Source organism: Actinoplanes sp. NBRC 103695 (genome assembly GCF_030269485.1).
GTDB lineage: Bacteria > Actinomycetota > Actinomycetes > Mycobacteriales > Micromonosporaceae > Actinoplanes.
The window spans coordinates 122892-180562 of record NZ_BSTL01000001.1 but is presented as its reverse complement, the minus strand read 5'-3'; the positions used below and the strand labels follow the sequence as shown (position 1 = coordinate 180562).

The 57671-nt window shown below is 72.6% G+C and carries 43 protein-coding genes (1 of these 43 only partly in view); 22 read left to right on the top strand and 21 right to left on the bottom strand.

The genetic code is table 11. The features are described 5' to 3' along the window. A protein-coding gene (locus QSK31_RS00735) for a P1 family peptidase (RefSeq protein ID WP_285679970.1) crosses the window boundary here: on the bottom strand, positions 1 to 270 show its 5' end (the start). The gene continues 567 nt to the left of window position 1, outside the view; only the first 270 of its 837 coding nucleotides appear in the window; the start codon lies at positions 268 to 270; its stop codon lies beyond the left edge, outside the window. Between the two features lie 149 nt (positions 271 to 419). Between QSK31_RS00735 and QSK31_RS00730 the strand changes: the two genes are divergently transcribed. Together QSK31_RS00730 and QSK31_RS00725 are read left to right on the top strand one after the other, a co-directional pair. Beyond that, entirely contained in the window at positions 420 to 974 is a 555-nt protein-coding gene (locus QSK31_RS00730) for an RNA polymerase sigma factor (protein ID WP_285679968.1), read from the top strand. Next, the gene (locus QSK31_RS00725; RefSeq protein WP_285679966.1) at positions 971 to 1426 is read left to right on the top strand and encodes a hypothetical protein; all 456 of its coding nucleotides are present in this window, start codon (positions 971 to 973) and stop codon (positions 1424 to 1426) included. The genes QSK31_RS00730 and QSK31_RS00725 overlap by 4 nt, the downstream gene beginning before the upstream one ends. An 89-nt stretch (positions 1427 to 1515) precedes the next feature. Here QSK31_RS00725 and QSK31_RS00720 read toward each other — a convergent pair whose 3' ends face one another. Further along, positions 1516 to 4137 carry a CHAT domain-containing protein gene (locus tag QSK31_RS00720; RefSeq protein WP_285679964.1) on the bottom strand — a complete coding sequence of 874 codons (2622 nt, stop codon included), beginning with the start codon at positions 4135 to 4137 and terminating at the stop codon, positions 1516 to 1518. Positions 4138 to 4158: 21 nt separating this feature from the next. Between QSK31_RS00720 and QSK31_RS00715 the strand changes: the two genes are divergently transcribed. Further along, entirely contained in the window at positions 4159 to 5415 is a 1257-nt protein-coding gene (locus QSK31_RS00715; RefSeq protein ID WP_285679962.1) for a S8 family peptidase, read from the top strand. Here QSK31_RS00715 and QSK31_RS00710 read toward each other — a convergent pair. Next, positions 5412 to 7238, bottom strand: coding sequence for a Xaa-Pro dipeptidyl-peptidase (locus tag QSK31_RS00710; RefSeq protein ID WP_285679960.1), 1827 nt, complete (start codon positions 7236 to 7238; stop codon positions 5412 to 5414). The two genes, QSK31_RS00715 and QSK31_RS00710, sit on opposite strands and share 4 nt — an antisense overlap. Before the next feature lie 100 nt (positions 7239 to 7338). Between QSK31_RS00710 and QSK31_RS00705 the strand changes: the two genes are divergently transcribed. Continuing rightward, positions 7339 to 10107, top strand: a complete 2769-nt coding sequence (locus QSK31_RS00705; RefSeq protein WP_285679959.1) for an AfsR/SARP family transcriptional regulator — start codon at positions 7339 to 7341, stop codon at positions 10105 to 10107. Positions 10108 to 10287: 180 nt separating this feature from the next. Next, on the top strand, positions 10288 to 13650 hold the full coding sequence (locus QSK31_RS00700; RefSeq protein ID WP_285679957.1) for a CARDB domain-containing protein: 3363 nt from the start codon (positions 10288 to 10290) through the stop codon (positions 13648 to 13650). Between the two features lie 27 nt (positions 13651 to 13677). Here QSK31_RS00700 and QSK31_RS00695 read toward each other — a convergent pair whose 3' ends face one another. Beyond that, positions 13678 to 13929, bottom strand: coding sequence for a DUF6232 family protein (locus QSK31_RS00695; protein WP_285679955.1), 252 nt, complete (start codon positions 13927 to 13929; stop codon positions 13678 to 13680). A 74-nt stretch (positions 13930 to 14003) separates the two neighbouring features. After that, complete coding sequence (locus QSK31_RS00690; RefSeq protein ID WP_285679953.1) at positions 14004 to 14876, bottom strand: SDR family oxidoreductase; 873 nt, start codon at positions 14874 to 14876, stop codon at positions 14004 to 14006. An 89-nt stretch (positions 14877 to 14965) separates the two neighbouring features. On the opposite strand from QSK31_RS00690, the gene QSK31_RS00685 reads away from it, so the two are divergent. From QSK31_RS00685 to QSK31_RS00675, 3 genes are all read left to right on the top strand, one after another. Then, positions 14966 to 15532 (top strand): TetR/AcrR family transcriptional regulator, encoded by a 567-nt coding sequence (locus QSK31_RS00685; RefSeq protein ID WP_285679950.1) that lies wholly within the window; start codon positions 14966 to 14968, stop codon positions 15530 to 15532. Positions 15533 to 15686: 154 nt separating this feature from the next. Continuing rightward, on the top strand, positions 15687 to 18062 hold the full coding sequence (locus tag QSK31_RS00680) for a PEP/pyruvate-binding domain-containing protein (RefSeq protein ID WP_285679947.1): 2376 nt from the start codon (positions 15687 to 15689) through the stop codon (positions 18060 to 18062). Between the two features lie 13 nt (positions 18063 to 18075). Next, on the top strand, positions 18076 to 18630 hold the full coding sequence (locus QSK31_RS00675; protein ID WP_285679945.1) for a TetR/AcrR family transcriptional regulator: 555 nt from the start codon (positions 18076 to 18078) through the stop codon (positions 18628 to 18630). On the opposite strand, the gene QSK31_RS00670 is transcribed toward QSK31_RS00675, so the two are convergent. The 3 genes from QSK31_RS00670 to QSK31_RS00660 are packed head-to-tail and all read right to left on the bottom strand — an operon-like array spanning position 18617 to position 20988. Further along, complete coding sequence (locus tag QSK31_RS00670; protein WP_285679943.1) at positions 18617 to 19342, bottom strand: dienelactone hydrolase family protein; 726 nt, start codon at positions 19340 to 19342, stop codon at positions 18617 to 18619. The genes QSK31_RS00675 and QSK31_RS00670 overlap by 14 nt on opposite strands. A gap of 14 nt (positions 19343 to 19356) precedes the next feature. After that, complete coding sequence (locus tag QSK31_RS00665) at positions 19357 to 19968, bottom strand: 4a-hydroxytetrahydrobiopterin dehydratase family protein (RefSeq protein ID WP_285679941.1); 612 nt, start codon at positions 19966 to 19968, stop codon at positions 19357 to 19359. Positions 19969 to 19977: 9 nt separating this feature from the next. Beyond that, on the bottom strand, positions 19978 to 20988 hold the full coding sequence (locus tag QSK31_RS00660) for a LacI family DNA-binding transcriptional regulator (RefSeq protein ID WP_285679939.1): 1011 nt from the start codon (positions 20986 to 20988) through the stop codon (positions 19978 to 19980). A 30-nt stretch (positions 20989 to 21018) separates the two neighbouring features. On the opposite strand from QSK31_RS00660, the gene QSK31_RS00655 reads away from it, so the two are divergent. After that, a complete protein-coding gene (locus tag QSK31_RS00655; protein ID WP_285679937.1) occupies positions 21019 to 22206 on the top strand; it encodes an MFS transporter in 1188 nt (395 codons plus the stop codon). Here the strand turns inward: QSK31_RS00655 and QSK31_RS00650 are convergent. After that, positions 22157 to 23044, bottom strand: coding sequence for an SDR family NAD(P)-dependent oxidoreductase (locus QSK31_RS00650; RefSeq protein WP_285679935.1), 888 nt, complete (start codon positions 23042 to 23044; stop codon positions 22157 to 22159). The two genes, QSK31_RS00655 and QSK31_RS00650, sit on opposite strands and share 50 nt — an antisense overlap. Positions 23045 to 23158: 114 nt before the next feature. Between QSK31_RS00650 and QSK31_RS00645 the strand changes: the two genes are divergently transcribed. Further along, positions 23159 to 23605: a MarR family winged helix-turn-helix transcriptional regulator gene (locus QSK31_RS00645; protein WP_285679933.1), complete on the top strand. Its 447-nt coding sequence runs from the start codon at positions 23159 to 23161 to the stop codon at positions 23603 to 23605. A 685-nt stretch (positions 23606 to 24290) separates the two neighbouring features. On the opposite strand, the gene QSK31_RS00640 is transcribed toward QSK31_RS00645, so the two are convergent. The 3 genes from QSK31_RS00640 to QSK31_RS00630 are packed head-to-tail and all read right to left on the bottom strand — an operon-like array spanning position 24291 to position 27437. Further along, a complete protein-coding gene (locus QSK31_RS00640; protein WP_285679931.1) occupies positions 24291 to 25196 on the bottom strand; it encodes a carbohydrate ABC transporter permease in 906 nt (301 codons plus the stop codon). Position 25197: 1 nt separating this feature from the next. Then, positions 25198 to 26112: a carbohydrate ABC transporter permease gene (locus QSK31_RS00635; RefSeq protein WP_285679929.1), complete on the bottom strand. Its 915-nt coding sequence runs from the start codon at positions 26110 to 26112 to the stop codon at positions 25198 to 25200. Next, on the bottom strand, positions 26109 to 27437 hold the full coding sequence (locus QSK31_RS00630) for an extracellular solute-binding protein (RefSeq protein ID WP_285679927.1): 1329 nt from the start codon (positions 27435 to 27437) through the stop codon (positions 26109 to 26111). The genes QSK31_RS00635 and QSK31_RS00630 overlap by 4 nt, the downstream gene beginning before the upstream one ends. Positions 27438 to 27716: 279 nt before the next feature. Here QSK31_RS00630 and QSK31_RS00625 point away from each other — a divergent pair, with 279 nt between their 5' ends. Both QSK31_RS00625 and QSK31_RS00620 read left to right on the top strand, forming a co-directional pair. After that, positions 27717 to 30065 carry a glycoside hydrolase family 3 N-terminal domain-containing protein gene (locus QSK31_RS00625; protein ID WP_352244332.1) on the top strand — a complete coding sequence of 783 codons (2349 nt, stop codon included), beginning with the start codon at positions 27717 to 27719 and terminating at the stop codon, positions 30063 to 30065. A 2-nt stretch (positions 30066 to 30067) separates the two neighbouring features. Next, positions 30068 to 31084 (top strand): LacI family DNA-binding transcriptional regulator, encoded by a 1017-nt coding sequence (locus QSK31_RS00620; protein WP_285679925.1) that lies wholly within the window; start codon positions 30068 to 30070, stop codon positions 31082 to 31084. Between the two features lie 21 nt (positions 31085 to 31105). On the opposite strand, the gene QSK31_RS00615 is transcribed toward QSK31_RS00620, so the two are convergent. Next, entirely contained in the window at positions 31106 to 32020 is a 915-nt protein-coding gene (locus QSK31_RS00615; RefSeq protein ID WP_285679923.1) for a helix-turn-helix transcriptional regulator, read from the bottom strand. Positions 32021 to 32082: 62 nt separating this feature from the next. On the opposite strand from QSK31_RS00615, the gene QSK31_RS00610 reads away from it, so the two are divergent. Continuing rightward, positions 32083 to 32502, top strand: coding sequence for a DUF1761 domain-containing protein (locus tag QSK31_RS00610; RefSeq protein ID WP_285679921.1), 420 nt, complete (start codon positions 32083 to 32085; stop codon positions 32500 to 32502). Positions 32503 to 32600: 98 nt separating this feature from the next. Here the strand turns inward: QSK31_RS00610 and QSK31_RS00605 are convergent, their stop codons facing one another. Further along, positions 32601 to 33926 carry an MFS transporter gene (locus QSK31_RS00605; protein ID WP_285679919.1) on the bottom strand — a complete coding sequence of 442 codons (1326 nt, stop codon included), beginning with the start codon at positions 33924 to 33926 and terminating at the stop codon, positions 32601 to 32603. Positions 33927 to 33967: 41 nt separating this feature from the next. Between QSK31_RS00605 and QSK31_RS00600 the strand changes: the two genes are divergently transcribed. Beyond that, on the top strand, positions 33968 to 35083 hold the full coding sequence (locus tag QSK31_RS00600; protein WP_285679917.1) for an ROK family protein: 1116 nt from the start codon (positions 33968 to 33970) through the stop codon (positions 35081 to 35083). 360 nt (positions 35084 to 35443) lie between these two features. On the opposite strand, the gene QSK31_RS00595 is transcribed toward QSK31_RS00600, so the two are convergent. Beyond that, positions 35444 to 38392: an FtsX-like permease family protein gene (locus tag QSK31_RS00595; protein ID WP_285679915.1), complete on the bottom strand. Its 2949-nt coding sequence runs from the start codon at positions 38390 to 38392 to the stop codon at positions 35444 to 35446. Then, positions 38389 to 41373 (bottom strand): FtsX-like permease family protein, encoded by a 2985-nt coding sequence (locus tag QSK31_RS00590; RefSeq protein ID WP_285679913.1) that lies wholly within the window; start codon positions 41371 to 41373, stop codon positions 38389 to 38391. Before QSK31_RS00590 ends, QSK31_RS00595 begins: the two co-directional genes overlap by 4 nt. A 102-nt stretch (positions 41374 to 41475) precedes the next feature. On the opposite strand from QSK31_RS00590, the gene QSK31_RS00585 reads away from it, so the two are divergent. Further along, positions 41476 to 42216, top strand: coding sequence for an esterase family protein (locus tag QSK31_RS00585; protein WP_285679911.1), 741 nt, complete (start codon positions 41476 to 41478; stop codon positions 42214 to 42216). 135 nt (positions 42217 to 42351) lie between these two features. Here the strand turns inward: QSK31_RS00585 and QSK31_RS00580 are convergent, their stop codons facing one another. Genes QSK31_RS00580 through QSK31_RS00570 form a run of 3 tightly spaced genes read right to left on the bottom strand, consistent with a single transcriptional unit; the run spans position 42352 to position 45787 of the window. Continuing rightward, complete coding sequence (locus QSK31_RS00580; protein WP_285679909.1) at positions 42352 to 43245, bottom strand: carbohydrate ABC transporter permease; 894 nt, start codon at positions 43243 to 43245, stop codon at positions 42352 to 42354. Next, positions 43242 to 44123, bottom strand: coding sequence for an ABC transporter permease (locus tag QSK31_RS00575; protein ID WP_285679907.1), 882 nt, complete (start codon positions 44121 to 44123; stop codon positions 43242 to 43244). Before QSK31_RS00575 ends, QSK31_RS00580 begins: the two co-directional genes overlap by 4 nt. Before the next feature lie 23 nt (positions 44124 to 44146). Continuing rightward, positions 44147 to 45787 (bottom strand): extracellular solute-binding protein, encoded by a 1641-nt coding sequence (locus QSK31_RS00570; protein WP_285679905.1) that lies wholly within the window; start codon positions 45785 to 45787, stop codon positions 44147 to 44149. A 107-nt stretch (positions 45788 to 45894) separates the two neighbouring features. On the opposite strand from QSK31_RS00570, the gene QSK31_RS00565 reads away from it, so the two are divergent. The 6 genes from QSK31_RS00565 to QSK31_RS00540 all read left to right on the top strand — a co-directional run bounded on the left by QSK31_RS00565 (position 45895) and on the right by QSK31_RS00540 (position 55456). Continuing rightward, on the top strand, positions 45895 to 47109 hold the full coding sequence (locus tag QSK31_RS00565) for an ROK family transcriptional regulator (protein ID WP_285679903.1): 1215 nt from the start codon (positions 45895 to 45897) through the stop codon (positions 47107 to 47109). 226 nt (positions 47110 to 47335) lie between these two features. Continuing rightward, positions 47336 to 50047, top strand: a complete 2712-nt coding sequence (locus tag QSK31_RS00560) for a glycoside hydrolase family 3 protein (RefSeq protein WP_285679901.1) — start codon at positions 47336 to 47338, stop codon at positions 50045 to 50047. 2 nt (positions 50048 to 50049) lie between these two features. Further along, positions 50050 to 51078, top strand: coding sequence for a LacI family DNA-binding transcriptional regulator (locus QSK31_RS00555; RefSeq protein ID WP_285680449.1), 1029 nt, complete (start codon positions 50050 to 50052; stop codon positions 51076 to 51078). A 68-nt stretch (positions 51079 to 51146) separates the two neighbouring features. Then, on the top strand, positions 51147 to 52757 hold the full coding sequence (locus QSK31_RS00550; RefSeq protein WP_285679899.1) for a DUF4331 domain-containing protein: 1611 nt from the start codon (positions 51147 to 51149) through the stop codon (positions 52755 to 52757). Between the two features lie 9 nt (positions 52758 to 52766). Continuing rightward, positions 52767 to 54068 carry a tetratricopeptide repeat protein gene (locus tag QSK31_RS00545; RefSeq protein WP_285679897.1) on the top strand — a complete coding sequence of 434 codons (1302 nt, stop codon included), beginning with the start codon at positions 52767 to 52769 and terminating at the stop codon, positions 54066 to 54068. Continuing rightward, positions 54065 to 55456 carry a hypothetical protein gene (locus tag QSK31_RS00540; RefSeq protein WP_285679896.1) on the top strand — a complete coding sequence of 464 codons (1392 nt, stop codon included), beginning with the start codon at positions 54065 to 54067 and terminating at the stop codon, positions 55454 to 55456. The genes QSK31_RS00545 and QSK31_RS00540 overlap by 4 nt, the downstream gene beginning before the upstream one ends. A 177-nt stretch (positions 55457 to 55633) precedes the next feature. Here QSK31_RS00540 and QSK31_RS00535 read toward each other — a convergent pair whose 3' ends face one another. Both QSK31_RS00535 and QSK31_RS00530 read right to left on the bottom strand, forming a co-directional pair. Next, complete coding sequence (locus tag QSK31_RS00535; RefSeq protein ID WP_285680448.1) at positions 55634 to 55933, bottom strand: CU044_2847 family protein; 300 nt, start codon at positions 55931 to 55933, stop codon at positions 55634 to 55636. 163 nt (positions 55934 to 56096) lie between these two features. Beyond that, positions 56097 to 56588 (bottom strand): S1 family peptidase, encoded by a 492-nt coding sequence (locus tag QSK31_RS00530; RefSeq protein WP_285679891.1) that lies wholly within the window; start codon positions 56586 to 56588, stop codon positions 56097 to 56099. Between the two features lie 165 nt (positions 56589 to 56753). Between QSK31_RS00530 and QSK31_RS00525 the strand changes: the two genes are divergently transcribed. Beyond that, positions 56754 to 57431, top strand: coding sequence for a 4a-hydroxytetrahydrobiopterin dehydratase family protein (locus tag QSK31_RS00525; protein WP_285680446.1), 678 nt, complete (start codon positions 56754 to 56756; stop codon positions 57429 to 57431). Positions 57432 to 57671 lie beyond the last annotated feature (240 nt).

Genomic DNA, 57671 nt, shown 5'->3' with positions numbered 1-57671 from the left:
GACCGGGGTCGCGAGCCCCTGCCCGCGCTCGCGCAGCAGATCCACCACGCCGTCCGCGGCGGCCAGGCCGAACGCCGAACCGCCGGAGAGCACCACCGCGTCGATCCGGTCGACCAGGCGCGTCGGGTCCAGCAGCGGGAACTCGCGGGTGGCCGGCGCGCCGCCGCGGACCTCGCCGGAACCCACCGTGCCGGGCGGCGGCAGAATCACCGTCACACCGGTCCCGTCGCTGGTCCGATGGCCCGCGTACGCCGACAGCAACTGCGTCATAGGGCAGAACCTAACGCGTCGATGTGTCGCACACCGGACGTATCAAGCCGCGAGACGGGCGCTCGGTGAAGTATCGGGGCGCTGCGGGATGATTCGCGGCGTACGACGCGGGGAGCCGGCTCTCCCCGCCGAGCGAACGTGAGGGATGGATGGAGGCACCCGACCACATGGGCGGCGCGGATCTGATCGCGCGGGCCGCGGCGGGCGACGGGACCGCGTGGGACGAGCTGACCGAGCAGTACACCTCTCTGCTCTGGTCGGTGGCACGGGCGATGCGGCTCAACGAGGCCGACTCCGCCGACGCGGTGCAGGCGACGTGGCTGCGGCTGGTGGAGAAGCTCGGCACCATCCGGGATCCGGACCGGATCGCCGGCTGGCTGTCGACCACGATCCGGCGGGAGTGCCTCGCGATCCTGCGGCAACGCACCAAGTCGGTGCCGCACGACGACTTCGACGACCTCCCGGACGAGGTCGGGCCCGGCGTGGACGACGGTGTCCTGCGGGCCGAGCGCGACCGGGCGCTGTGGCGGGCGTTCAGCCAGATCTCGTCGCAGTGCCGATCCCTGCTGCGCGTGCTGATGACCGACCCCACGCCCAGTTACGCGACGGTGTCGGTCGCCCTGGACATCCCGATCGGCGGTATCGGACCGACCCGGCAACGCTGTCTCAACACCCTGCGACGGATAATGGCGGTGGCCTCGTGAGTTCTGTGGATGACGACCTGCTCGCCGACCTGCGCCGACTGGCCACTCTGGTCGACCCGGTGCCCGATCACGTACGCGCGGCGGCCCGCGCCGCCTTCCTGACCCGCGACATGGACGCCCGGCTGGCCGAGCTGATCGCCGACTCGACGGCAGACGCCGACTTCGAGCCGGTCCGGCAGGCCACCGACGAGCGGCTGCTGTCGTTCGCGGCGGACGGCACCCAGGTCGAGATGACCGTGCGCGCCGAGGGCGCCGGCTGGACCATGATGGGCCAGGTCTTCGGGGCGGGCGCGGGCGCCGCCGCAGTGGAGAACGGCGCCCTGACGAAGACCCCACTGGACCTGGACGACCTGGGCCGGTTCCTGATCACCGACCTGGCCAGCGGCCCGGTCCGGCTGCGCTGCCGGCTCCCCGGGGGCGACAACCTGGTGACGTCCTGGGTGATTCTGTGACGCGGTCCCCCGGCAGTGACAGGTCCGAGCGGCGTCTCGGGCACGGATACCGCCCAGGGCTACCACCAGGACTTTCCGGCGGCGGGCGGTCAGCGGCCCAGCGAGACGAACGACCAGGCGGTGGCCAGGGCGATCACGTCGCCCGACCCGGCGGCCGCCCGGCGGACATCGCGCAGGGCGGCGCCGAACCCCCGGCCGGCCTGCAGCCGCTCATGGAACTCGGCCATCAGCGAGCTGGTGACCGCGTCGTTCACCGGCACCACGCTGGCCAGCAGGCTGCGGGTGCCGAGCGGGATCAGCGCGCTGACCATACCGAGCAGTTCGTCGGTGCTGACCGGCGCGGCCACGCCGCTCTCGCAGCTGGAGAGCACCAGCCGGGCCGGTGCGCGGCGCAGGCGCCCCAGGTCGTAGACGGTGAGCGGCCCGTCGTCCAGCGCCAGGCTGGAGAAGAGCGGGTTGTCACCACGGAAGACGCCGTGCGCGGCGATGTGCGCGGTCCAGGCGCCGTCCAGCGCGGACAGCACGGCCTCGGCGGTCGCGCTGCCGTCCTCCAGGACGGTGGCCTGCGGGTACGTCCGGGCGATGTGCTTGATCTCCAGCCCGGTCCCGTCCAGCTCGGGGCCGCGGACCAGCACCACCCGGCGCCGGCCGGTGTGCTCGGTGCTGCCCGCCCGCAGCCAGGTGGCCAGCGACGGCGCGACCACGAACGGCGTGTCGCGCAGCGCGGGCAGCATGCCCCAGGGCACCGAGTGCAGGATGGCCGGCGGCACCACGACGGCCGGGCCGCCGCCGAGCAGTTTCGCGGCCGGGCCGAGCAGCGCGCCTTCCAGGGCGGCGCCGGCGGCCTCCAGAGCCGGCCCGGCACCCATGGGCGGACGGCCCCGGGCCAGCCGGCGCAGGGCGAAACGGGCCAGCTCGACCTCGCGCACGGCGGTGGCGAGCGGACCCACCACATGGGTGCGGGCGCGTCCGCCGACGACCGTGGTGGCGTAGAGCGTGCCGTCCAGGAACGTCAGCGTCACCAGGGTGTGCTCGCCCAGCGTCGAGAGCGGGTCGACGGCGGTGTCCGTACGCGTGCGATCGGTCTGGGGGTGAGTGCCGGAGACCCGGCGGGTGCGCGCCCGGATCGCCCCCTCCAGAGCCCGGCGTTCCGAGTCTGCCTGCTTGGCCGGCGCACCGGTGGCGCGTGCCTCGGCCAGCCGGCGCGCTACCGCCCGCAGCGCCGCCATCTCCGCGGCCAGCTCGGGATCGTCCGGTGGGTGGACCGCGGCGATGGCCAGACCGCCGGCCCGCCAGCGTTCGCTCCAGCGCAGCAGCATCCGCGCGTCGCCGCGGGCCACCGCCTCGTGCTGGGCCAGCTCGACCAACTCGATGCCGTGCACGGTGGCGTGCGCTTGGAGCTCCGGCGCGACCAGGGTGCGCCGATGGTTCTCGGCCGCGCGCAGCCCGAACCGGCAGGCGGCCAGCATCGCGCGGTTGTCGCCGCGCCCCTTGGCCCGCAGCGCGTGGGCCAGCCAGCCGACCGCATGGCCGAAGCTCGGGCCACGGTTGCGGAAGTGCGCGGCCCGGGCCAGGTGCCGGTCGGCATCTCCGGCGCTGCCCCGCTCGGCGGCGAGCCGGCCGGCCAGCAGATGAGCGGCCGGCGCCTCCAGGGCGTCCATCTGGTCGAGCCGGTCGGCGAGCTCACCGGCCCGGCTCACCAGCCTGCCCTCACGGTGGCCCTGAGCCCAGCGGGACTGCAGCACCACGAACGACGCGCGGGCGTGCCAGCGGTCGCGGCCCTGTCTGCGGAAGAGGTCACGGGCGGCGGCGGCCCGCTCGGCGGCCAGGGCCGGGCGACCTGCGGCATAGGCGGCCTGACCGGCGGCAAAGAGCAGATCGGCCGCCTTGGTGGCGTCGCCGCCGCGCGCGGCGTGGTCCCGGATGGTCTCCTCGGCGACGGTCACCGCCTCCGTGAACAGGCCCGCGGCGAGCAGCACCGAGCAGCGGTCGACGGCCAGCTCGAAGGAGTAGTAATGGACGCCGTAGCGGGCGAAGCGGTCGGCCGCCGCGTCCAGGAAACCGAGCGCCCCGGCCAGATCACCGGCGAGGTAGGCGAGTTCGGCCCGGTTGTGCAGCACATTGGCCGACTCCATCTCCTGGCCGAGCTCGTTGAAGATCCGTTCCGCCTCGATCAGGTCCCGGTCCGCTCGGGCGGTCTGGCCGATCTGGCAGAGGACCAGGAAACGGTGCATCCGGGAGCGCGCCTCCCAGAGCCGGTCGCCGCCGCGGCGCAGCAGCGCTATCGCTCGGCGCAGGTCCTCCAGGGCCTCGTCGTACCGGCCGAGGACGCGCAACAGGCTGGCGCGGCGCATCAGGATGCGCCCGCCGGGCACCCCGCGGCCGCCGGCCACCGCCTCGTCGAGCATCGCCAGGCCGGGCCGCGTACGCCCGGCGAAGCCCAGCGTCAGACCCAGGGTCGCCTGCACGTCGGCGATCCGGCCCGCACCGCCGGACGCCTGCGCGTCCCGCAACGCACGTCGCAGCTCGGTGATCGCCGCCGCACTGCGGCCGCCGTCGCGCAGTACGATCGCCCGCGCGTGCCGGGCGATCGACGCAGCGAGCGGCTCCGGACGACCGGCCAGGATCTGGTCGGCCTCCCGTAACGCCTCCGCCGGGCGGGACAGTGCCAGGGACAGCAGCCGCTCGGACGTCACGTCAGCTGACGACACGCGCCAATACTAGGAGAATCGATGAGCGACGAACGAACCGATAACCGCCCGGAGACCCGCCAGCAGGCTCAGCTACGCCTGCTCAGGGCCCGTTTCCGCCAGCGTGGGATCGACATCGCGCCGGGCCCGGCGGGCTGGGAGGAGAACGGGGTCGAGTACCACTACGAGCCGCGGAGCCTGCTGGTCGGCGATCAGCAGGTCAACGTCGTGCAGGACCACCTGCGCAGCCGCGAGATCGAGTGCGAGGTCCAGGAGCGCAACCCGACGGCGCCCGGTTACCGGGTGATGCTGGTGCCCGGCGGGACGATGCACGCGCTGCGCGAGGTCGACCGGGCGATGGGCCCCGGCGTCGCCTCGTGCAACCACCTGGTCCACCTGTCGCCCGGCTCGGCCGGCAACTGCCCGGCGTCCGAGCCGACCCCGGTGCCGCCAGACAGCACGCCGGTGCCACCGGTCAACAAGGACCGCACCGCCGGGCATGGCGTCCGCGTCGTGGTCGCGGACACCGGCCTGGACCCGGAGGCGGAGAAGCGGTCGCCGTGGCTGCGCGGCGTGACCGGCGACCTGGACCGGGGCATCCTGGAGAACCCGATGACCGAGTACGCGGGCCACGGCACGTTCATCGCCGGCGTCATCCGCTGCCTGGCGCCGGCCGCCGAGGTGCACGTGCGGGCCAGCTTCGAGCCGGGCGGCGCCCAGTTCGAGACCGAGCTGGTCGAGGCGCTGATGGACATCCTGGACAACGACTTCCCGGACATCATCAACTTCTCCGCGGGCACCTGGACGCATGCCTCCCGCGACCTGCTCACGCTGCAGCTCTTCGGCCGCCGGCGGCTGCGTCTGCACAAGGGCGTGCTGCTGGTGGCGGCGGCCGGCAACGACGGGCAACGGCAGCCGTTCTGGCCGGCCGCGGCGCCGTACGCGGTGTCGGTGGGCGCTCTCGACCCGACGCTGTCCGAGCGGGCCGACTTCAGCAACTTCGGCGGCTGGGTGGACGTGTTCGCGCCGGGTGAGGACCTGATCAACGCGTTCCCGGTGGGCACCTACATCGGCGAGGAGCCGCCGAACAAGGGCGTCAAGATGAAGTACAAGGGCATGGCGAAGTGGAGCGGCACGTCGTTCGCCACGCCGGTGATCGCCGGCATGGCCGCCGCCCGGATGTCCAAGACCGGCGAGAACGGGGTGGCCGCCGCCGAGTCCCTGATCAAGCAGGCACAGGACGGCGCCATCCCCGGTCTCGGTGCGATCGCGGTGCCGCTGGTCAACTACAACGATTAGCCGCGGGCGAGTGGGAGGCTGATCTTCGAGACCCCGAGGCGTACGCCCACCTCGGTGCCGGCCGGGTAGCGCAGCGTGTGGTCCCGCTCGGTGGAGATGATCACCAGGCCGATGGTGTGGCCGGGCGCGAACACGTGGTCGGTGGTCTGCAGGTCCCACTTCACCGTGTACGTCTCACCGGGCGTGATCGCCTCGGTGCGGTTGCGGCCGTGCCGGTTGCGCACGTCCACCCAGCCGCGGGTGACGATCTCGTACGGCGTCTCCGCGGTGACGTACTCGCTGCGGTTGAAGCAGCCCGGGTCCTCCGGGATGCCGGGCGCGATGCAGTCCTGCCCGGCGACGGCCCGCCGCCCGGCGAACCGCTGCGCCGGGCCGTAGTCGACCAGCAGCGCGGTCAAGTACGGCGACTTGCCGTCCAGGTCGGCGCGGACGGTGATCTCCGGGGTGCCGGAGAGCCGGGTCTCCGCGGTCAGCGGCGCGGTCTGGAAGGCGAGCCGGTTGCCGTCGGCCGCCGCGGGGCCGGCGGCGAGGTTCTCGGCGGTGCGCGCCGGGTCGTCCACGAAGGAGGCCCGCTGCGACCGCCCGGCGACCGGGGACAGTTCACCGTCTGCCGACGGGTACCAGGTCGACGTGCGGGCGGCCGGGATCGGCCAGCTCCGGGCGGTCTTCCAGACGTTCGGCGCGACCTCCACGTCGGCCATCGGCTTGCTCATGACGTCGTTGTCGATGCCGTACAGCCAGTGGTCGAACCAGTTGTGCAGGGTGGCCAGCCACTCGGTGCGGCGGATCGAGAACGGGTCGCTGTGCGCGCCCTGGTGCAGCCAGATCTTACGGGGCACGTCGTTCTTGGCGAGCAGGTCCCACCACTGGCCGGCCTGGCCGGTGCGGACGTTCATGTCGTGCAGCCCGTGCACGAGCAGGACGCTGGCCTTCACCTTGTCCGCGGACCGGGTGTAGTCGCGCTCGGCCCAGTACTTGCTGTAGTCGCCGGTGACGCGGTCCTGGTCGCGTTCGATCGCGTCCATCACCGGCGCGCAGACCTCCGGGTTCTGTCGCGTCAGCACGGCCCGGGCCAGGACGTCGAGGTCCTCGCCCTGGAAGCCGCCGGGGGCGACCACGCCGCCGTTGGCGCGGTAGTAGTCGTACCAGGACGAGATGGCGGCGATCGGCACGATGGTCTCGAGACCCTCGACGCCGGTGGAGGCGACCGCGTTGGGCAGCGTCCCGTTGTAGGAGACGCCGATCATGCCGGTCTTGCCGGTGCTCCAGTCGGCGGCCACCGGGTCGCCGGCCGCGTCCCATCCCTTGGCCCGGCCGTTCAGCCAGTCGACGACGGCCTTCATGCCCAGCGTCTCGTTGCGCCCGCCCGAGGTCGGGCAGCCGTCCGAGCCACCGGAGCCGAGGCTGTCGGCGAAGACCACCGCGTAGCCGCGCGGCACGAAGTAGTTGTCCAGATAGCCGGAGAACGTGATCGTCTCGGCACGGTTCGAGCCCTGTGGCGCCGTCTTGTTGCCGACGCCGTCACGGTCGATGTCGTCGTGGTTCGGGACGTCCTGCAGTCCGGCGTAGTAGGGGCTGGGCTGGAAGATCACCGGGATCTGGTGGCCGGTGTCGCGCGGCCGGATGATCCGGACCGCCACCCTGTCCCGCTTGCCGTCGAAGTCGCTGTCGACGGGCGTCTGCACCCAGACCTGCTCCCGCACGGCGGTCGCGTAGTCGTACACCGGCTCGGTCTTGGTCACCGGTGCGGCGGACGCGGGTGAGGCGAACGGCAGGAGAAGAACAGACCCCAGAAGGGCAAGAAAAGCACGGCGAGTACGCACCGCGTCACCCTATCGGGTTTTGTCGATGCTGCCGCCAGTTACAACGCATCCGTAACTACCGGATACATTGACACCCAGCAAGCTACGGGGGTGGTTGGCGGTGACTCAGGGCGATGGCGCGCGCGCTCGGTTCCGCATCCTCGGGCCGCTCGTGGTCGACGGCGCCGAGGTCACGGCCGGTCGCGAGCGCACCCTGCTCGCCATGCTCCTTCTCCGCCCCGGCGATCTGGTGGCGGTCGGTGACCTCGTCGACGCGCTCTGGGACGACGACCCGCCGGCCACGGCACGCGCCCAGGTGCAGACCGCGGTGTCCCGGCTGCGCCGCCGGTTGCCGGGCGACCTGATCCGCACCGACCCCGCCGGGTACGCGATCCGGGTGGCCCGCCACGACCTCGACCTGTTCCTCTTCGCCGACCACCTGACCCAAGCGCGGCAGCTGGGCGGCGCCGACCGGGAACGCGCGGCGATGCTCACCCGGGCGGCACTCGACCTCTGGCGGGGCGCCGCCCTGGCCGGCGTGGACAGCCGGCTGGTCCGGCAGCGCGCCGCCGCCCTCGACGAGCAGCACGGCGTGGCCGTCGAGGAGTGGGCCGACCTGGAGATCGCCCAGGGCCACGACCGCGCGGTGCTCAGCGAGCTGACCGGCATGGTCGAGCAGTTCCCGCTGCGCGAACGGCTCCGCGGCCAGCTGATGACGGCGCTGAACAACACCGGCCGGCAGGCCGACGCGCTGGCCGAGTTCCGCAGGGTCCGCGCCCTGCTCATCGACGAGCTGGGCATCGAGCCGGGCGAGGAACTGCGCCGGCTGCACGAGCGGATCCTGACCGGCGGGTCCACCGCGGCGGTGCCGGTGGCCGGCAAGCCCGCCCGGGTGCCGCGCGAGCTGCCGCCGGAGCCGCGCTCGTTCACCGCCCGGGTGCACGAGGTGTCGCTGCTGGACGGGCTGCTCGACGAGGAGGTGCCCACCACGGTGGTGATCTCCGCGGTGTCCGGGACCGCGGGCATCGGCAAGACCACGCTGGCGCTGCACTGGGGTCACCGGGCGGCCGGCAGCTTCCCGGACGGCCAGCTCTACCTCAACCTGCGCGGGTACGACGCGGACGCCGCCGTCGTCCGCCCCGAGGAGGCACTGTACGAGCTGCTGCAGACCCTGGACATCCCGGCGCGCAAGATCCCGCCCCGGGTGGACGCCCAGGCCGCGCTGCTGCGGAGCACCCTGGCCGGTCGCCGGATGCTGCTGGTGCTGGACAACGCGCGCGACGCCGACCAGGTTCGCCCGCTGCTGCCCGCCTCCCCCGGCTGCATGGCCGTGGTGACCAGCCGCGCTCAGCTCACCGGCCTGGTGGCGACGGCCGGCGCGCACCTGATCACGCTGGGTCTGCTGTCGCTGGGCGAGGCCCGGCAGATGCTCGCCGGGCGGCTGGGCGAGCAGCGGCTGATCGCGGAGCCGGAGGCGGTGGACCGGATCATCGGGGCGTGCGGGCACCTGCCGCTGGCCCTGGCGATCGCCGCGGCGCGCGCGATCGAGCGGCCGGACCGGCCGCTGGAGAAGCTGGCGGCGGAGCTGGACGAGGCCCGGCTGGACGCGCTGGCCACCGGCGACCCGTCGGCCGACGCGCGGGTGGTGTTCTCCTGGTCGTACCGGGCGCTCCGGCCCCGGGCCCGCGAGCTGTTCAGCGTGCTCGGCTTGCATCCGGGCCCGAACTTCGGGATCCACGCGGCCGCGGCGCTGCTCGGCGCGACCGTCGAGGAGGCCCGCGCGGTGCTCGGCGAGCTGGTCGCCGCGCACATGGTCGAGCCGATGCGCGACAACCGCTGGACCTTCCACGACCTGCTCGCCGACTACGCGCGGGAGCGGGCGTCCGGCCTCGGCGACCGGACGGCGCCGCTGACCCGGCTCCTCGACACCCTGGTCGGTACCGGGCATCAGGCGGTGAAGCTGCGGTTCCCGCACCGGTTCACCTTCCCCGAGCACCCGCTGCCCGCGGACCTGCCAGTCGAGCGGCTGCCCGACCGTGACGCGGCGGCCCGGTGGTGCGCCGCCGAACGGCCGACGCTGATCGGCGCCGTGCACGCGGCTGTCGCCGCCGGGGCGGACGACCAGGCCTGGAAGCTGACCGACATCAGCGCGAGCATCCTCAACCGGAACGCCTACAAGCCCGAGTACGTGGCCGTGTCGCGGGCCGGGCTGACCGCCGCCGAGCGGCAGGGCGACCGGCGGGCGATGGGCATGATGAACGGCAACCTGGGGATGGCGCTGGCCGGGGTGGGCGACATCGACACCGGACGGTCGCTGATGGAGCGGGCCGCGGAGTTGTTCACCGAGGTCGGTGAGCAGGGCGGTCGCGGCTACGCGGAGCTCGAGCTCGGCACGTACGCCCGCCGGGCTGACGACCTGGCCGGGGCGGTCGCACACGCGCAGACCGCGCTGGACGCCTTCTCCTCGGTCGGCGACGAGGTCGGTCAGGGCCTCGCATTGAACAATCTGGGCTGGTACCGCTACCTGTCCGGCGACACGGCCGGCGCGATCGAGCTCGCCGAGCGGGCCATCCTGATCCACCGCCGGTCCGGGTCGCAGCGGGGCGAGTCGGACGCCCTGGACACCCTCGGCGTGGCACAGAAGGCGACCGGTGACCTGCCGGCGGCGATCGAGAGCCTGGCCCGGGCCGCCGACGTCGCGATCGGGGTCGGCCTGATCTGGAGCGGCGCCGACACCCTGATCACGCTGGGCGAGACCCAGGAGGAGGCGGGCGACCTCGATGGCGCCCGCGCCTCCTACCAGCGTGCCCTCGCTCTCTATGTCGAGCTGGACGAGCCGGATGCGGCTATCGCCCGGGAGAAGCTGGGGCAGCTACCACCCCCCGTTTGAGTGGTAGTCACCCTCTTCTCCCAGCAGTCTTCCCGGCCGCGCTATCAATCCACTCTCACCGCGGTCGCCTGCGCCCTTTTGAGCATGACCGTTGACGAAACAGTCACATATCTGAAACCTTGAATGCCCCGTCCCGAAAGAACTTGGCAACGGCCACGCAAAAGATGAACTGAGGGCCCCATGACAAGGAAGCTGCATCGCCGGTTGTCCGCCGGCGTCCTCACCCTCGTACTGACCGCCGCCGCCGGAATCGTCGCCTCCCCCGCACAGGCGGCCGGTCCCAACCTCTCCCCCGGCAAGACCGCCACCGCCAGCGCCTCGATCGGCGGCTTCGGCCCGCAGCTGGTCAACGACCAGAACCCGAGCACCTACTGGGAGACGCCCAACGGCGCCTTCCCGCAGTGGGTCCAGATCGACCTGGGATCCACCACCCAGGTCGATCAGGTCACGCTCAAACTGCCCCCGTCCACCGCGTGGGGCGCTCGTACCCAGACCGTCGCCGTCCAGGGCAGCACCAACGGCAGCAGCTTCAGCACGCTGTCCCCGTCGGCCGGGCGCTTCTTCGACCCGGCCACCGGCAACGCCGTGACCATCACCTTCGCCGCGGCCTCGGCCCGGTACGTGCGACTGACCGTCACCGCGAACACCGGCTGGCCGGCCGCGCAGATCGGCGAGTTCGAGATCTACGGCCCCGGCGGCACCGATCCCGATGAGCCGCCGCCCCCGGTCGACGGCGACAACCTGGCCGCGAACAAGCCGATCGAGGCGTCGTCGTTCACCCAGTCGTTCGTGGCGGGCAACGCCGTCGACGGCAACACCGCCACCTACTGGGAGGCCGCCGGGCAGCCGGCCACGCTGACCGTCCGGCTGGGCGCGAACGCCGACGTCACCGCGGTCGTCGTCAAGCTCAACCCGGATCCGATCTGGGGCCCGCGTACGCAAGCCATCGAAGTCTCCGGGCGCGCGCAGAGCGCGACCGCCTTCACCTCGCTGAAGTCCCGCGCCGACTACGCGTTCAACGCGTCGTCGAACCAGAACACCGTCACCATCCCGGTCAGCGGCCGGGCCTCGGACGTGCGGCTGCAGTTCTTCACCAACTCCGGGGCGCCGGGCGGGCAGGCCGCCGAGTTCCAGGTGATCGGGGCGTGGGCGCCCAACCCCGACCTCACCGTCACGGGTACGACCTGGACGCCGGCGTCTCCCGACGAGACCTCGTCGATCAGCGTCTCGGCGACCGTGCGCAACGCCGGCACCGCCGCCTCCGCCGCGACCACCGTGGACGTCAAGCTGAACGGCACCGTCGTGGGCACCGCCCAGGTGGGCGCGCTCGCCGCCGGCGCCTCGGCGACGGTGAGCGTGGCGGCCGGCCGGCGTGGCCAGGGCAGCTACACCGTGTCGGCGACCGTCGACCCGGCCGACACCGTGCCCGAGCAGAACAACGACAACAACACGTACACATCTGCGACCGCCCTGGTCGTGGGGCAGGCGCCGGGACCGGACCTGGAGGTCGTGTCGATCACGCCGAATCCGGCCAACCCGGCCGTCGGCGCGCCGGTCAGCTTCACCGTGGCCGTCCGCAACCGTGGCACCAGCCAGGCCGGCGCCTCCACCACCCGGGTCGCCGCGGGCTCGACCACGCTCAACGGGAGCACCCCGGCGATCGCGGCGGGCGCCACGGCAACCGTCACGATTCCGGGCACCTGGACCGCGACCACCGGCGGCGTCACGGTCACGGCGACCGCCGACGCGGCCGGCGCGGTGGCCGAGACCAACGAGAACAACAACACCCTGACCAGGTCCATCGTCGTCGGGCGGGGCGCCGCGGTGCCGTACACGTCCTACGAGGCGGAGGCCGGGAGCTACCAGGGCACACTGGTCACCGCGGACGCGCTGCGGACCTTCGGGCACACCAACTTCGGTACGGAGTCCTCCGGCCGGGCGTCGGTGCGGCTGAACTCCGCCGGGCAGTACGTCGAGGTCACCTCGGCCGGCGCGGCCAACTCGATCGTCGTCCGCAACTCCGTCCCGGACTCCGCGAGCGGCGGCGGGCAGGACGCCACGATCAGCCTCTACGTCAACGGGGTGTTCAACCGCAAGCTCACCCTGTCGTCCCGGAACAGCTGGCTCTACGGCACCTCGGACGACACCGAGAGCCTGTCCAACAGCCCGAGCGCGAACGCACGCCGGCTCTTCGACGAGTCGCACGCGTTGCTCGGCACCTCGTACCCGGCCGGCACCAAGTTCCGGCTGCAGCGCGACAACGGGGACAACGCGTCCTTCTACTACCTGGACCTGATCGAGCTGGAGCAGGTGGCGCCCGAGCTGTCCCAGCCGTCCGGCTGCACGTCGATCACCCAGTACGGCGCCGTGCCGAACGACGGCATCGACGACACCTCGGCGATCCAGCGCGCGGTCACCGACGACGAGAACGGCGTGATCTCCTGCGTCTGGATCCCGTCCGGCCAGTGGCGGCAGGAGCAGAAGATCCTGTCACCGGACCCGACCCGCAACGGCAACAACCAGAAGGGCATCCGCAACGTCGTCGTCAAGGGCGCCGGGATGTGGTACTCGCAGCTCTACACGAACACCGAGCCGCAGAACGTGGTGGGCAACATCAACCACCCGCACGAGGGCAACGTCGGCTTCGACATCGACGACAACACGCAGATCAGCGACATCGCGATCTTCGGGATGACCACGAACCGGGCCAACCGCGGGCACGGGCTCAACGGGCGGTTCGGCAGGAACACGAAGATCAGCAACGTCTGGATCGAGCACGTCAACGTCGGCGCCTGGGTCGGCCGGGACTACTCGGACACGCCGGCCTACTGGAATCCCGGTGACGGCCTGGAGTTCAGTGGCATGCGGATCCGTGACACGTACGCGGACGGCATCAACTTCTCCAACGGCACGCGCAACTCGCGGGTCTTCAACTCGTCGTTCCGTACCACCGGCGACGACTCGCTGGCGGTCTGGGCCAACCCGTACGTCAAGGACCAGAACGTCGACATCGCGCACGACAACCGCTTCACCAACAACACGATCCAGCTGCCGTGGCGGGCGAACGGCGCGGCGATCTACGGCGGGTACGGCAACGTGATCGAGAACAACCTGATCGCGGACACCGCCAACTACCCGGGCATCATGCTGGCCACCGACCACAGCCCGCTGCCGTTCTCGGGCACCACGACGGTGTCGGGCAACGGGCTGTTCCGCACCGGCGGGGCGTTCTGGAACGAGGATCAGGAGTTCGGCGCGATCACGCTCTTCCCGTCCACCAAGGACATCGTCGGCGTGACCATCCGGGACACCGAGATCTCCGACTCCACGTACGACGGCATCCAGTTCAAGACCGGCGGCGGCAACATGCCGAACGTTCTCTTGAGCAATCTGCGGATCGACAAGTCCAACAACGGCGCCGGAATCCTGGCGATGAGCGGTGCGAGAGGGAATGCCACGTTGTCCGACGTGACCATCACCAACTCGCGTGACGGCGACATCGAACGGGAACCCGGCACCCAGTTCACCATCAGCGGAAGCTGACCGTCACCGGGCGGGCCGGCGGCGGGATCATTCCCCGCCCCGGCCCGTCCGGGCATGTTCCACGGCCCGGCGCAGCGCCCGGACGACCTGGTTGAAGACCCGCTCGTCGCGGCTGGCGAAGATCAGCACCTCGGCGCCGTTCTGGAGCGTGACCAGCTCCCACCGCCGGGGCTTGAACAAGCCACGACGGGTGCTTCGAATGCTGATGTCGTGAAGCGCGCGGATCCCGAACACCCGCGGCGGCGCGGTCAGCCAGACGAACCGTTCCTCGCTGACCATCACGTCAACGCTTCGGTAATAGACCCTCATCGCCTTTTCGCCCCCCACCCTTGAGTAGAGGGTATCGATGGCCGCTACGGGAAGTAGTGGCCCTCATCCAGATCCGCGACGAGTCCGGCTCGGGCCGGGGTCCATCCGTACCGCTGCCTGGTGATCGCGTTCGACGCCTGGAGGTCGGCGCCGAAGAACCGGCCCAGCCAGGTGAAGTGCTCGGCCGGGCGAGGTTCGACAGGTACGCCCAGTCCGCGCCCGATGGCCTCGGCGATCTCCCGGGTGGACACGCCCTCCTCCGCGACCGCGTGCAGCACCGAGCCCGGTTCCGCCTGCTCGACGCCCAGCCGGACCAGGGTCGCGGCGTCGTCCCGGTGCACGGCTGCCCAGCGGTGGGAGCCGTCGCCGACGTACCCGGAAACGCCTGTCTCCTTGGCGATCGCGACCAGCGCGGCGATGAAGCCGTGGTCGCCCTGCCCGTGCACCGTAGGCGCGAACCGGACCGCCGCGGACCGCACGCCCCGGTCGGCGAGGCGCAGCGCCACCTCGGCGTTCCTGGCCCGCGGGTGGACAGCCGGGTCGCCGACGTCGGTCTCGGTGGCCGGCCGCCCCGGCGTGAGGCCCGCGATGCCGGACGCGATCAGGAGCGGCGCGCCCTCATCGAGCACCGCGCCCATGGTCTCGATCGCGGACCGGTCGAGCGCCGCGGCCTCGGCCATCTGCGAGAAGTCGTGGTGGTAGCCGAGGTGGACCACGCCGTCGGCGGCGGACGCGCCGGCCCGCAGGCTGTCCGGGTCGTTGAGGTCGCCGCGGTGCACGTCGGCGCCCAGGGCGGCCACCCGCTCGGCCGACGCGTCCGAGCGGGCCATGCCGAGCACGCTGTGACCTGCCTCGAGGAGCTCGGGGACCACGCCGGAACCGATCCAGCCGGACGCTCCGGTGACGAAGATGCGCATGTCGCGCCTCCCTGTTGGTGATGTCACTCAATGACGTCACTACCGTAGCATGGGTGATGTCACTCGATGACATGACTAGGATCACCGTTATGGCGAGGTGGGAAGGCGGCGCGGCGGCCCGGTTGCGCGAGGCGGCGATGGAGCTTTACGCCGAGCGAGGGTTCGAGCAGACGACGGTCGCCGAGATCGCGGACCGGACGGGCTTGACCGCGCGCACGTTCTTCCGCCACTTCGCAGACAAGCGCGAGGTGCTCTTCGCCGGCTCCGAGGCACTGCAGGAGGGCATGGTCACGGCCCTGCGAGACGCCCCTCCGTCGGCCACGCCGATGGGCGCGGTCGGCGCCGCCCTGGACGCGTCGACCGTCTTCCTGGGGCGGGACCACACCCACTCACGGCGGCGGCACGCGATCATCAGCGCCAACCCGGAGCTCCTGGAGCGCGAGCTGATCAAGATGGCGACGCTGGCCGCGGCCCTGAGCGCCGGCCTGCGGGAACGCGGCGTCCCGGAGCCGGACGCGTCACTGGCCGCCCAGGCCGGGATCGTCGTGCTGCAGGTCACCTTCGAGCGCTGGGTCACCTCCCCCGCGGCGACCGACCTGCGCACGGAGATGAGCTCGAACCTCGAGCGCCTGCAGACGGTGACGACCGCTCAGTAGCCGTCGCCGCGGCGCGCCCGGAGGACCGCGTTCACCAGAGGGGCCGGCGATGCACACCCGCGGTGCCATGCGGTCAGTCTGGCAGCTTTTTACGTTGCAGTCGTATTGGATAAGCAGATACAGTGCAGTCGTATTGCCAAACGGGGAGGTGCGCATGCTGATCGTGTCGCTGGTGGAAGCCCGGGAGACCGGGGCGGTGGGCGGCAAGGCGGCTGGGCTGGGCGAACTCGTCCGGCTGGGCGAGCGGGTGCCGGACGGCTTCGTGATCACGACCGAGGCGATGCGTGTGGGTAAGCAGAGCAGAGCGGCGATCCTCGACGCCTACGCGCGGCTCGGCGGCGGGACCGTGGCGGTCAGGTCGAGTGCCACGGCCGAGGACCAGGCGGACGCGAGCTTCGCCGGGCAGTACGACAGCGTGCTCGGCGTCGACGGCGACGACGCGCTGCTCGCGGCCGTGGGCAAGTGCTGGGCCTCGCTGCACGGGGAGCGCGCCACCGCGTACCGGTCGGCGCGCGGCCTGACGCACGACGGTCTGCACATGGCCGTCGTGGTGCAGCGGATGGTCGACGTCGAAGAGGCGGGCGTGCTGTTCACGGCCGACCCGGTGACCGGGCGCCGGAACGCGATGCTCATCGAGTCGGCCCGCGGCACCGGGGTCGTCGACGGCGACGCCGACGTCCGGAGAGGACCGGCGCCGGGCGACCTCGCGGCCGTCGGGGAGCGCGTGCAACGGCACCGCGGGGTGCCGCAGGACATCGAATGGGCGCGGGACCGCGACGGGACACTCTGGATCCTTCAGGCGCGGGACATCACGACGCTGTTCCCGCTGCCGCCGCCGACCCCGGATCTGCGGGTATACCTCGAATTCGGGCACGTGCAGGGCATGCTGCGGCCGGCCACACCGATGGGGATGTCGACGCTCCAGCGGACCGTGGCGGCCATGGTGGCGGCGATCGGGATGCGCGCCGAGATCGTCGACATCGGCGGGCGGCTGTACGGGGACCTGACCGACCTCGCCCGGCACCCGGCCGCCCGCAAGCGGCTGGTCCGGCTGATGGCGGTGGACTTCGGGCCGCGCGCCCAGGCCGCGATGGAGCAGGTGCTCGCGGATCCGCGGTTCGCGCCGGACGGGCGGCGGGCGCCCCGGGCGGCCGGCACGATCGGGACCGCCGCGAAGGTCGCCGCCGGGGTTCTGTCGGCGCTGGCCCGGCCGGCGAGGGCCGGGGAACGGCTGTTCGCGGCGGTCGAGCGGATGCGGCAGGAGTCGGCGGGGCCGGCCGACCCGCGGATGCTCGGCCCGGACGGCGGCGACGAGGCCGAGGCGATCACCTGGCCGATCGTGGCGGGGGTGGTCGCGTCCGCTCTGCCCGTACCCCTGCTCAAAGGTCTTGCGACCGAGGCCGAGATCCGTGCCGTGCTGGTGGGCCTGCCGCACAACGTGACCATCGAGATGGACCTGGCGTTGTGGCAGGTCGCCCGGGAGGCCGCGCCGGAACATCGGGCGTTGCTGCTGGAGACGCCGCCGGCCGAACTGGCGCGGCGGTATCTGGCGGGGGAACTGCCGTCGCCCGGGGTGGAGGCGTTCCTGGCCGCCTACGGACATCGCGGGGTCGCCGAAGCGGACCTCGGGGTGCCGCGATGGGCGGAGGACCCGGCGCCGGTGTTCGCCGCGCTGGCCAATCTGATGCGGGTCCAGGATCCGGCCCAGGCGCCGGACGAGCGTTTCCGGCGGGCGGTGGAGCAGGGGACGGCGGCCCTGGAGGTGCTGGCCGGGCGGGTGCGGTGGTGGTCGGCGCGCGGGCGGCTGGCGGTGTGGCTGCTGCGGCGGGCGCGGGAGCTGGCCGGGCTGCGGGAGGTGGGGAAGTTCGCGGGGCTGTACCGGTTGCGGGCGGTGCGGGAACGGCTGCTGCTGATCGGCGGCGAGCTGGTCGCGGACGGGCGGTTGGACGAGCCGGGCGACGTGATGTTCCTGACTCTTGACGAACTCGGCGCGATCCCTGTGGATGACGTGGAAATTTCGTCGGACCCGGCTGCTACGTTGGCGCCCACCCAGTACCGGGGTGGGGGCGGTGGCGGCCGCGCGAAAGCCGCAAAATTTCGCGAGATCGTCGCCGGACGCAAGGCGGTTCACCGGTCGGAGAGCCGACGCCGGCGGGTGCCGGTCGCGCTGCTCTCGGACGGCACCGACGTGGAGGCCACCCTGCCGGGTGACGGCGGGACTCTGCGCGGCGTCGGCGCCTCGGCCGGGCGGGCCACCGGACCGGCCCGGGTCGTGCACGATCCGGCCACGGCGCGGATCGAGCCCGGCGAGGTGCTCGTCGCGGCCACCACCGATCCCGGGTGGACCCCGCTCTTCCTGACCGCCGCGGCGATCATCACCGAGACCGGGGCGATCATGGCGCACGGGCCGACCGTCGCCCGGGAGTACGGGCTCCCGGCGGTGATCAGCGTGCCGCGGGCCACCGAGCGCATCGCCACCGGGCAGCTGGTCGAGGTGGACGGCGCGACCGGCGCCGTCACCCTGCTGTGACAGCATTTCCGGCATGCCCAGGAAGGTCGATCACACCGAGCGGCGGACGCTGATCGCGGACGCGCTCACCCGGCTGGCCGCGACGCAGGGGCTCGAGGCGGTGAGCCTGCGGCACGTGGCCGCCGAGGCGGGCGTGTCGGCCGGCATGGTGCAGCACTACTTCCGCACCAAGGACGAGATGATGGCGTTCGCGCTGGAGGTCGTCCGGGACCGGAACCAGGCCCGGGTGGCCGCGGCGGTGGCCACGCTCGGCGACGATCCGCCGCCACGCCTGCTGCTGCGCGCGATGATCACGGCGGTGCTGCCGCTGGACGACGCGAGCCGGGACGTGGGGCGGGTGGCGCTGGCCTTCCTCGCGTACACGGCGGTGCGGCCCGGCCTGCGGGCGGAGACCGCACAGCTGCTGGAGTACTTCGCCGAGGTGCTGCCCGGGGGCGCGACGGCGGCGACCGGGCTGCTCGCGCTGATGGAGGGGCTGGGCATCTACCTGCTCGGCGGACAGTTCACCGCCGAGCAGGCGATCGAGGCGCTGGACGCGCAGCTCGACGTGCTGTTCAGCGTCCGGTGAGGAAGCTGACCGCCTCGGTCAGGGCCAGGTCGGTGAGGACCGGGTCGTGCCGCGGGCCGATGTCGCGCATGAAGGCGTGCTCGCCGCCCTGGTAGACGTGCAGTTCCAGGTCGTCGAGACCCGCCGAGTACAGCGCGGACAGCACCTGGAGGCGGGCGTCGGCGGGCACGTGCGGGTCCTGTGACCCGAAGACGATCAGCAGCCGCCCGCGGATGTCGGCGGCCCGCTGCAGCGACCCGGCGTCGGCGTCCTTGCCCAGCGCGCCGTTCTGCAGCCCGGTCGGATAGAAACAGACCGTCGCCTGTACGCGCGGGTCGAAGGCGGCGCGGAACGCCAGGTGCCCGCCGATGCAGAAGCCGGTCGCGTAGAGCGCCGTGGTGTCGTCCCGGCCCTCGAGGTAGTCGAGCACCGCCACCCGATCGGCGTCGAACTCGTCCACCGTGGTCGCCGCCGCGCCCGCCATCCCGCGCGCCTTGCCCTCGTCGTCGAACTCCAGCGCGACCCCGTTCAGGTCGGTGCGCGGGTAGATCTCCGGGGCACAGACCACGAAGCCGTACGCCGCCAGCCGGCGCGCGGTGCGCAGCGTGGACTCGGTCAGCTGGAAGATGTCGGTGTAGAGGACCACCCCGGGCCACGGGCCGTCCCCGGCCGGACTGATCACGACGGACCTGATGAGGTCGGCGATCCGGACCTCGGTTTCGCGCAGCTTCACGCGACGTGACACTACTATTCGCGGCCGAGCCAGGTGGCGACGCACGCCTCGTTGCCCTCGGGGTCGGCCAGGATCCACCACTTCGGGGCGTGCTCGTCGGACACCAGGCGCCCGCCCGCGGCGAGCGCGGCGGCGACCCGGGCCTCGGCCTGGTCGTGCGGGACGGCGATGTCGAGGTGGATGCGGTTGCGCTGCTCGCGCGGCTCGGACATCTGCTGCAGCGCGAGGCCGGGGCCGCGTCGCCTCGGGTCGTACACGTACTCGTCGCCGATCTGGCCGTAGTTCAGCACCGCCCGCCAGAACGGCAGCACCTCGGGGCCGGCCAGCGCGTCGAGGGTGACGATGACGACCTGCACGGCGCTCGGATCGGCGACGAGGCCCAGCGTCGCGGCGGCGGCCGAGATGCGCCGGGCCAGCGCGAAGTCGCGGCGCGTCAGGCTGACCGTGACCCCGGCGGTGCGCAGGTCGATCATGAGGTCGGCGGCGTCGGCGAGCCGGGCGATCGCGTCGGCGAACGCGACGCCCTCGGCCAGCGATCCGGTCGGGAAGTGAGCCGATACGAGGTGGTAGAGCGAACGCCAGTCCTCGACGCCCTCGGCCGCGTGAAACTCCCCCGGTGTGGTCATGGCACGAGCCTAGGAGGTGGAGGCTCGGCGGACCAGGCGCCACGAGTCGCGGTGGTCGGGGGCCGGGTCGCCGAGGGCCGCGGTGGCGCAGGCCGCGCCCTGTTCGCGCAGGGACTGGGCCACGGTCGTGAGGTCATGGTCGCGGGCGATCTCCGAGTCGTCCCAGCCCACTACGCGCAGCCGGCCGGGCGCCTCGCGCAGCGCCGCCAGTGCCAGGCGGTCGCCCATCGCGGCGACGGCGTCGATGCCGGGTGCGACGTCGAGGAGCTCGCGCATCACCGCCCGCGCCTCGCCGTCGTCGTTGGTGCGGCACACGCCGATCGGCACCTCGGACCAGTCGATGCCGAGATCAACAGCGGCGTCGCGGTAGCCGGCCAGGCGGTCGCGGGTCACCGGGTACGCCACGGACGCCGGGTCGATGCCGGACCGGACGAAGGTCTCCCGCCGCCGGTCGACCGGGAAGCTGAGCACGGCCGGGTGGCGGGCGCCCGCGAACACCTCGGCGCCCGCCGCGCGCGCCGCCGCCCGGTTGTCGATGCCGATCACCGTGGTGCCGGGGCGGGCCGGTCCACTGTGCACGACGACGCGGCGGCGGGTGTCTCGCGCCGCCGCGAGCACCGGGTCGTCGTCGGTGGTGGTCCAGACGACGTACGCGTCGACCGCGGCGGCCACCACCCAGTCGCGGTCCTCCTCGCCGGTGCCGGTCGGCACGATCAGCAGGCCGTAGCCCCGGTCGGCGCACACCTCGGCGACGCCGGCCAGGAAGAGGACGGCCTGCGGGTCGTCGAAGGCGTACGTGAGGTGCTCGCCGAGCACGACGCCGAGGGTACGGGTGGCGCCGTACCGCAGGGAGCGGGCGCTCGGGTCCGGCCCGGCATATCCGAGATCCCGCGCGGCGTCGAGCACCTTGGCCCGGCTCTCGGCGGAGACCCGCTGCGGCTGGTTGTAGGTGTACGAAACGGTCATCGGCGACACGCCCGCCGCCCGGGCCACGTCCGTCATCGTCACGCGTCGTTGCACCCGGCGATGATATCTGTGTAGCGTTACACAATGCGCATGACCTCGGCCGCCTACGTCGCCGCCGCGGCGTTCGGCGCCTTCTGGGGCACCTGGGGGTCGGCCGTGCCCGCCATCCGCGACCAGGCCGGCCTCGACGACGCCCGGCTCGGCACGGCCCTGCTGTTCATCAGTGCCGGCGCCCTGCCCGCGATGCTGCTCGCCGGGCGGGCGCTGGACCGGTGGGGCCTGCGTCGCACGGCGGTGTTCATGGCGGCCCTCGGCGTCACCGGGCTGATCACCGCCCGCACGGCTCACAGCCTCGCCGGCCTGTGCGCCGGGCTGACCGTCGTGGGCTTCGCCAGCGGCGCCGCCGACGTCGGCATGAACTCGATCGGCGGCCGCGCCGAGCAGACCTCCGGACGGCCGATCATCACCCGGGCCGGCGCGGTGTTCTCCTGCGCGGTGGTCGCCTCCAGCCTGAGCACCGGTGGCGCGTACGCGCTCGGGGCGCCGACCTGGGCGCCGTTCGCCGGCGTACTCGCGGTCTCGGTCCTGGCCGGCGTCGCCATCCACCGGCTCTTGCCCGAGGCCTCTCCCCCGCCGCCACCCGCCACGACCGGCACCGCGCGGATGCCGATCACCCCGCTGATCCTGGTCGGCGTGCTGGGCGCCATCGCGTTCGCCAGCGAGAACGCCCATCAAAGCTGGGGCGCGGTCTTCCTCACCGACGTCCTGTCGACCGGGCCAGGGCTCAGCGCGATCGCACCCGCGGCGTTCGCGGCCGTCGTGGCGATCACCCGCTTCGCGGCCGGCACTGTGGATCCGGCACACGCGCGGACGGTGCTTGTTGCCGGATCGCTGGTGGCGGCCGCGGGGGCTGTGGTCCTGGCGCGTGCTCCGTCCGTACCCATCGCCTTGGCCGGTCTGGTCCTCGCCGCCGCCGGAACCGCGGCGCTCTTCCCCACGCTGCTCAGCATCGCCTCACGCAACGTGGTCGAGTCCGCCCGCGGACGCGCCACGTCGATCGTGACCGTGGTGGCCTACACCGGATTCCTGCTGGGCCCGGTCTACGTCGGGATGTGGTCGTCGGTCACCGGGCTGCGCGGCGCGATGCTGGCCGTGGGTGCCCTGGGCGTGGTCCTCGCCGCCCTGACGCTGCCCCTGCTGAGGATGAGCCGCTACGCGGTGGCTACAGACTCACCCCGGCACGGGACACCAGCTCGGCAGAGGCGGCCATGAACGCTGCCACATGGGACTCGGTCATGCCGGTGGAACGCTGGACGGCGGCGGCCTTGCGGTTGAACATGGTGCCGCTGCTGCCCTCCAGTTCCGGCGCGACCAGCAACGGGGTGACGCGACGGGCGTACGCCCGGGGACTGGTGGTGATGGGGGTCAGGGCGGCCTCGAAGAGGCGGGCGCGCAGCGTGCCCTCGCCGAAGAGGTTGGCGCGGATGTCGGACTTGACGAAGCCGGGGTTGAGGCCGAAGACGTCCAGATGGGGGTAGCGCCGCGCGGCGTCGAGGACCAGGGCCTCGTTACCGGCCACGGTGTTCATGTGGACCGCCATGCTCTTGTACGCACGCTCGGCGTTGAGGTCGTCGGCCGCTCCGGTCCGGTCGTTGCCGGGGAAGCCCATCACGAACACCCGCGGTCGCCGGCTGCCGGCGGGGCGGCCGGCGCCGAGCCGGTCGGCCATGGCGCGCAGGGTCACCAGGCGGCTCAGGTAGCTGACGGCCATGTCGCGTTCGAGGCCCTCGGCCGTCTCCTGGCGTTTCGGCGCGGCGATGATGCCGGTGGTGAAGACGACCAGGTCCAGGGTCTCGACGGGCAGTTCCGCGGCGACCCGCTCGGCCTCGCGCATCAGGCTGAGGTCGGCGTGCAGGAAGTCGAGACCGGGCACGCCGGCGTCCCGGAAGGTCCGGCCGACCACATGAACCCGTGCGCCCTGGGCGGCGAGCAGGTGGCTGACGGCCCGCCCGATGCCGCCGGTACCACCGATCACCGCGGCGTTGGTGCCGGTCAGGTCGAGGTCGCCGGCCGGCACCGGTCGCCAGGTCACTGTCGTGTCGCGCTTCATCGCTGACTCCTCAGGATCGTTGAGTCGGTTAATGGTTGACCGACTCACGCTTTTCTGAGCATAACCCATTACGTGACTGGGTCAACTATTGAGTGACTGTAGTAACGTGGTCACATGTCGCGTCAGGAGGAGCGGTTCGCCGAAGCGGGCCGGCTGTCACAGCTGCTCATCGCCATCGCCGAAGAGGCCAAGGGCGACTTCATGGACACCGTCGGCGCGTTCGGGCTGCCGGTACCCCTCGCCCGGGTGCTCGTGCTGCTCAGCACGCCCGCCCCAATGCGCGACCTGGCCGACCAGATGCACTGCGACCGCTCGTACATCACCAGCCTCGCGGATCAGCTGGAGGAACGCGGCCTGATCACCCGGATCCCGGGCACCGACCGGCGCGTCAAGCTGCTCACGCTCACCGAGGACGGCGTCGGGCTGCGCGACAAGATCTCCGCGGCGGTCGCCGAACGCAACATGATCCTGCGCCGCCTGACCGACGACGAGCGCCGCACCCTGGCGCCGCTGCTCGAACGCCTCCGCGGCGACGAGCCGGACGCCGCCTGCACGGAGTGACGCATTGCCAGGTCTTTTCGACGGGCGCCCTTTGCTGCCGGCGCCCTCGCTGGGCGTAGGGGCTCGCCGGGCTGCCCGGCGGCCGGGGTGCCCGGCGGCCGGGGTGCCCGGGGCGCCCGCTCACCGGAGTTGCCGCCGCTCACGGTGGTAGGCCGGCCCGCGCGGCGGTGGCCGGGCGGGCCAGTGGTAGCCGAAGGCGGCATCCCAGGCATCCCAGGCATCCCAGGAGAGGGACAGCCCCCGACCGCCCCGGCCGGCTACCCGCGCGGCCAGTGGTAGGTCCGGGCGCTATCCGGCCCACGACGACTGCTCCTGGCTACCACGAGCCCGGACCGTGGTAACTCAGCGCGGTATTTCGGCTCGGATGCCGCTCTGTCCTACCACTGGGTGCCTGGTCCTACCACCCGCGCTCGCTCCTACCACCGACCGCGCCCTGCCACGGCCGCGCCCTGCCACGGCCGCCCTGCCACGGCCGCGAGCGGCGGCAGCGACGGTGGGCGGGCAACCGGGGGCCTGGCATACCCAAGCGAAACCCCGCGCCGGGCGCGAACCGTGGCAGCGAACAGTGAACAGGCACTCCGGCCGTCCGCAAATCGTCAACGGCACCCCAGACCTCCACCCCGAAACGAGCATGTCCCCCGAGCCGCCGCACCGCGGCGACCCGGAGGACATGACCCGGGTGAGTCTACTTTCCGAAGCCCGCCGTCAGTCCACTGAGGAGCTGACGCCGGCCAACCGCGTACAGGATCAGGATCGGCAGGGTGGTCAGGACGACCGAGGCCAGGACGGCCGGCACGTTGACGCTGTACTGGCCCTGGAAGGTCCACAGCGCCAGCGGCAGGGTGCGCCGCTCCGGTGCGGTGGTGAGCACCAGCGGGAGCAGGAAGCCGTTCCAGGACTGCAGGCCCTGGTAGATCGCCACCGTGACGAGCGCGGGACGGGTCAGCGGGAACGCCAGGTTCCACAGCGTTCCCCACTCGGTGGCGCCGTCCATCCGCATCGACTCGAAGAGCTCCTTCGGGACGTCGCGGATGAAGTTGGCCAGGACCAGCACCGACAACGGGATGGCGAACGCCACCGACGGGAGGATGATCGCGCCGAGGGTGTCGTACATCTGGAGCCGGATGATGATCAGATAGACCGGGATGATCACCGCCTGCAGCGGGATCGCCAGGCCCATCAGGAACAGCGAGTTGGACAGGCGCAGGAAGCGGCTGTTCGGTCCGCCGCGGATGATCGCGTACCCGGCCATGAACGAGAACAGCACCGCCGGGATCACCGTGCCGGCCGCCACCATCACGCTGTTGGCGAAGTAGCGGATGAAGTCCGCCTCGATGACCAGCCGGTAGTTCTCCAGCGTCGGATCCGTCGGCGGCACGAACGGGTTGGTGTCGAAGAAGTTGCCCGACGTCTTGAAGCTGGTGATCACGATCCAGTAGATCGGGATCATCACCACGAGCAGCCACACCCACGCGAACCCGCCGCCCAGCCAGTTGACGTGACGCAGGCCGCGGCGCTTGGCCGGGGCACGGTGCGAGTCGCCCGACACGGTCACCCTGTCGTCGGGGGGAGTCGAAACCGCCGTCGCCATGTCAGGCTCCTTCCAGCTGGCTGGCGCTCTGGTCGCGGCCGCCGAGCCGGCGCAGCAGCAGCGCCAGGGCGAGGCCGACGAGGACCAGGATGACCGCGATCGCGCTGGCCGGTCCCATCAGGTTGGCCTGGAATCCGCGTGCGTACATCTCCACCGCGAGCACCCGGGTGGCGTCGCCCGGGCCACCGGCGGTCAGCACGAAGATCAGGTCGAAGAAGGTCAGCGAGCCGACCACCATCAGCGTCGACGACGTGATGATCGTGTACTTGAGCTGCGGCAGCGTGATGCTGAAGAACTGCCGCCACCGGCCCGCACCGTCGATCTGCGCCGCCTCGTAGAGCGTGACCGGGATCTGCCGGACACCACCCTGGTAGATCAGCGAGTGGAACGGGATGAACTGCCAGGACACCACGAACACGATCACGCCGAGCGCGAGGTTGCCCTGGCCGAGCCAGTCCTGTGACAGGAATTCGGCGCCCAGCCCGGCACCGAGCCCGAAGTTCGGGTCCAGCAGCGCCTTGAACGTGATGGCGAGGGCGGCCGAGCTCAGCAGCAGCGGGATGAAGTACAGCACCGCCAGGAAGCCGCGGTAGCGCTCCCGGCCGGCCAGGAACACGCCCAGCAGGATGCTCAGCGGGGTCTGGAACAACCACGACAACCCCATGATCAGGAAGGTCACCCCGAGCGCGTGCGGGAGCGCCGGGTCGGCGATCACGGCACGCCAGCTCGTCAGACCGGACGGGTTGATCGCACCCAGCCCGTCCCAGGTGGTGAAGCTCAGCGCCACCACGCCGAGCAGCGGCACCACCCCGAAGGCCAGGAAGGCCAGCAGTGCGGGCAGCACCATCCAGGAGACCGCGCCGGTGCGCCCGCCACCAGCGGTGGCGGGCGTCCGGATCGGTGGAGCAACGGTCACTTCCCGAGCACCGCATTCATGTTCGTGGCGAACTGCTGCGGGGTGACGGACAGCTGGAACAACTTGGCGATGTTGGTCAGCAGCACCTCGGACGCGCCGGGGCTGAGGGCCTGGTCCCAGGACTGACCGAAGAACTTGGCCTTGCTGGACAGGTCGTAGACGAACTTGAGGAACTCGGCGTCCGGCGACGCGGCCAGCTGGCTCTCGGTGCCCTTGACGATCGGCACCGCGCCCGAGTCGATCCAGCCCTTGATCTCGTTGTCGGAGAACTTGCCGGTCGCGAGGAACTTCTTGGCCGACTCCTTCTGCTCGGCGGTGGCCTTCGAGGAGATCGAGATGTACTGGCCGGGGTTGCCGACCGTGTCACTCGGGTCGCCCTTGCCGCCGTCGACCGGCGGGAAGTTCATCCAGCCCAGCTCGCCCTTCTTCACGAAGTCGCCGCCGTCGTTCTTCATGCCGCCGTAGGTCCAGCCGCCGTGCAGCATCATCGCGGCCCGGCCCTTGTAGAGCAGCGCCTGGTCGGCGTTGGAGTCCGCGGTGATCGACGAGAAGCCCTTGATGAAGCCCTTGGCCTTGACCAGGTCCTGGACCTTGGTCAGCGCGTCGATCGAGGCCGGGTGGTTCCAGGCGTCCTTCTCGCCGGCGAAGATCGCGTTGAAGACCTCGGGGCCGCCGATGCGGTCGAAGAGGAACTCCAGCCACATCATGTTCGTCCAGCGGGACTGGCCGCCGAGCGAGAACGGCGCGATGCCCTTGCCGTTGAAGACGCCGACCAGGTTCATGATGTCGGCCCAGGACTCCGGCGGCTTGGCGCCGGCCTGGTCGAAGATCTTCTTGTTCCAGTACAGAACGATCGGCTGCACCGTCTCGCAGGGCAGGGCGTAGATCTTGTCGTTGATCGTGGCGGCCGGGAAGGACGACGGGAAGAGCTTGTCCTTGATCGCCGCGTTCTCGCCGAACCAGCTGGTCAGGTCCTCGACCGCGCCGGCCTCGACGTAGCTCTTCAGACCACCGCCGCCCCAGCCCCAGATCAGCGTCGGGGCCTGGCCGGCGCCGATGGCCGCCTTGATCTTGGTCTTGAACGCGTCGTTCTGGAAGCGCTGCTCGGTGATCTTGTTGTCGGGGTTGGCCGCGTTGAAATCGGCCACCGCCTTTGCCCGGATGCCCTCTCCGGGCTGCCCGGTGAGGAACCAGAACGACGCGGCGGCGCCCTTCGCGCCACCGCCCGACGAGGTGCCGGGGCCTGAGCTGCCACAGGCCGCCAGGGCCGCGCCGGCAGCTGTGCCGACACCCAGATTGAGGAAGGTCCGACGAGAGAGGTCCACAGTGATCTCCGTATTCCCAGGTGCCGCGCGAGGGACGCGGTCGGGGCGGTCAAATGGCATGTTCACCGATACACAGTCTCTGCAACTTTCGATCGGTGAGCGTAAGTTAACGAGAGATTTCGTTAACGTAGGATTTCAAATTCACGCTGTCAAGGGTCTTGATGTAGTGGTTATTTACGCGCGACAGTGACAACCACGGCGTCGCTTGCCGGAAGACTTCCGAAACTTTCGGAGGTTTCCGGCGCGCCCCCACCGCCGCGTTCACGAAGGAGATACACCGTGCCCGACCCCACCAGACCATGGCAGGACGCGTCACTTCCCCCCACAGCGCGCGCCGATGCCCTGCTGGCCGCGATGACGCTCAAGGAGAAGGTGGCACAACTCGGCTCCCGTTGGGTCGGAAACGACATGAGCGGCCAGTCCGAAAATCCGGAAACCGAGATCAACGTCGCGCCGATGCAGGACGTGTTCGAGGCCTCCGGGCGCGTCCCGCTCGGCGATGCGGCGCGGCACGGGCTCGGACAACTGACCCGGGTGTACGGGAGCAAGCCGCTGACCGCCGTCGAGGGCGCCGCCGAGGTGGTCCGCCAGCACAAGGTCGTCCTGGAACACTCCCGGCTGGGGGTGCCCGCCCTGGTCCATGAGGAGTGCCTGACCGGCTTCACCACGTACGGCGCGACGGTCTACCCGGCCGCCATCGCGTGGGGCGCGACGTTCGACCCCGAGCTCGTCGAGCGGATGGCCGCGGCGATCGGGCGCGACATGGCCGCTGTGGGCGTACACCAGGGATTGTCTCCGGTCCTCGACGTGGTCCGCGATTATCGCTGGGGGCGGGTCGAGGAGACCATCGGCGAGGACCCCTACCTGGTGGCCACGGTCGGGTCGGCCTACGTGCGCGGCCTGCAGAGCGCCGGGGTGATCGCCACGCTCAAGCACTTCGCCGGGTACTCCGCCTCGCGCGGCGCCCGCAACCACGGGCCGGTGCCGATGGGCCGGCGCGAGCTGATGGACGTCATCATGCCCACTTTCGAGACCGCGATCGCCAAGGGCGGCGCACGCTCGGTGATGTCCGCGTACAATGACATCGACGGCGTACCCACCAGCGGCGACTCCTGGCTGCTCACCGACCTGCTGCGCGGCGAGTGGGGATTCACCGGCACGGTCGTCTCGGACTACTGGTCAGTGCCGTTCCTGGCGATGGCCCACAAGGTCACCGAGGACTTCGGCGCGGCCGGCGCGCTGGCACTCACGGCAGGCGTCGACGTCGAGCTGCCGGACACTCTCGGTTACGGCGACAACCTGACTGAGCGCGTACGCCGCGGCGAGGTCGACGAGGCACTGGTCGACCGGGCTGCGCACCGGGTGCTGACCCAGAAGGCCGAGCTCGGGCTGCTCGACGCCGACTGGACACCGGAACGTTCCGTGATCAACGCCGCCGACGTCGACCTGGACGCCCCGGCCAACCGGGAGATCGCCCGCGAGCTCGCCGAACGCTCCATCGTGCTGCTGGAACAGGGCTCGCACCTGCCCCTGCGGGACACCGGGCGGATCGCGGTGGTCGGCCCGTGCGCAGCCGACCCGCGGACGTTCATGGGCTGCTACGCGTTCCCCAACCACGTGCTGCCGCGCTACCCCGAACACGGGATGGGCATCGACGTGCCGACCGTGCTCGACTCGGTCCGCAAGGAACTCCCGCAGGCCGACATCAGCTACGCGGCCGGCAGCCAGATCACCGGCGACGACCGGTCCGGGTTCGCCGAGGCCGTGACCAACGCCCGCGAGGCGGACGTGTGCGTGGCGTTCGTCGGCGACCTGGCCGGGCTGTTCGGGCACGGCACGTCGGGCGAGGGCTGCGACGCCACCGACCTGCGGCTGCCCGGCGTGCAGGAGGACCTGCTCGACGCGCTGCTGGAGACCGGCACGCCGGTGATCGTGGTCGTCGTGTCCGGGCGGCCGTACGCGCTGGGCCACGTGCACGGGCGCGCGGCGGGACTCGTGCAGGCCTTCATGCCCGGCGAGGAAGGCGGATCCGCGCTGGCCGGGGTGCTCGGTGGACGGGTGCAGCCGAGCGGCAAGCTGCCCGTGCAGATCCCGCACGACGCGGGCGGCCAGCCCGGCACCTACCTCCAGCCGCCCCTGGGCGCGGAGGACCACGGGATCACCAGCCTCTCCGCGGCGCCGCTGTTCCCGTTCGGGCACGGGCTCTCGTACACCAGCTTCGCCGTCGAGGACCTGCGCCTCAGCGACAAGGAGGTGCCGACCGACGGCGAGTTCGCGGTGACCGTACGCGTGACCAACACCGGCGACCGCGACGGCCACGAGGTCGTGCAGCTCTACCTGCGTGACCCCGTCGCCCAGGTGACCCGGCCGGTACGCCAGCTGATCGGCTTCGCCCGCGTGGCCCTGGCCGCCGGCCGGAGCCGGGACGTGACGTTCCGGGTGCACGCCGACCGGACCGCGTTCACCGGACGCGACCTCACCCGGATCGTCGAACCGGGCGACATCGACGTGCTGGCCGGCACCTCGGCCGGGGATCTGCCGTGCCGCGGCACCGTGCGGCTCACCGGCCCGCTCCGCACCGTCGGGCACGACCGGCAGCTGGTGACGCCGGTCGAGATCGGCGAGTAGCGATGTCGATCTCCACGCAACGCAGGAGCGCCACGCTGGCCATGGTCGCCGCGTCGGCGGGCGTGTCGGTGGCGACCGTGTCCCGGGTGCTGAACGGGCGGGCGGACGTGGGTGCGGCCACCCGCGAACGGGTGGAGACGCTGCTACGGCAGCACGAGTACCGGGGGCGGAAACGAGCCCCGGTACGCCGCAGCCCGGCCACCGCGCGGCTGGAGCTGCTGCTGCCCGAGCCGCTCAGCGCGTACTCGATAGAGATCTTGAACGGGGTGCGGGACATCGGGGTGCCGGCGGTCGTCGGTGGCTTCCCGGACCCGGACGTGCCGGCCGGACTGTGGGCGCGCGACCTCGTGGCGGCCGGGCGGGAAGCGGTCATCGCGGTGGTCGGCGACCTCACCGAGGAGGGCTACCAGGCGCTCGTCCGGGCCGGTCTGCCGCTCGTGCTGGCCGATCCGGGCCGGGTGCCACGACCGGAGGCGGCCAGCGTCGGGGCGACCAACTTCGCCGGGGGCATGGCGGCGGCGCATCACCTCGTCGGCCTGGGGCATCGGCGGATCGCGTACGTGGGTGGTCCGTCCGGCGCGGCACACAACCAGGCGCGGCTGCACGGGTTGCGGGCCGCCCTGGAGGCCGCCGGCTGTCCCCCGCCGGACGAGTACGTGCGACCCGGCACGTTCACCCACGAGCACGGCCTGGTCGCCGGATCCGCGCTGCTCACCCTGCCGGAACCACCCACGGCGATCTTCGCCGCCAGCGACGAGACCGCGTCCGGGGTGATCGAGGCGGCGCGCGGGCTGGGCCGCCGGGTGCCGGAGGACGTCAGCGTCGTCGGCTTCGACGACACCCAGGTGGCGCGGTTCTCGTCGCCGCCGATGACCACCATCCGCCAGCCGCTGCGCGAGATGGGCCGGGTCGCGGCCCGCACCGCGCTGCGTCTGGCCGTGGACGAGTCGCCGGACTCGTACCACATCGAGCTGGCGACCGAGCTGGTCGTCCGCCGCTCGACCGCTCCGCTGCGCTAGGTCACTTCAGCGCCAGGCCTTTCAGCCGCTGGCCCGCCCGTAACGGCGGGCCAGCGTCGCGCAGGCCTCCCGGAGCTCGGGTGGGCCGGCCACCTCCACCTCGGCGTCGAAGCGGCCGAGGCTCGCGGCGAGGCCGATCCACGACCACGACGAGAGGACGGCCCGGCAGCGGTCCGGGCCGGCGTCCTCGACCACCGCGTTCCCGGCGAACGGCGCCACCTCCGCCGCCGCTCGGCCGATGAAGACCTCACCCACGCAGAGCTCACCGCGGAACCGCTCCGTGACGAACGTGGCCACGTCGCCACCGGGGACCTCCCGCGGCGTGAAGCGGGGACCGTTCGGCGTGACCGGACGGATGCGGTCGGCGCGGAACGTCCGCCAGTCCCCGCGGTCGAGGTCCCAGGCGACCAGGTACCAGCGGCCGGACCGGGCCACCAGGTGGTGCGGCTCGGCCTTTCTGCGCTGGTCGCCGTAGTCGAACCTCAGGACCTCACGCGCGCGTACGGCCGCGCCGATCGCCACCAGCACCGCACTGTCCGCCTCGTCGCCCCGGCCGACCGCGGTGACCTCGAGGGCGTCGATCCGGTGCCGCAGCCGCGACGGCATCACCTGCCGGACGGTGGTCAGCGCGCGCATCGCCGCCTCGCCGATGCCCGCACCGGATGCCACCGCGGTCCGCAGCGCCACGGCGATCGCGACCGCCTGCTCGTCGTCGAACAGCAGCGGCGGCAGATCGGCGCCCGCGTCCAGGCGGTAGCCGCCGTCCGGTCCCTTCAGCGCGCGTACCGGATAGCCCAGCTCGCGCAGGCGATCCACGTCGCGGCGTACGGTCCGGGCGCTGACCGCGAGCCGGTCGGCGAGCGCCGGGCCGGGCCAGTCGCGGCGGGCCTGCAGCAGGGACAGCAGGTTCAGGAGCCGGCCGGAAGTCTGGCGCATGCCTCCAAGAATGGCCGAAGAAGCGGACCGTAGCTGTCCTCTTCTGCCGAGAAGCTGATCACATGAACATCCTCACCGCATTCGGATCGGTCAACTGGATCGCCGTCCTGGTCGCCTTCGTCGCCTACACCGTGCTCGGCGGGGTGTGGTTCACCGCGCTGTTCGGCAAGGCGTACGCCGCATCGCTCGGCCGGGCAGACGCCCCGCGAGAGAAGCCGTCCGCGCTCTTCATCGCCGGGCCGGCGGTGTGCACGCTGGTCGTCACGGTCACGACGGCGCTGCTGATGGCGGCTCTGGAGATCACGACGGCGGGGTACGCGGTGGTGCTGGCGCTGGTGGTCGGCGTCGGCTATCTCGTCGCGAACACCGTGAACATCGCGATCAACCCGAACATGCCGCGGCCGTTCTTCTACAGCCTCATCTCCGGCAGCTACCACCTGGTGGGCATCGTCCTGACCGCCCTCATCCTCACGGCGTTCTGACGGCCTCTTCCCGGCGCTTTGCTCTGCTTACACCGACGCAGCACCGCGGGCCGCCGACTTCCGGCCGAGCTTCGCCTTGCTCTGCCTACATATCCGCATCACCGTGCCTGACCTGCTATGGAAGGCGCGTCGGCGGGACGGTCGGAGGATCGCTCGCCGGCGCGCCAGGCCGAGCGGACGCCGGTCAGCACCAGGGACGACGTCACGAGGAGACCGGCGACCAGCGCTACCCGCGACGACCCGCCCGACTGCAGGGCCAGGCCACCCACCCAGGCGCCTGAGGCGATGCCGACGTTCCACATCGCGTTGACTACCGCGGGCGCGGCGTCGGGGACCGCGCTGACACGCAACGCGGCCGTGTTGATCAAGATGGGCAGGGCACTGAAGGAGACACCCCAGACGAGTACGACGGCGACGGTGCCCGCGACGGAATGTGTCAGCGCCGCGATCGCCAGCAGCGCGGCGGCCGTGACGGCGATGGCGACGCGCAGGGACGGACCCAGATGGCGGTCCACGAACGCGCCGGCCAGGAACAGCCCCAGCGAACTGGCCACGCCGTAGCCGAGCAGGATCAGGCTCACCCCGCTCTGCTCTACCCCGGCGCGCAGCAGGAGCGGGGTCACGTAGGTGTAGGCGCTGTAGTGGCCGATGGTCAGCACGACCGTGGTGAGGCCGATCAGCTGAAGACCGCGCCCACGAAGCGAGGCGAGCACACCACTGGAACCGGAAGGCCGGTCGGCAGGCATGTGGCGAGTGTCGGTCTGACGGCCGGCGGCCGACTCGGCTGCGGACGACGGGGCTGCGGACGACGGGGTAGCAGCGGACGCGGCCGTCGAGGCCGCGGCGGGCGAGTCTGTGATCGGGGGTGGGGCCGGGATGAAGCGCGCTACCGCGACGGCCAGGAGGACGATCACGGCGATGGCGGCCGCGAAGGGCCAGCGCCAGCCCCAGGCCGTTCCGGCGGCGGTCGCGGCGGGCAGGCCGAGCGCCCACGCGGGCGCCACCCCGGCGTTGACGATCGCGACCGCGCGGCCCGCCCTGCCGGGTGGGGCCAGGGATGCCGCGCTGGCGAACGCTACTGAGAAGATGCCCGCGTGTGCCACTCCGCCGAGGATCCGACCGGCCAGCCCGACCCAGTAGGCCGGCGCGACCAGGATCAGGGCGTTACCGGCCGCGTAGACGGCCAGCAGGACGAGCAGTGCCTGGCGTCGGGGCCACCGCGCCAGCAGAGCGGTCAGCGGGATGGCGGCGCCGGCCACCACCAGGGCGTACGCCGACACCCACCATCCGACCTGTCGCTCCCCCACGTCGAAGGCGTCCGCCAGCTGCGGCAGCAGGCCGACCGGCAGCAGCTCGGTGATGACGGCGGCGAACAGCGCGGCACCGAGCACCGCCAGCTGGGTGAGTGGAAGCCGCGATGGCATACCACGAATATACTGGCCGAGCCAGCAAAAAGGGAAGGGTTATGGGATCACCGACCGCACGCGCGCTGGAGCTGCTGAAACTCGCCCACGCGAGCCCCGGGCTGACCCGGTCCCGGGCGGCCGTGCAGCTCGGGGTCACCAGCGGGACGATCACCGAACTGGTCAGCTCGCTCGTCGGCGCGCGCCTGCTCGACGAGCGGCCGGTGCCCACCGGCGGCCGGGGGCGGCCGACCCGCGAGCTGCTCGCGCACGCGGAAGGGCCACTGGTGCTCAGCGCGGTCGTCACCCACGAGGCCTGGCGGATCCGGGCGGAGGAACTGGGCGGCGCCGTGGTCGCCGGCCACGAGGGCGCCCACGACGGCAGCGAACATCTGATCGCGGACCTGGCCGCGGCGACCGCGGATCTCGCCGGCCGGTACGGGCCCCGGGTGCGGGGCGTGGGCGTGGCGCTGCCCGGCGTCGTGCGGAACGACCGTCTGGTGCACGCTCCCCTGCTGGGCTGGCGGGACATCGACATGCGCCGCGTGTGGCCGGGCGGCCTCGTGCTGCCGGGCAACGACGCGACGCTGGCCGCGCTGGGCGAGGCGCGCCGCGGGGCGGCCGTCGGCGCCGGTCTGCACGTGCATCTGCTGCTGGACGCGGGCATCGGCGGCGCGGTGACCCTCGACGGCGTCATTCTGCCCGGGGCGCAGGGTGTGGGCGGCGAGTTCGGGCACATGCCGTTCGGGGATCGCGCCGTCCGCTGCCACTGTGGAGCATCCGGCTGCTGGACGACCTCGGTGGGCGCGGAGGGTCTGGCGCGGACACTGGGCGAGACCCTTCCGCAGGACGCGGTGACCTACGCCCGCCAGGTCCTCGATCGCGCCCGGCACGGCGAGACCGCCGCGCGGCGTGCGGTCGCCTCCGCGGCCGCCTGTCTGGGTGGCGGCATCGCCGGTCTCGTCAACGGGCTCGACGTCGGCCTGGTCACCGTCGGCGGTCTGGCTCCGCTCGTGGTGGAGGTCGCGGCCGAGGAGTTCACCGGCGCGTACACGGACGGGCTGATGGCCTTCCGGCGGGCCGATCCGCCGGTCGTCCGGGACGCCGCGCTGGGCGACGAAGCGCCGCTGACGGGCGCCGCCGAGCAGGTCTGGTCCCGGGTGTGGGCGACGCTCTGAGGACAGCGGGCGACCAGGCGGGCCTGGCCACCGGGCGGGCCGGACGAGCAGGCGGAGCCGGGCGATCGGGGCGGCCGGGCGGCCGGGCGGCCGGGCGGCCGGGCGAGCGTCAACGCAGGAGCGCCCCGCAATCGGCCTCGTCGGGGAGCATCGGGCGGAGGAACAACTCGACGTCACGGTCGGCCCGCCGTCCCAGACGGTGCTGTCCGGGGCGGCACGGACCTCCTCAACAAGCCGCGCGGCGCCCATGCCGTCCAGCACGACGCAGGAGGCCGCCGCGCCCGGCATCTCGGCCGGCGGGACCGGCAGGGTTCGTCGCCGCCGCCGGCACGCGCACTTGGCTGATCCACGAGACACGACCTAACGCACCGCGGCGAGGGTGCGGCGACCCGTCAGCCAGGCCACGGCCGCCAAAGCGCAACCCGCGACCACGGTGACGACGGCCAGGACCCACGGGCGCGGCCAGCCGGGCAGCGGGAGGGGCGGCGGCGAGATGCCGGACAGCGGCAGCGCCCAGCCGGTCACCCACCAGGTGAGCAACGCGATCGCCAGGCCGGCCACCACCGCCGCGGCGACCAGGGCCGGGTAGGTCCACAGGGTCGCCTGCCGCAAGGCGCGCCGGGACAGGCCCTGCGCCCGCAACGCGGTCAGATCCTCCACCCGGCGCGGGCGGTCGACTGCGGCGGCCAGCACCAGCGCGCCCGCGGCCAGCCCGGCGGCCAGCACCGCGATGATCACGGCGAAGATCAGGGCCAGGGCGGGGCCCTGCTCGTCCAGCGACCGCTGCACGTCGGATGCGCGCACGTCGCCGGTGACCACCAGGCCGGCGGCGGAGAGCCGGTCCAGGACGTCGCCGGGCGCCTTCGCGTTGAGCCACACCTGGTTGAAGGCGCTGGGGCCGCCGTCGAGGGCGAGCCGGGCGGCGTAGTCCAGGTCGATCATCGTGGCGGGAGTGCCGACGCCGGGCAGGGCGCCCAGGTGGGCGATCGGGGTGATCGGGACCGGGCGGCCGTCGACGCCGGGGATCGGGTCGTCGTTGCCGTCGCCGGCGACCACCGCGGGCAGCGCCGCGGGGGTGGACACCGGCTGCAGGAACAGCGAGTCCTGGATGCCGTTGACCGCGGTCAGGTCGATCGTGCCGTCGGGGCGGACAGCGGCCGGCGAGTTGGCCCGCCAGGCGGCCGCCCGGGGCGAGTTCAGCGTCACCGTGCCGACGATGTCGCGGTTGCCGTCGCCCTCGGTGATCCGGATCGCCTGGACCCGGCAGCCCTTCTCGCAGACGTCGACGTCCAGGGCGTACGTGTGCCGGCCGGGCTTCAGGTCGCCGAGCGGGAGGATCGCGTCGCCGGCCGGCGAACCGACCACGATGCCGACGGTCACCAGCTTGTCGGGGTTGAGGCCGGTCGCGGTCAGGTCCACCGACACCTTGGCGTCGGGGAAGGTGAGCGGCGCGGGCGCCTCCGGCTTCAGCGCCTTCCCGGCCGCTTCGACGTCGCCGGCCGGCCAGTTCGCGACCGCGGCGAGGCGGGTGGAGTCGACCGCCAGCCCGGCGGGTTTGCCCGGGTCGGTGATCATGCGGACCGCGGCCATCGCGTACGCGCCGTCAGGGTCCGCCTTGTCGACCGCGGCGAGCAGCGCCTGCCGTCCGACCGGTTGCACCGACACCACCCGGGCGGCGCCGGTGCCGAGGTCGGCCTGCACGGTGCGGCTGCGCGCGGCGGCGTCCACCGCGCAGGCGGCGAACCCGGCGACGGCGACCGCGGCCACCAGCAGCGTGAAGATGCGCGTGGCGCCGGGGCGGCGGGACAGCTGGAAGCCGGCGAGCGCCAGGCCGGGGCGGCCGCGGCCGAGCTGGCGGGCGGCGTACCGGGTGACGACGGGCAGCACGGCCCGGGCGGCGAGCTGGGACAGTGCCACCGCGACCAGGGCGCTGGCGAACGTACCCACGCCTGTCAGCGTGCCGCCGGTGACGAAGAGCTGGACCGCCGCGAGGACCGCGAGCACCGCGACAGCGGCCTGGAGCGCGATCGCGCCGATCGCGCGCCGCACCACCGGGGCGCGGCGCAGCAGCTCGGTGACCGGGCTGAACAGCTGGCGCCATTCGGCCAGGACCGCGGTGATCAGGGCGGCCAGGGCGGCCACCGGCGCCCAGCGGAGCGAGTCCAGGCCGGCGTCGGCGCCCACGCCGGGGAACCGGACCGCGGCGATCGCGTTGACCAGCAGCTGCGCGGCGATGCACCCGGCGATCGCGCCGGCCAGCACGGCCACCAGGTTCTCGCCGGTGGCCAGCCACCAGCGCTGACCCCAGCGGGCGCCGCGCAGCGCGACGACGGCCAGCTCGGGGCGGCGGCCCTCGGTGCCGTAGCCGACCGCGAGGAAGATGGTGAGGCAGCTGAGCAGGATCAGCGCGACCGCGGGCACCGGCACGATCAGATGCGCCGCCTCGCGGCCCTGGTCGATCCGGGCGAGCAGGTCGGGGATGCCGGTCTTCAGCTTGATGTCGGCGGTGCTCAGGGCGGCGACCTGGGCCTGGAGCGCGGCGAGGGCGCTCTGCACGGCGGGCAGCCGGTCCACCCCCAGGGCGTCCGGCTCGGCGATGCCGTCCACGGTGAGCTGGGTGGTGCCGTGGTCCATCGCGGTGATCGTCGAGTCCAGCACGAACCCGGGCTCGTCGGGCGCGCCGACGTAGCTGGCGAAGTAGGCGTTGCCGCCCCAGTACGGCGCGTCCGGCTCGGGCACCCGGTAGATGCCGGCGACCAGCAACGGCTTCTTCACGCCGTCGGCCGCGTAGAACGTGTCGCCGTCCGCGCGGACGAGCACCGCGAACGCCATCACGATGGACTGCCCGGGTTTGATGCCGAGGCGTTTCGCGGTGCGCTCGCCGATCACGATGTCGCCCTCGCCGGACAGGCAGCGGCCGTCGATGATCTGCAGGTGCGCGCAGGCGTTCTGGCGGTACACGAACTGGGTGCGCCGGGTGATGTCCGGCTCGATGCCGACGGCCGGGAACTCGGCCGCCGACACGTACGAGAACCCGGGCAGCCCGAGCAGCGCGCTGCGGGTGTCCTCGAGGCTCTGCTGCCGGGGGGCGCCGACCAGGGCGCGCTGGTCGGGCTGGTCCTGGGTGAGGGTGAACGTCCTGAGGATGCCGGGCGCCACCTCGACCTGCCCGGCGGCGACGGCCCGGTCGGTGGCACGCAGCCACGCCGGACCCGCCACCGCGGCGGCCACCCCGAGCATGGTGAGCAGGGCGACCGTGAGGGCCTGGCCGCGGCGGCTCCACAGCATGGCGAGAACGAGCCCGATCATCGCAGGCCTCCCCGCACCTTGCGGGCCAGCGGGCGGGCGGACAGCACGCCGGTGATCGCGAGCGTGGCGGTGGCGGCGAACGCGGCGACGCCGAGGGCGGTCCAGCCGAGCGGTCCGGGTGGTGGCACCACCCGCCACCCGTCGCCGAACGGTGGCGCGGCCAGGTCCACGATGGGCACCGTCAGTTTCGCGGCCAGCAGCCCGGCGATCAGGCCCACCACGACCAGCGCGGCGATGCCCAGATATCCGGCGGCCACCGCGCTGGGCTCCGACAGGCCCTGCACGCGCAGCGAGCGGAGCTGGGCGGCGTACGCGTCGCGGTCGGACGCCGCGGTGACGGCGACCGCGCCGGCGGCCAGCAGCAGAGCGATGATCACGGTCAGCAGCCCGAACCGGGCGGCCGCCGCGCCGCCCTGCGCGGCCAGCTGCTCCTCGCGGCCGGCCGTGGTCCGGTCCGCCACGACGGTCAGCCCGGCGTCGCGGAGCCGGTCCAGGACGGTGTCCGGCGCGCCGGGAGCCAGCCACACCTGGTAGGCGCCGACCAGGTTGGCGTCGGCCGCGGTACGCCGGGCCGTGTCCAGGTCGACCATCATCCCGGCGTTGCCCAGCACCGGCAGCACGGGCACGTCGGCGACCACGGTCACCGGGTTCTCCCCGGCTCCGAAGCGCGGGCTGGACGAGTCGTCGAAGCGCCACTCCTGGGGCTGCGGCCCGGCCAGCACCACCGGCAGCGGGCGGGCCACCTCGGCCGCGTACACCCGGTCGCCGGCGGTCTGACCGCGCGTGTCCCCGGCGGTCATCGTCAGCCTGCCCCCGGTCGTGCTCAGTTCGAGCGCCACGCCGGTGATGTCGGTGAACCAGCGCTTCACGTCGCCGAGCTGCTCGGGTCCGAGGATCTGCCGGTCCGGCCCGAGCTGGCGCAGGCCCTCGATGACGACCGGGCCGGGCGTGGGCTTGCCGGTCTCGGTGATCGGGGTGGACAGCTGGAAGCGGACGAACCGGCAGCCCGGCGCGACGGCGCACGCCGGCACCCGGGCGGTCACGCTCCGCTCCCCCGGCTGGACGTTGTCGAATTTCGCCTCCACGGTGGCGCCGTCCTTCTCCTGCTGCATCGTCACGGTGAGCAGGGCGGGCAGCGGGCGGCCGTTGCGCAGCCGCAGCTCGAGCCGGTCGCCGGTGATCAACGGCAGGGGCGCCGGCGGGCGGGCGCCGGCGATCGCGGCGGGCAGCGCGGTCTCCGGCCCGAACTCGGCGCGCCAGCCCGCCACGGCCGCGAGCCGGGAGCTGTCCACGGCCAGGATGGGCGGGTTGCTGTTGAGGTCGACCAGGGCGGCCATCGCCGTACGCCCGTCCGGATCCGCCGCTCGCACGGCGGCGAGGAACTCCGTGGTGCTGCCCGCGCCGACGGTCAGCACCCGTTGGGCGCCCAGCTCGACGCCGGCCCGGTCGACCCGGTCCCGGTCGGCCGCGGCCAGGCTGCCCGCGCCCAGGGCGAGCATCGCGACCGCGGTCGCGACCAGCACGAACACCCGGTCGGCGGCGGGCTGCCGGGACACCTGCACGGCGGCCAGGCCGGAGCGCAGGCGGCCCTGGCGGACGGCCAGGCCACCGGCCCACCCGGTGACCGAGCGCAGCAGCCGGGCCAGCACGAGGGCGATCGCGAGCGCGGTCAGGCCGGGGGCGACCACGCCGAGGCCGGTCGGCCGGTCGCCGCTGCGCGCCTGGTAGATCGCCGCGGCGGCGAGCGCGAGCAGGATCAGGTCGAGGATGTCGGCGGCCCGGCCGCGGCGTTTCGCGGCGGCCCGGCGCAGCAGGGTGGCGATCGGCAGGCGCAGCATGACCGCGTCCACCGCGACCATCACCAGCATGGCGACGAGCAGCACGACGACGACGGCGGCCAGGGTGCCGAGCAGGGCCAGCCACAGCTCGGAGCGGACCGGGAGGCCGCCGGCGAGCCGCCAGCCGGCCAGGAAGCCGATCGGCACCCCGGCGAGCACGCCGGCGGCCAGGGGCGGCAGGTGCTGGCCGGAGATCATCCGGAGCATCCCGCCGCGGGTGTTGCCGCGCAGCTTGAGCAGGCCGGCGTCGTCCCGGCGGGCGGGCAGCGAGGCCCGCCCGGCCAGGCCGAGCGCCGCCCAGCCGAGCACCAGCACCTGGCCGAGCGCGACGAGCACACCCAGCAGCACCGAGGTGCGGTCGTCGCCGACCTGCCGGAGCAGATCGCGGGTCGGGTCGGTGACCTCGACGCCGTCGGCGATCAGCTCGGGCCGCGCCGCGTTCACCACCCGGCGCAGGCTGTAGCCGTTGTCGCCGCGCAGCAGCGGCTCGGGCACCTCGATGTCGGTGACGAAGACCGGGGTGGCGAGCTGCTGGGCGTTGAAGCTCTCCAGCACCGTGAAGATCGGGTCGAGGCTGGCCTGGGCGCGGTAGGCGGGGTTGGCCCAGTAGGCGCTGGCCGGGTCGTCGAGCTCGTAGACGGCGGTGACCCGGAGCGGCACCGGGTCGGCGCCGGGCGACTGCCGGACCGGGATCGGGTCGCCGGGCGCGAGCTTGAGGCGCTTGGCGGTCTGGCCGCTGATCGCGGCGTCCGCGGCGGCGGCCGGGCAGGCGCCGGTGAGCCGCACGTGCCCGCAGAAGTCGTCGCGGTAGGCGACCGGGATCGCTGAGGAGGCGGCGTTGAGAGCGTTGGACCGGTAGACCATCGGCCGGGTGGCGCCGAGCAGCGGAGTGGCGCCGGTGATCGTGAGCCGGTCGCTGACGGAGCGGCCGAACCCGGTCAGGCCGGCCCGGGCGTCCCCGCCCTCGACGGTGCCCTGCCGCTGCATCGACAGCACCCGCTGCGCGGCCGGGGCGGCGGCCACGTCGGCGGCGGCCACCCGCGAGGCGACGGTCAGGCCGTACCAGGGGCCGGCCACCGCGGCGGTGGTCAGGAGTCCGGCGAGGACGAGCAGCATGAGCGACTGGGCGGCCCGAGCCCGCACCGCTCCCAGGATCACCGTGTCCAACCCGACCCCCGTCGATCAACATCAGTCTCCGCCGTGACCGTACTCGCTCCGGCGTGATCGGCATGGTACGACGTGACCATGCGGCACTACGTTACGGATCTGACAACACCGGCCGGGGTGACCGGGACGGTCGCCGTCTACGGTCACTACGGGCGGCCGGTGCTGGCGTTTCCCAGCGAGGGCGGCTATCCCGCCGAGTTCGCCGAGCGCGGCATGGTCGGCGCGGTCGAGTCCCTGATCGAGGCCGGGCGGGTGAAGCTGTACTGCGTCGGGTCGTTCGACGCGGGCACCTGGTCGGCCGGTCATCTGTCGCTGGAGGACCGGGCGCGGGCGCACGGGCACTACGAGTCGTGGATCCTGGACGCGGTGGTGCCGCACATCGGGGCGGACTCGGGCGGCGCGGCGGAGCTGATCGGTCTGGGCTGCTCGCTCGGCGCCTTCCACGCGCTGAACTTCGCCTTCAAGCGGGCCGACCTGTTTCCGCTGGCGCTCTGCTTCTCCGGCAACTACGACCCGCGAACCTGGCGCGGCTGGGGCGAGCAGGGCGACGCGCTGTACTTCAACAATCCGGCCGACTACGTCGCCAACCTGCACGGCGACCATCTGGACTGGCTGCGCGACCGGCTGTCCCTGCTGCTGGTCTGCGGGCAGGGGCAGTGGGAGGACACCACCGGCTCGCTGGCGGCGACCCGGCACATGGCGGGGCTGCTGGCGGCGAAGGGAATCCGGCACGAGCTGGACCTGTGGGGTCATGACGTGCCGCACGACTGGCCGTCCTGGCGGGCTCAGCTGGCCCACCATCTGCCCCGCTTCGTGTAGCGGATGCTCTCGGTCCTGAGTTGACTTCACCGCGTGAATCACGGCCTCTCCGGCCGCCACCCGCACCCCGGCCACCTCGGGCGCCTCCTCGGTGTGGTCGAGCAGCCAGAGCCGATCCCCGCGGCGGCCGGTCTGTCAGCCCTTGACCGCGCCGACGAGCACGCCGCGCGTGAAGTGACGCTGGATGAACGGGTAGACGAGCGCGATGGGCACCACGGTGACCACCACGACCGCCATCTTGACCGCCAGTGTGGGCGGCAGCGCGGTGCCGGCCGCGACGCCCGAGGTCTGCGGCGCCTGACCGGCCAGGATGAAGCTCTGCAGCACCCGCTGGATCGGGAACTTGTCGTTGTCGTCGATGTAGAGCAGAGCCGAGAACCACACGTTCCAGTAGCCGACCGCGTAGAACAGGCCGACCACCGCGACCACCGCCTTGGACAGCGGCAGCACGATCCGCCACAGGATCCGGAACTCCCCCGCGCCGTCGATCCGCGCGCTGTCCAGCAGCTCCCCCGGCAGGCTCTGGAAGAACGCCCGGACCACCACCAGGTTGAAGACGCTGACCGCGCTGGGCAGCACCAGCGACCAGAGGCTGTCCTTCAGGCCCAGACCGGTGACCACCAGGTAGCTGGGCACCATGCCGGGATAGACGAGGAAGGTCATCAGGAAGTAGAAGAGCAGGAAACGGTGGCCCAGCGAGCCGGGCCGGGACAGGCCGTACGCCGCCAGCACGGTGACCACCAGGCTCACCGCGGTGCCCAGCAGGGTGACGGTCGCGCTCACCGCGAGGGCGCGGGTGATCTGGCCTCCGGCAAAGATGATCTCGTACGCCGAGAGATCGACGCCGCGCGGCACCACCACGAGCCCGCCCGCCGCGGTGATCGTCTCCCGGGACGACAGGCTGGTCACCAGCACCACCCACAGCGGCACGAGCACGGCCAGCACCACACCGGTCAGCACCGTGCCCTTGCCGGCCCGGCCGGCGACCGTCGGCTTCTCCTGCCACGCCGGTCTGGACACTCTGGTCATGATCTGCGGTACACCCCCGATTCGCCGAGCGCGTGGGCGAGCCGGTTGGCCAGCAGGATCAGGATCAGGCCGACGGCCGCCTTGAACAGCCCGGCCGCCGCGCCCAGCCCGTAATCGGCGGTCACGATCGACTGGTGGTAGACGTACGTGTCGAGCACCTCGGCCGCCTGTCTGCCGACCGCGTCGCGTTGCAGCAGGAACTGTTCGAAGCCCACGGTCAGCGCGTCGCCCAGCCGCAGGATGAGCAGCAGCACGATGACCGGCCGCAGCCCCGGCAGCGTGATGTGCCACGTCCGCCGCCACCGGCCGGCGCCGTCCACCGCGGACGCCTCGTACAGGTCGGTGTCGATCGTGCTCAGCGCCGCGAGGAAGACGATCGTGCCCCAGCCCACGTCCTTCCAGACCGCCTCGGCGGTGACCAGCACGATGAACGTGTCCGGGTTGGACATGATCTCCGGCGGCGTGATGCCCGCGTCCCGCAGCTCCTGCGACAGCAGCCCGGCGCCGCCGAGCATCTGCACGAAGAACGTCACCACCAGCACCCAGCTGAAGAAGTGCGGCAGGTAGACGACGGTCTGCACGAAGCTCTTCACCCGCTTGGACATCACGCTGTGCAGCAGGAGAGCCAGCGCGATCGGCAACGGGAAGAAGAACACCAGCTGGAACGCGGTGATCGACAAGGTGTTGACCACCGCGTCCCAGAACGCCGGGTCGGCGAACAGGATCCGGAAGTTCTCCAGGCCGATGAACGGGCTGCCGATCAGCGCCGACAGGGCGCTGTCGCCGTAGTAGGGGTTGTAGTCCTGGAAGGCCACCACGTTGCCGAGCACCGGCAGGTAGTGGAAGACCAGCAGGAGAAGGAACCCCGGCGCGACCATGACCAGGAACGGCCAGTCGCGTCTCAGCGACCCGCGTCGGCGAGCGCCCGGCCCATCAGCTCGCGAGCCTCGTCGCCACCGGCGGCGCGCCACTCCTTGACGATCGCGTCCAGATCGCTGAACGGGCGCCTGCCCCGCACCAGATCCGTGAACTTGTCCTGGAACGGCGTCATCCCCGACTTGTAGCGCGCCGGCATCTCCAGCTTCAGTCCGTCCCACGGGTCCTTCTCCAGGTATTTGACGGTCTGGTTGGAGTAGCCGAGCATCTCCGGCACGTACTTCGGGGTCTGCGGGGTCGGCTGGATCACCGGCCGCCGCCCGCTGATGAAGAAGTACTGGTTGGCGATCTCCTTGAAGCCCAGGTCCGTCTTGACCGGGCCGGTCGCGGTCCTGGTGTGGTGCTTGCCCTCCACGCCGAACTCGCGCAGCTGGAACTCGGTGGTCCCGAACGGCGCCGAACACCAGTTGATCACCCGGAGGATCTCCTCGACCCGCTCCTTGGGCAGGCCCTTCTTGAGGAACGTGTACGAGATCGGCTCGTCGTCGCCCCAGGCGAGGGGGTCGCCGCCGGTCGCCGGGAACAGCGGCAGCGGCTGCACGTCGAAGCCCGGGGTGACGTTCTGCTGCTCGGCCTGCATCGGCTGCCACGCGCCCATGCCGTCCTGGGTGATCAGCAGCTTGCCGCTCTGGAACAGCTGCTTCATGTCGGCGCCGCGGCTGGCCACGATGTCCGGGTGGACCAGGCCCTCGCGGTAGAGCTTGGCCATGAACTCGGCGGCCGCCTTGAACTCCGGCGTCTCGTACTTGAACTCCGGCGTGCCGTCCGGCCGCCGTCGCCAGCCGTCCTTGGCGCCGGGCGACTTGAAGTACATCTGGATCATCGCGAACACGTCGCTGAACGCCCACACGCCCTGCCTCGGCTTGGTGATCTCCTTGCCGGCGCGGTACAGCTCGTCGATCGTCGCCGGCGGCTTCACGCCCAGCTTGGTGAACAGGTCCCGCCGGTAGAACATCACCCACGGGAACGGTCCGTCGGTCGGGTTCGGCACCGCCATCAGCTTCTCGTTCCAGCAGGAGTTGCGCCAGGCGCCCGCCGGGAACGTCGCCAGCATCGGGTACGGCGCGACCTCGGCACCCCGCAGGTGCGGCGTGAGGTCCTCGAAGAGCGCGTTCACCGCGTCGCCGAACCGGGCCAGCTTGGACACCTCCCACTGCGGGACGCAGAGCAGATCAGGCACGTCCCGGGCGCCGAGCAGCGCGCCGATCTTGTCGGCGTACGAGGTGCCGTCCTGGACGCTGAACTCGACCGGCACGCCCAGCTCGTCGTTGACCGCGACCAGGTACGAGTTGTTGCGGCCGGCCGGTGGCGCCGGGCCCCAGACCGGGGTGATCCCGCGGATCGCCGCGCCGCCACGGCCCGGTTTCTCGCTGATCGCGTCGGTCAGCGAGGCCGGGAACCTCGTGTAGCCGTCGGCCACCGGCCGGGTGCCGATCACGTCCGGCGGCGGGATGCCCAGGTTGACGTCGCGCGCCTCCGGTATCAGCGCGGAGAGCTTGTCGAGCTGCTGCGTGGCGCCGCCGCGGGTGCTCTTCTCCCCGCAGCCGGTGAGCAGCCCGCCGCCGGCGATCGCGGCGATGGTCAATAACGTCCGGCGCGATGTCACGGCGGCCCCTCGGGTTTAGTTTGGCTTGTAGCCAAACAAAGTAGCCGCCGGTAATAGAGTGGACAAGGGTCGGCGATCCCCGATGCGGCATGATGAGCGTGGTCTTTGTGAAAACGGACGGGAGCGATGTGATCTCGAGCCTCACCGATGTGCGGGCGACCAACCTCGCGGCGGTGCTCCGGCACGTGCGCACGCACGCGCCCTGCTCCCGGACCGACATCGCCGCCGCCACCGGGTTGAACAAGGCGACCATCACCAGCCTCGTCGGCGAGCTCCTCGACCGTCGCCTGCTGCGCGAGACCGGGCCGGCCGGCAACCGGATCGGGCGGCCCGCCTCGCTGCTCAGCCTCGAGGCCCGCCCGTACGCGGCCGTCGGCATCTCGGTGGCGGCCGACCATCTGACGGCGGTCGCGCTGGACCTCGACGGCGAACGGCTCCTCTCGTGGAGGCGCGCCTTCCCCGGCCTCGGCCCCTCCTCCCCCGGCCCCTCCTCCCCCGGCGGCTCTTACTCCGCCGGGCGGGCCGAAGCCGCCGTCGCCTCCCTTGCCGGGCGGGTCGCCGCCAAACTCACCGGGCAGGGGCGGCGGATCCTCGGGCTTGCCGTGGCCGTCCCCGGGGCGGTCGCCGACGACGACACGGTCCGGTTCGCGCCGCACCTGGGCTGGGCGGACCTCGACCTGCGCCCGGCTCTGGAGAAGGTGTTGCGCGGCCCCGGCTACGAGGTGGTCGTCGAGAACGACGCCAACCTCGCCGTGCTGGCCGAGCACCGGTTCGGCGCTCGGGCCGGCACCCCCGACCTCGTCGCGCTGCTCGGCGGGACCGAGGTGAGCGCCGGGATGATCGCCGGGGGCAGCCTGGTGCGCGGCGACCACGGTCTGGCGGGCCGGGTCGGTCACCTGCCGCTCGACCCGGACGGCCCGGCCTGCCGATGCGGGCGGCGGGGGTGCCTCGAGGCGTACGCCGGACTGCCCGCCCTGATCCGCGCGGGGCTGCCGGACGCCGAGGCGGACGGGCCGATCGAGGACTACGCGCCCGAGCTGGCCCGGCTGGCCGCCCTCGCCGGATCCGGGGACGTCACGGCGCTGGCCGCCCTGACCGAGGCCGGGCGGCGGCTCGGCCAGGCGGTGTCGATCCTGTCCGACCTGCTGGACCCGCGCGCGGTGGTTCTCGGCGGCACCTTCACGACGCTGGCGCGGTGGCTGGTGCCCGCGGTCGAGGCGGAGGCCAAGCTGACCGTCTCCACGATGGACCCGGCCGCCGTGGCCACCGGCGCCGCGGCCCTGGCCCTCGACCGCCTGGAGTCGGGCTCCCTGCCCACCTGACCCTCACTGCCTGCCTGGCCTTCACCGCCTGGCCTTCACCGCCCGCTCAGGTTTGAGGCCCGGGCGGGACTTAACCGTTTAAGAAAATATCGATCAACTCCTCTGTAAGCCTTGACCGGTGTCGATGGGTGATGCCAGCCTCGGAGGACTCCGTAACACGGATGTAACTGTGGGCGGAGTTTTCTTAACAGTCTTATCGAAGCGCTTCGACGAGGGGCGGCGCCGCATGGATGACCCGGTGGTGGGGACGTTCCGGGATCCTGGGCTGCCCGTCGGCGACCGGGTGGCTGATCTGCTGTCGCGGCTCACGGTGGACGAGAAGATCGGGCTGCTGCATCAGCACCAGGCGGGCGTACCCCGGCTTGGTCTTGAAGCCTTCAGGACCGGCACCGAAGCGCTGCACGGGGTGGCGTGGCTCGGGGTCGCGACCGTGTTTCCGCAGGCCGTGGGGCTGGGCGCGACCTGGGATCCGGAGCTGGTGCGACGGGTCGGCGAAGCCGTCGGGACCGAGGTACGGGCGCTGCACCACAAGGAGCCGGAACGGGTCGGGCTCAACGTGTGGGCGCCGGTCGTCAATCCGTTGCGGGATCCGCGGTGGGGGCGCAACGAGGAGGGCTACTCGGAAGACCCGTGGCTGACCGGGGTGATGGGGACGGCCTATGCGCGGGGGCTCCGTGGCGACGACCCGCGAGTGCTGCGGACGGCACCTACCCTCAAGCACTTCCTCGGCTACAACAACGAGACCGACCGGTCGCGGACCTCCAGCGACCTGCCGCCTCGGGTGCTGCACGAGTACGAGCTGCCGGCCTTCCGGGCACCGCTCGAAGCCGGGGCCGCCGTCGCGATGATGGCGTCCTACAACCTGGTCAACGGGCGACCGGCCCACCTCAGCCCGCTCATCCGTTCGGCGCTGCCCGAGGTCATGGTGGTCGGCGATGCGGGCGCCGGCACCAACATCCACGCCGACCAGGGCTACCTGCCGGATCACGCGGCCGGCTTCGGCGCGGCGCTGCGAGCCGGGATCGACTGCTTCACCGAGGACGACGCCGATCCCTCGCCGACCGTCGCCCGGCTGACCGAGGCGCTCGACCGGGGGCTGATCTCCCCGTCGGACGTGGACGACGCCGCCCGTCGGATCCTCACCGTCCGGGTCCGGCTGGGTGAGTTCGACCCGCCCGGCGCTGATCCGTACGCCGCCACGACGGCCGGCGTCATCAACTGCTCGGCGCATCGAGCCCTGGCTCGCGAGGCCGCCCGTCGCAGCGTCGTGCTGCTGCGCAACGAGGGCGCGCTGCTGCCGCTGCCGTCCTCGGCCCGGGTCGCGGTGATCGGGCCGCTCGCCGGCACCGTGCTGACCGACTGGTACAGCGGCACCCTCCCCTATGCCGTCACCGTACGGGAGCGGCTGCCGGGCGCCACCCACGTGGAGGGCTGGGACCGGGTCGAGCTCCGCACGGCGGCGGGAGTGGCCGGTCGGTTCGACGTGCTCGACTGGGGTGGCGGGACGCTGACGTTCCGCGCGCCGGACGGCCACCTCCGGGCCCGGCCGGACGGAGAGCTCGTCGCCGACAGCGCCGGGCCGGGCGAGTGGGTCGTGCGGGAGACCTTCGAGGCCCGCTGCGACGGCGATCAGGTGCGGCTGCGCAACGTGGCCCTCGATCGGTGGGTCTCCGCCGGCTCCGACGGGGTTCTCCGCGCCGACGCGGCCACTCCCGACGAGGCCGCGGCCTTCACCGCCTCGCTGGTGGTGGACGGGCCGGCCGAGGCCGCCGCGGCCGCCCGCGACGCCGACGTGGCAGTCGTCGTGCTCGGCAACCATCCGATGGTCAACGGGCGGGAGACCGAGGACCGCGCGGATCTCGCGCTGCCGCCGGCCCAGGAGGCGCTGCTACGGGCGGTCCACGACGCCAACCCGAACACGGTGCTCGTGATCACCAGCAGCTACCCGTATGCCTTCGACGTCGACGTGCCGGCGGCGCTCTGGGCGGCGCACGGCGGGCAGGAGGGCGGTTCCGCGCTGGCCGAGATCCTGCTGGGCGACGCGGAGCCGACCGGGCGGCTCCCACAGACCTGGTACCGCGGGGTGGCGGATCTGCCCGATCTTCTGGACTACGACATCATCGGCGCGGAGGCCACCTACCTGTACTTCCGGGGCGAGCCGCTGTTTCCGTTCGGGCACGGGCTCGGCTACACGCGCTTCGAGCACCGCGACCTCCGGCTGAGGCCCGCGGAGAACGCGGACGGGCTCGTCGAGATATCGGTCGACGTCGTCAATGCCGGGGACCGGACCGGCGAGGACGTCGTCCAGCTCTACACCCGCCGTCGACGGTCCCGGGTGCGGCAACCGCTGAGGCAGCTGCGCGACTTCCGGCGGCTCCGCCTGGCGTCCGGCGAGCACGCGACCGTCACCTTCACCCTCGACGTCGAGGATCTCGCCTGCTACGACGTGGCCCGCGGGCGCATGGTCGCCGAACGTGGCCGCCACTCCATCATGATCGGCCGATCGAGCACCGACATCACCCGATCCGCCACCCTGTCGGTGCCGGGCGAGGACATCCCGGCCAGGGCCGGTCTGCTCACCGCCGCGACCAGGGACGAGGAGTACGGCACCCGTCTCGCCGACCAGACCCGGACCAGCGGGGACGTGGTGGAGGCCCGGACCCCGGACGCCTGGGTGTGCTTCGCCGGAGTCGGCCTCCGGCCCGGGATCACCGAGGCCCGCGTCAGCGCCGCCACCCCGGCCGGTGGCGCCCGTCTCGAGCTGCGGCTGGATGATCCGGCCGGGCCGCTCGTCGCCGAGACCGACATCCCCGCGACGGGTGACCCCTACGTCTACACCGAGGTGACCGTCCCGGCCGAGGCGCCGGCCGGGGTGCGGGATCTCTTCGTCATCCTCGCCACGCCGGGGATGCGCGTCAGCACGATCGAGTTGGCGTGACGATGCCGCCCCAGGGGAAACGCGCCGACATGGTGACCATCTCCGACGTCGCGCGGCATGCGGGCGTCGCGGTCAGCACCGTCTCCTACGTCCTGTCCGGCAAGCGGGCCATCTCCGCCACCACGCGACAACGGGTGCTGGCCAGCATCGGCGAGCTGGGCTACCACCCGCATGCGGGGGCGCGGGCGCTGGCCAGCCGGCGGGCGAACGTCATCGCCATGGTGCTGCCGCTGCGGACCGGGATGCACCTGCCCGTGCTCATGCAGCTGGTCACGGCGGTCGTCACCACGGCGCGGCAGGCCGATCACGACGTGCTGCTGATGACCGCCGACGAGGGGCCGGCCGGACTGCGGCGGATCGCGGCCAGCGCCATGGTGGACGGTGTGCTGGTCATGGACGTGGAGATGTCCGACGCGCGGGTGCCGGTGCTGCGGGAGCTGGGCCGGCCGAGCGTACTCATCGGGTTTCCCGCCGACCCGACCGGGCTGACCTGCGTCGACCTGGACTTTCACCTGGCGGGGGCGCGCTGCGCCGAACATCTGGCGCAGCTCGGGCACACCCGGATCGCGCTGCTGGGGGCGCCGCCGGTGGTCTACCAGCGGGACACCGGCTTCGCGCACCGGACGCGGGCCGGCTTCCTGGACGCGGCGAGACGGCTGCGGGTCGCGGCCACGGCACGGCCCTGCGGCGAGTCACCTGACGACGCGCGGGCCGCGGTGAAACAGCTGCTCGACGACGATCCGGGTGTCACGGGCGTGGTCGTGCACAACGAGGCGGCGCTCGCGCACATCGCCGCGGCTCTGCCGGACGCCGTGTCGGTGGTGGCCATCTGCCCGGACCAGGTCGCCGTGAGCGCGTGGCCGCCGCTGACCGCCGCGGTGCTGATCCCGGCCGAGGAGCTGGGACGGCAGGCCGTGTCACTGCTGATGCGCAAGCTGGACGGTCAGCCCGTACCCGAATCGACCTTGCTCGGCCCGAAAGCGTGGTTCGGAGCCGGAGCCTCCGTGGATGGGCGAGTGACGGGAAGTTGACCGAGACCGATCCGTAGCCGCCGCGGCGGCGAAGTCCTCGCGCAGGAACCACCTGGGGGAGGACCACCATGACCGACAGACGAAAGCGCACCGCCGCGGCGCTGGCCGCCACCGGCCTTCTACTGACCGGCACCGTGTTCACGCTCGGCCCGTCGGCGAGCACCGCGTCCAGTCACCGCGAGGCGCCGCTGATCGCCAGTGACCCGGCCGCCGACAACACCGACCTGTACGCCTTCGTCAGCCCGGACCGGCCGGGCTACGTGACCATGATCGCCAACTGGATCCCGTTCGAAGAGCCGAACGGCGGTCCGAACTTCTACCCGTTCGCCACCGACGCCGCGTACAAGATCAATGTGGACAGTGACGGCGACGCCAAACCGGACGCCGTGTTCCGCTGGACCTTCTCCAACGTCGACCGGCGCGGCGGCGGGACGTTCCTGTACAACAACGGCCCGGTCACCTCGCTGGACGACGAGAACCTGCTGTTCCGGCAGACCTACACGCTGGAGTCGTCGTTCGACGGGCAGCCGTTCAAGAAGCGGATCGTGGACGCGCCGGTCGCGCCGTCGTGGACCGGGGCCACCTCGATGCCGAACTACCAGGCACTACGCGACCAGGCCACCGTGCAGCTGCCCGGCGGCTGGAAGCTCTACGCCGGCCAGGCCGACGACCCGTTCTTCCTCGACCTGCGGGTCTTCGACCTGCTGTACGGCGGCGACCTCAGCGAGACCGGCCAGGACACCCTCGCCGGCTTCAACGTGAACACGATCGCGATCCAGGTCCCGTTCAAGGACGTGGCGATGCGCGGCGACGCCGGGCGCAACCCGGTGGTCGGCGTCTGGACCACCACCGAGCGCAACCGGGTCCGCATCACCGGCGACACCAGCCCCACGCTGAAGGGCGACCGGGTGCAGGTGTCGCGGCTGGGCAACCCGCTGGTCAACGAGGTGGTCATTCCGGCCGGGCTGAAGGACGCGTTCAACTCGCTGTCACCGGACAAGGACGCCGGCATCCCGGCGGTCGTGCGGCGCGTCACCGACCCGGAACTGCCCAAGCTGATCGAGGGCATCTACAAGATCCCGGCGCCGGCCACCCCACGCGACGACCTGGTGGAGATCTTCCTGACCGGCATCACCACCAAGGCGAAGGGCCCGATCAAGGCCGACCTGAACTCGCAGCTCAACAACAAGGACGTCAACCCGGACAGGTTCCGGCCGTCGGAAATGCTGCGGCTCAACCTGGGCGTGCCGGTCGCGGCCGTCCCCAACCGGCTCGGCGTGCTCGGCGGCGACCTGCAGGGCTTCCCGAACGGGCGCCGGCTCACCGACGACGCCGTGGACATCTCGCTGCAGGCCGTCGAGGGCGCGGCGCAGACCGGCAAGCTGGTCGACGCGCTGGCCGCCGGCGACAAGGTGGACGGCAACGACCAGCGGTTCGGCGCTTCGTTCCCGTACGTTGCCCTGCCGAACGTGGCCGCCGTGAACAGCGCTCGGCAGCCGGCGGTGAAGGCGGAGCCGCCGGCACCTGCCGCTTCCGCACCCGTCGCCCTGAAACCGGCCTCCGCGGATCAGGACACGGATCGGGACATGTGGCTGATCGTCGCCCTGAGCGTCGGCGCCGTCGCCGTCGTCCTCTTCCTGGTCACCCTCGCCTGGCTTCGCCGCCGGGCCCGCGTCTGAGGAGATGCCGTGCCTCACCTGCGGACCGTTTCGATCGTGTCGGTGACCGCCCTGGCCGTGTTCGCGGCCGGCGCGTTCCTCGGCCCGCGTGAGACGCCGCCGGTCGTCCGGTCGGCGGGCGCTGCTGCCGCAACGCCCGTCGACCGGCAGGCCCAGGCCATCGCCCGGGCTCAGGACCGGCTGCGCGAGCTGCCCCGCGACCACCAGACCTGGGCGGCGCTCGGCGTCGCCTACGTCGAGCGGGCCCGGGTCACCGCCGACCCGAGCCTCTACCCCCGGGCCGAGGGCGCGCTGAAGCGCTCGATGGCGGTGCGCCCGAACCCCGATGCGCTGGTCGGCCTGGGTGCGCTGGCCAACGCGCGCCACGACTTCGGCGCGGCCCGGACCTTCGCGCGTCGCGCTCTGCGATCCAACGCCTACGACGCCGATGCGTACGGCGTGCTGGCCGACGCCTCGACCCAGCTGGGTGACGCGGCCGGCGCCACGGCCGCGGTTCAGAAGATGCTGGACCTGCGGCCCGGACTGGCCGCGTACGCAAGGGCCTCCTATGACCTGGAACTTCGCGGCTCGCCGGAACGCGCGGAGACACTGATGCGCCAGGCGCTGGAGGCGGCGGCCGATCCCGCGGACATCGCCTTCTGCCGCAACCAGCTCGGCGACCTGGCCTGGAACCGCGGCGACCTCGACGGTGCGGCCTCGGAGTATGACGCCGGTCTGACAGCGCACCCGGACTATCAGCCGTTGCTGCGGGGCCGTTCGCGCGTGGCGGCGGCGCGGGGTTCCGTCTCGGCGGCGCTCACCGACGCGGCCAAGGTCGCCACCCGGACACCCACCCCCGACACCCTTCTCGAGTACGCCCAGCTGCTGCATTACGCCGGTATGACGGCGCAGGCGGACCGTAATCTGGATCTTGCCGACGCCGCGCACCGCGTCTTCCAGGCCAACGGCGGCACCGACGATCTGGCCGGCGCCCAGCTCGCCCTCGCGCGGGGTGACCATGCGACGGCCGTCCGGCTGGCCCGCGCCGAGTTCGCCCGGCGCCCCTTCCCGGACGTGGCCGACGCCCTGGCCCAAGCTCTCCACCAGTCCGGACAGGACAGGGAGGCTCTCCGGTACGCCCACCGCGCGGTGGCCGGGGCGCCGTCCTCAGCCGCGTACGCATGGCATCTCGCCCAGATCTCCCTGACGGTGGGTGACCGGACCACCGCGCGCGCCCATCTGCTCCGCGTGCGTGCCCTCAATCCCTGGTTCTCCCCTGCCGACGGGCCCACCGCCCGCCGCGCCCTGGCCGCCCTGGAGGCCCACCGATGAAACGCCCGCTGATCCCCCTGGCCGTAACAACCCTGGCCGTAGCGACCCTGAGCGTGCTGCTGCCCGCCGCGCCCGCGTCCGCGCACCCGCTGGGCAACTTCTCGGTCAACACCTACGCGGAGCTGACCGTGCACCCCGATCGCCTGGACGCGCTCGTGGCGGCCGACATCGCCGAGCTGCCCACGCTCCAGGATCCCCCCGCCACCTGCGACGAAGCCACCCGCGCCTTCACGGTCACCGCGGCCGGCTCCCCGGTCGTCTGGGCCGTGACGTCGTCCGCGCTGACCTACGCGGCCGGGGCGGGCGGCCTGCGGACCAGCCGTCTCGAGTGCCGTCTGACCGGTCCCGCCGCGCTCGGCGCCGTCGAGGTCGCCAACCGCTTCCGGGACGACCGGATCGGGTGGCGGGAGATGGTGGCGAACGCCGGACCCGGGGCGGCGTTGACCGGGTCGCCACTGCCGGTCGCCGGGATCAGCGACGAGCTGCGGACGTATCCGTCCGACCTGCTGACCACGCCACCGGACGTGCGGACGGCGTCGTTCAGCACGGCGGCCGGGACTGGCTCCGCGGCGGCTGCTCCCCCGGCCGCCAGTGGGCCGGGCTCACCGTCCGCGAGCGGTGGCCCACTGGCCGGCGCCGAACGGTACCTGCAGGATCTGGTCGGGGACCGGGAGATCACGCCGTGGGTCGGTATGGTCGGTGTGCTGCTGGCGCTGCTGCTGGGAGCCGGGCATGCCGCGCTGCCGGGGCACGGCAAGACGGTGATGGCGGCCTACCTCGCCGGGCGCCGCGGACGCCCGCGTGACGCGGTGGCCGTGGGCGCGACGGTGACGGTCACCCACACCGGTGGCGTGCTCGTACTCGGCTTGGTGCTGACGACCGTGGCGGGCATCGCGGGCGAGACGATCCTGGGCTACCTGGGTGTGGCGAGCGGGCTGATCGTCGCGACGATCGGGGCCGGCGCCCTGATCGGTGCCCTGCGCAAGCGGGCCACCGGCCACCGTCATCATTCCCACAACCACAACCACGACCACGACCACGGGCACGACCACGGACACAGCCACGGCCCGGGCAGGTGGAGCCTCGCCGGAATGGGCATCGCGGGCGGTCTGGTCCCGAGCCCGTCCGCGCTGATCGTGCTGCTCGGCGCGGCGGCGCTGGGCCGGACCGTCTTCGGCGTCCTGCTGGTCCTCGCCTACGGGGCGGGCATGGCGGCCACCCTGACCGCGGCCGGCCTGCTCCTGATCAGGATCCGCGACCGCCTCGAGGGCCGCCTCACCCACCTGCGCCGCTGGCGCACGGCCGTCCCGCCGATCACCGCCGCGCTGATCCTGATCGTCGGCGCCGGCCTGGTCGGCCGCGGCCTCGTCACCCTCACCCTCACCTGAGACGCGGCGCCGACCGGCCGCGGCCTCTCCGGAGACGCGGCGCCGACCAGCCGCGGCCCCTCCGGAGACGCGGCGCCGACCAGCCGCGGCCCCTCCGGAGACGCGGCGCCGACCAGCCGCGGCCCCTCCGGAGACGCGGCGCCGACCAGCCGCGGCCTCTCCGGAGACGCGGCGCCGTCAAGGCTTGCCGGCGGCGAGGTCGGTCCGGGCGAACGTGATCGTCACGTCGGTCGCCTCGGTGGAGGCCTTCGACAGGATGACACCGGCCTCGGCGGCCAGCGTGATGCCGAAGGCCTCCTCCACCTTGGCGACCTCCCAATCCCGCGCCGTGGGCAGGTCGCCCAGCCCGGCAGCCACCGAGGCGGCACCCGCCCGGATCGCGTCGCGGATGTCGTCGAGGCGGGCGGTCAGCAGCTCGCTGACGTTCGCACCCCAGCCGATCTCCCGCCCGGTGCCGGCGCCGGGCCGCCCGAGCAGGACGACGCGGGTCCGTTCCCGCTGGAATGCGGCGAGGTCGGCGACGGGCCGGCCGCTGTCCGGGTCGCGGCCGGGCGGATCGGGCGAGCACGTCCTGGATCGCGATGGCGTAGAGGACGTTGCCCGCCGGCGGCTTCTGCTGTCCCGACGCGACCTTCGTACGTCAGCGAAGCTGCTCGATCAGCACCCCGAGGACCGGCGGGGACTCCGTCAGTCCGAGCATCACCGGGCTGCCCGAATACCCCTGGTAGTCGCCGATCGCCTCGTGGGCGCGCAGCTGGACGACCCGGACGTCCCGCCCGCCGGACTTGCTGAACAGGCGCCTGCTGTCGATGACCTCGCCGGTCAGCCGCGGATCGTTGTCGCGCGGACGCGCGTCGACCTGCCACGCGAGCCGGTCGCGGACCCGGGCCGCGACGAACCCGTCGAGCTCCGCCCGCAGGTGCGGCACGGCGACGTCGATGTCCTCATCGGACTCGACCCGCTCGACGGGGAAGCCGCGGCCGTCCGGATGGACGAACACGATCGAGGACGGATCCCGGTCGCGGACGACATGCGCGGCGGTCAGCATGACGCGGCTGGAGCGCCCCGTCGCCGTGGCGATCGAGAACCCGCTGCCTGTGGGGCCTTTCGCGTGGACCCGCCCGACCGTCATCGTCCGACCCGTGATTCGCCGAGGCCCTCGGGCTCGCGCCCGTCTACCTGGGCCGGCATGCTCGCCGCCCGCCCGCCGGTCCATCGAGTATCGGACAGCTTCCCGAAGTGTCGTACCCGCGGGTTAGGTTTCGTCTGTCCGGTGTCGATCTTTGGAGGGGTGCGCATGGAACAGGCGCTGACCAGACTGGCGGCCTCGGAGGCCGTCGGCGAGCAGGGGTGGCGGTTTCTGCTGGGCACGCTGCGGACGTCGGTGACGGTCGCCTCGCTGGTTCAGGCGGCCGAGGTCGTGTCGCGCGCGGTGGCGGTCTGCGGCGATCATGCGGACGCTCATCTGGACGCCGACGTCCGGCCCGATCGGGTCGTCCTGACTCTGCAGTCGCGGGAGCAGTCGTGGGTGACCGGGCGCGACGTCGAGCTCGCCCACCGGGTCTCGTCCGTGGTGCAGGAGCTCGGGCTGCGGACCTCGCCGGAGATCGGCGCCGGCGCGGCGCGGTCGGTGCAGCTGATCGAGATCTGCATCGACGCGCTCGACATCGCCGCGATCCGGCCGTTCTGGGCCGCGGTGCTCGGTTACACGGAGGAGCACGGCGATCTCGCCGACCCGGTCGGTCAGGGGCCCGCGGTGTGGTTTCAGCAGATGGACGAGCCGCGCCCCCAGCGCAACCGCTTCCACGTCGACGTCTCGGTCCCGCACGACGAGGCGGCCCGGCGCATCGAGGCCACGCTTGCCGCCGGCGGCCGCCTGCTGTCCGACGCCCGAGCCCCGTCCTTCTGGGTGCTCGCCGACCCTGAGGGCAACGAGGCCTGCGTGACCACCTGGCAGGGCCGCGACCGGGAGTAGGCACGAACGGAACGGACAGCCATCTGGCGCGGGCGAGCCGGCACGCCGACGCGGACGGCGATCTGGCGCGGGCGAGCCGGCACGCCGACGCGGACGGGACGGTCAGGACAGGCGGGACGGTCAGGACAGGCGGGACGGTCAGGACAGGCGGGACGGTCAGGACAGGCGGGACGGTCAGGACAGGCGGGACGGTCAGGACAGGCGGGACGGTCAGGACAGGCGGGACGGTCAGGACAGGCG

Excerpts from the sequence above, each read along its gene's own strand:
- QSK31_RS00730 (WP_285679968.1), top strand. The coding sequence starts at position 420 with ATGGAGGCACCCGACCACATGGGCGGCGCGGATCTGATCGCGCGGGCC.
- QSK31_RS00525 (WP_285680446.1), top strand. The coding sequence starts at position 56,754 with ATGGAACAGGCGCTGACCAGACTGGCGGCCTCGGAGGCCGTCGGCGAG.
- QSK31_RS00585 (WP_285679911.1), top strand. The coding sequence starts at position 41,476 with ATGCGGCACTACGTTACGGATCTGACAACACCGGCCGGGGTGACCGGG.
- QSK31_RS00555 (WP_285680449.1), top strand. The coding sequence starts at position 50,050 with ATGCCGCCCCAGGGGAAACGCGCCGACATGGTGACCATCTCCGACGTC.
- QSK31_RS00600 (WP_285679917.1), top strand. The coding sequence starts at position 33,968 with ATGGGATCACCGACCGCACGCGCGCTGGAGCTGCTGAAACTCGCCCAC.
- QSK31_RS00530 (WP_285679891.1), bottom strand. The coding sequence starts at position 56,588 with ATGACGGTCGGGCGGGTCCACGCGAAAGGCCCCACAGGCAGCGGGTTC.
- QSK31_RS00615 (WP_285679923.1), bottom strand. The coding sequence starts at position 32,020 with ATGCGCCAGACTTCCGGCCGGCTCCTGAACCTGCTGTCCCTGCTGCAG.
- QSK31_RS00540 (WP_285679896.1), top strand. The coding sequence starts at position 54,065 with ATGAAACGCCCGCTGATCCCCCTGGCCGTAACAACCCTGGCCGTAGCG.
- QSK31_RS00680 (WP_285679947.1), top strand. The coding sequence starts at position 15,687 with ATGCTGATCGTGTCGCTGGTGGAAGCCCGGGAGACCGGGGCGGTGGGC.
- QSK31_RS00665 (WP_285679941.1), bottom strand. The coding sequence starts at position 19,968 with ATGACCACACCGGGGGAGTTTCACGCGGCCGAGGGCGTCGAGGACTGG.
- QSK31_RS00610 (WP_285679921.1), top strand. The coding sequence starts at position 32,083 with ATGAACATCCTCACCGCATTCGGATCGGTCAACTGGATCGCCGTCCTG.
- QSK31_RS00675 (WP_285679945.1), top strand. The coding sequence starts at position 18,076 with ATGCCCAGGAAGGTCGATCACACCGAGCGGCGGACGCTGATCGCGGAC.
- QSK31_RS00620 (WP_285679925.1), top strand. The coding sequence starts at position 30,068 with ATGTCGATCTCCACGCAACGCAGGAGCGCCACGCTGGCCATGGTCGCC.
- QSK31_RS00685 (WP_285679950.1), top strand. The coding sequence starts at position 14,966 with ATGGCGAGGTGGGAAGGCGGCGCGGCGGCCCGGTTGCGCGAGGCGGCG.
- QSK31_RS00580 (WP_285679909.1), bottom strand. The coding sequence starts at position 43,245 with ATGACCAGAGTGTCCAGACCGGCGTGGCAGGAGAAGCCGACGGTCGCC.
- QSK31_RS00595 (WP_285679915.1), bottom strand. The coding sequence starts at position 38,392 with ATGATCGGGCTCGTTCTCGCCATGCTGTGGAGCCGCCGCGGCCAGGCC.
- QSK31_RS00605 (WP_285679919.1), bottom strand. The coding sequence starts at position 33,926 with ATGCCATCGCGGCTTCCACTCACCCAGCTGGCGGTGCTCGGTGCCGCG.
- QSK31_RS00700 (WP_285679957.1), top strand. The coding sequence starts at position 10,288 with ATGACAAGGAAGCTGCATCGCCGGTTGTCCGCCGGCGTCCTCACCCTC.
- QSK31_RS00695 (WP_285679955.1), bottom strand. The coding sequence starts at position 13,929 with ATGGTCAGCGAGGAACGGTTCGTCTGGCTGACCGCGCCGCCGCGGGTG.
- QSK31_RS00645 (WP_285679933.1), top strand. The coding sequence starts at position 23,159 with ATGTCGCGTCAGGAGGAGCGGTTCGCCGAAGCGGGCCGGCTGTCACAG.
- QSK31_RS00575 (WP_285679907.1), bottom strand. The coding sequence starts at position 44,123 with ATGGTCGCGCCGGGGTTCCTTCTCCTGCTGGTCTTCCACTACCTGCCG.
- QSK31_RS00640 (WP_285679931.1), bottom strand. The coding sequence starts at position 25,196 with ATGGCGACGGCGGTTTCGACTCCCCCCGACGACAGGGTGACCGTGTCG.
- QSK31_RS00550 (WP_285679899.1), top strand. The coding sequence starts at position 51,147 with ATGACCGACAGACGAAAGCGCACCGCCGCGGCGCTGGCCGCCACCGGC.
- QSK31_RS00655 (WP_285679937.1), top strand. The coding sequence starts at position 21,019 with ATGCGCATGACCTCGGCCGCCTACGTCGCCGCCGCGGCGTTCGGCGCC.
- QSK31_RS00715 (WP_285679962.1), top strand. The coding sequence starts at position 4,159 with ATGAGCGACGAACGAACCGATAACCGCCCGGAGACCCGCCAGCAGGCT.
- QSK31_RS00650 (WP_285679935.1), bottom strand. The coding sequence starts at position 23,044 with ATGAAGCGCGACACGACAGTGACCTGGCGACCGGTGCCGGCCGGCGAC.
- QSK31_RS00690 (WP_285679953.1), bottom strand. The coding sequence starts at position 14,876 with ATGCGCATCTTCGTCACCGGAGCGTCCGGCTGGATCGGTTCCGGCGTG.
- QSK31_RS00560 (WP_285679901.1), top strand. The coding sequence starts at position 47,336 with ATGGATGACCCGGTGGTGGGGACGTTCCGGGATCCTGGGCTGCCCGTC.